General features: G+C 68.9%; 31 protein-coding genes and 6 pseudogenes. 7 read left to right on the forward strand and 30 right to left on the reverse strand.

Going from position 1 to position 47,174, the window contains the following annotated elements; genetic code table 11:
- Positions 1-95 precede the first annotated feature (95 nt).
- Positions 96-899, reverse strand: a pseudogene (locus ABZ883_RS39490) (IS110 family transposase); the annotation flags it as partial.
- Positions 900-1,558: 659 nt separating this feature from the next.
- Between ABZ883_RS39490 and ABZ883_RS39495 the strand changes: the two are divergent.
- From ABZ883_RS39495 to ABZ883_RS39510, 4 genes and pseudogenes are all read left to right on the forward strand, one after another.
- Positions 1,559-1,852, forward strand: a pseudogene (locus tag ABZ883_RS39495) (cobalt ABC transporter ATP-binding protein); the annotation flags it as partial.
- On the forward strand, positions 1,849-2,664 hold the full coding sequence (locus ABZ883_RS39500; RefSeq protein ID WP_360915860.1) for an ECF transporter S component: 816 nt from the start codon (positions 1,849-1,851) through the stop codon (positions 2,662-2,664). The pseudogene ABZ883_RS39495 and the gene ABZ883_RS39500, both read left to right, overlap by 4 nt.
- 581 nt (positions 2,665-3,245) lie before the next feature.
- Entirely contained in the window at positions 3,246-3,842 is a 597-nt protein-coding gene (locus ABZ883_RS39505) for a hypothetical protein (protein WP_360915863.1), read from the forward strand.
- The gene (locus tag ABZ883_RS39510; protein WP_360915866.1) at positions 3,839-4,750 is read left to right on the forward strand and encodes a hypothetical protein; all 912 of its coding nucleotides are present in this window, start codon (positions 3,839-3,841) and stop codon (positions 4,748-4,750) included. The genes ABZ883_RS39505 and ABZ883_RS39510 overlap by 4 nt, the downstream gene beginning before the upstream one ends.
- Before the next feature lie 42 nt (positions 4,751-4,792).
- On the opposite strand, the gene ABZ883_RS39515 is transcribed toward ABZ883_RS39510, so the two are convergent.
- From ABZ883_RS39515 to ABZ883_RS39600, 18 genes and pseudogenes are all read right to left on the reverse strand, one after another.
- Entirely contained in the window at positions 4,793-7,129 is a 2,337-nt protein-coding gene (locus ABZ883_RS39515; protein WP_360915869.1) for an FdhF/YdeP family oxidoreductase, read from the reverse strand.
- A 173-nt stretch (positions 7,130-7,302) separates the two neighbouring features.
- Positions 7,303-8,112 (reverse strand): annotated as a pseudogene (locus ABZ883_RS39520) (HoxN/HupN/NixA family nickel/cobalt transporter); the annotation flags it as partial.
- 175 nt (positions 8,113-8,287) lie between these two features.
- Positions 8,288-8,491 carry a hypothetical protein gene (locus ABZ883_RS39525; RefSeq protein ID WP_360915872.1) on the reverse strand — a complete coding sequence of 68 codons (204 nt, stop codon included), beginning with the start codon at positions 8,489-8,491 and terminating at the stop codon, positions 8,288-8,290.
- Positions 8,492-9,074: 583 nt separating this feature from the next.
- Positions 9,075-9,428: an ASCH domain-containing protein gene (locus tag ABZ883_RS39530; RefSeq protein ID WP_360915875.1), complete on the reverse strand. Its 354-nt coding sequence runs from the start codon at positions 9,426-9,428 to the stop codon at positions 9,075-9,077.
- Complete coding sequence (locus tag ABZ883_RS39535) at positions 9,425-10,537, reverse strand: hypothetical protein (protein WP_360915878.1); 1,113 nt, start codon at positions 10,535-10,537, stop codon at positions 9,425-9,427. Before ABZ883_RS39535 ends, ABZ883_RS39530 begins: the two co-directional genes overlap by 4 nt.
- Complete coding sequence (locus tag ABZ883_RS39540; RefSeq protein WP_360915881.1) at positions 10,534-10,722, reverse strand: hypothetical protein; 189 nt, start codon at positions 10,720-10,722, stop codon at positions 10,534-10,536. The genes ABZ883_RS39535 and ABZ883_RS39540 overlap by 4 nt, the downstream gene beginning before the upstream one ends.
- Positions 10,719-10,910: a hypothetical protein gene (locus tag ABZ883_RS39545; protein WP_360915884.1), complete on the reverse strand. Its 192-nt coding sequence runs from the start codon at positions 10,908-10,910 to the stop codon at positions 10,719-10,721. The genes ABZ883_RS39540 and ABZ883_RS39545 overlap by 4 nt, the downstream gene beginning before the upstream one ends.
- A 220-nt stretch (positions 10,911-11,130) precedes the next feature.
- Positions 11,131-11,898, reverse strand: coding sequence for a MobF family relaxase (mobF, locus tag ABZ883_RS39550; protein WP_360915887.1), 768 nt, complete (start codon positions 11,896-11,898; stop codon positions 11,131-11,133).
- Between the two features lie 287 nt (positions 11,899-12,185).
- Positions 12,186-12,473 carry a hypothetical protein gene (locus ABZ883_RS39555; RefSeq protein WP_360915890.1) on the reverse strand — a complete coding sequence of 96 codons (288 nt, stop codon included), beginning with the start codon at positions 12,471-12,473 and terminating at the stop codon, positions 12,186-12,188.
- A gap of 119 nt (positions 12,474-12,592) precedes the next feature.
- Positions 12,593-12,823, reverse strand: a complete 231-nt coding sequence (locus ABZ883_RS39560; protein ID WP_360915893.1) for a hypothetical protein — start codon at positions 12,821-12,823, stop codon at positions 12,593-12,595.
- Positions 12,824-13,132: 309 nt separating this feature from the next.
- On the reverse strand, positions 13,133-13,288 hold the full coding sequence (locus ABZ883_RS39565; RefSeq protein WP_360915896.1) for a hypothetical protein: 156 nt from the start codon (positions 13,286-13,288) through the stop codon (positions 13,133-13,135).
- A gap of 297 nt (positions 13,289-13,585) precedes the next feature.
- The gene (locus ABZ883_RS39570; RefSeq protein ID WP_360915899.1) at positions 13,586-14,347 is read right to left on the reverse strand and encodes an IS3 family transposase; all 762 of its coding nucleotides are present in this window, start codon (positions 14,345-14,347) and stop codon (positions 13,586-13,588) included.
- Positions 14,348-14,418: 71 nt separating this feature from the next.
- Entirely contained in the window at positions 14,419-14,958 is a 540-nt protein-coding gene (locus ABZ883_RS39575) for a transposase (protein ID WP_360915946.1), read from the reverse strand.
- Positions 14,955-15,493 (reverse strand): annotated as a pseudogene (locus ABZ883_RS39580) (winged helix-turn-helix domain-containing protein). The gene ABZ883_RS39575 and the pseudogene ABZ883_RS39580 overlap by 4 nt, the downstream one beginning before the upstream one ends.
- 341 nt (positions 15,494-15,834) lie before the next feature.
- Positions 15,835-16,308 (reverse strand): Ig-like domain-containing protein, encoded by a 474-nt coding sequence (locus tag ABZ883_RS39585; RefSeq protein ID WP_360915902.1) that lies wholly within the window; start codon positions 16,306-16,308, stop codon positions 15,835-15,837.
- 471 nt (positions 16,309-16,779) lie between these two features.
- Positions 16,780-17,325: an Ig-like domain-containing protein gene (locus tag ABZ883_RS39590; protein ID WP_360915905.1), complete on the reverse strand. Its 546-nt coding sequence runs from the start codon at positions 17,323-17,325 to the stop codon at positions 16,780-16,782.
- Between the two features lie 248 nt (positions 17,326-17,573).
- The gene (locus tag ABZ883_RS39595; RefSeq protein WP_360915908.1) at positions 17,574-18,626 is read right to left on the reverse strand and encodes an IPT/TIG domain-containing protein; all 1,053 of its coding nucleotides are present in this window, start codon (positions 18,624-18,626) and stop codon (positions 17,574-17,576) included.
- Between the two features lie 229 nt (positions 18,627-18,855).
- Positions 18,856-19,599 carry an IPT/TIG domain-containing protein gene (locus ABZ883_RS39600; RefSeq protein ID WP_360915911.1) on the reverse strand — a complete coding sequence of 248 codons (744 nt, stop codon included), beginning with the start codon at positions 19,597-19,599 and terminating at the stop codon, positions 18,856-18,858.
- A gap of 1,688 nt (positions 19,600-21,287) precedes the next feature.
- Between ABZ883_RS39600 and ABZ883_RS39605 the strand changes: the two genes are divergently transcribed.
- Complete coding sequence (locus ABZ883_RS39605; protein ID WP_360915914.1) at positions 21,288-21,932, forward strand: hypothetical protein; 645 nt, start codon at positions 21,288-21,290, stop codon at positions 21,930-21,932.
- 959 nt (positions 21,933-22,891) lie between these two features.
- Here ABZ883_RS39605 and ABZ883_RS39610 read toward each other — a convergent pair.
- The 5 genes from ABZ883_RS39610 to ABZ883_RS39630 all read right to left on the reverse strand — a co-directional run bounded on the left by ABZ883_RS39610 (position 22,892) and on the right by ABZ883_RS39630 (position 35,719).
- Entirely contained in the window at positions 22,892-23,164 is a 273-nt protein-coding gene (locus ABZ883_RS39610) for a chaplin (RefSeq protein WP_360915917.1), read from the reverse strand.
- 951 nt (positions 23,165-24,115) lie between these two features.
- Positions 24,116-25,633: an alpha/beta hydrolase gene (locus tag ABZ883_RS39615; protein ID WP_360915919.1), complete on the reverse strand. Its 1,518-nt coding sequence runs from the start codon at positions 25,631-25,633 to the stop codon at positions 24,116-24,118.
- Positions 25,634-25,925: 292 nt separating this feature from the next.
- Positions 25,926-26,894 (reverse strand): alpha/beta hydrolase family protein, encoded by a 969-nt coding sequence (locus tag ABZ883_RS39620; RefSeq protein ID WP_360915922.1) that lies wholly within the window; start codon positions 26,892-26,894, stop codon positions 25,926-25,928.
- A gap of 186 nt (positions 26,895-27,080) precedes the next feature.
- Positions 27,081-33,905 carry an SDR family NAD(P)-dependent oxidoreductase gene (locus ABZ883_RS39625; protein ID WP_360915925.1) on the reverse strand — a complete coding sequence of 2,275 codons (6,825 nt, stop codon included), beginning with the start codon at positions 33,903-33,905 and terminating at the stop codon, positions 27,081-27,083.
- The gene (locus tag ABZ883_RS39630) at positions 33,902-35,719 is read right to left on the reverse strand and encodes a fatty acyl-AMP ligase (RefSeq protein ID WP_360915928.1); all 1,818 of its coding nucleotides are present in this window, start codon (positions 35,717-35,719) and stop codon (positions 33,902-33,904) included. Before ABZ883_RS39630 ends, ABZ883_RS39625 begins: the two co-directional genes overlap by 4 nt.
- Before the next feature lie 361 nt (positions 35,720-36,080).
- On the opposite strand from ABZ883_RS39630, the gene ABZ883_RS39635 reads away from it, so the two are divergent.
- The gene (locus tag ABZ883_RS39635) at positions 36,081-37,556 is read left to right on the forward strand and encodes an MFS transporter (protein WP_360915931.1); all 1,476 of its coding nucleotides are present in this window, start codon (positions 36,081-36,083) and stop codon (positions 37,554-37,556) included.
- Between the two features lie 2,311 nt (positions 37,557-39,867).
- Here ABZ883_RS39635 and ABZ883_RS39640 read toward each other — a convergent pair.
- Entirely contained in the window at positions 39,868-40,143 is a 276-nt protein-coding gene (locus ABZ883_RS39640) for a chaplin family protein (RefSeq protein WP_360915934.1), read from the reverse strand.
- 417 nt (positions 40,144-40,560) lie between these two features.
- Here ABZ883_RS39640 and ccrA point away from each other — a divergent pair, with 417 nt between their 5' ends.
- A complete protein-coding gene (gene ccrA, locus ABZ883_RS39645) occupies positions 40,561-41,901 on the forward strand; it encodes a crotonyl-CoA carboxylase/reductase (RefSeq protein ID WP_360915937.1) in 1,341 nt (446 codons plus the stop codon).
- Between the two features lie 1,225 nt (positions 41,902-43,126).
- Here the strand turns inward: ccrA and ABZ883_RS39650 are convergent.
- The 5 genes and pseudogenes from ABZ883_RS39650 to ABZ883_RS39670 form a co-directional block, all read right to left on the reverse strand.
- On the reverse strand, positions 43,127-43,369 hold the full coding sequence (locus ABZ883_RS39650; protein ID WP_360915950.1) for a hypothetical protein: 243 nt from the start codon (positions 43,367-43,369) through the stop codon (positions 43,127-43,129).
- A gap of 152 nt (positions 43,370-43,521) precedes the next feature.
- A pseudogene (locus ABZ883_RS39655) lies at positions 43,522-43,686 on the reverse strand (twin-arginine translocase TatA/TatE family subunit); the annotation flags it as partial.
- 465 nt (positions 43,687-44,151) lie between these two features.
- Entirely contained in the window at positions 44,152-45,057 is a 906-nt protein-coding gene (locus ABZ883_RS39660; RefSeq protein ID WP_360915940.1) for an ATP-binding SpoIIE family protein phosphatase, read from the reverse strand.
- Positions 44,963-46,111, reverse strand: a pseudogene (locus tag ABZ883_RS39665) (SpoIIE family protein phosphatase); the annotation flags it as partial. The gene ABZ883_RS39660 and the pseudogene ABZ883_RS39665, both read right to left, overlap by 95 nt.
- Before the next feature lie 8 nt (positions 46,112-46,119).
- Positions 46,120-46,647, reverse strand: coding sequence for a PAS domain-containing protein (locus ABZ883_RS39670; RefSeq protein WP_360915943.1), 528 nt, complete (start codon positions 46,645-46,647; stop codon positions 46,120-46,122).
- Positions 46,648-47,174 lie beyond the last annotated feature (527 nt).

Consider the following 47,174-nt stretch of genomic DNA (forward strand, 5'->3'; position numbering starts at 1 on the left):
GGCCGATGTCGTCTACCGCAGGATGATCCGCGACCGGGATACCTCTCTGATCACCCCTGCTTGACACAGAGAGGTGCCGTTCGATGGACAGACCCAAACCGTGCCTCGATGAGAGCGTCGAGTTCGGCGATCTCGTCATCCAGGATCATCACCCCCTTCGCGAGGCGGACCACCATGGCGGCAGCCAGCTTTTCGCCGGGCAGGGCTGTGTGCTGTGCCTGGGCGGCGTCGACGGCCGTGCGGGCCAGCACGGTGGCACTGCGGACCTTCCGGTTCTTCAGCCACGTCTCAATCCGCCTCACCCCGGCGCGGCGGATCGCGGCCGGCGTCTGGTAGCCGGTCAGTAGCACGACCGGACCCTTGTTGGTCACGTCCAGCGAGCGCTCCAACGCAGGGAAGATCTCCAGTAGTTGTGCACGCAGTCGGTTGATCTGCCGGGTACGGTCGAAGACCAGGTCCAGGCGCCGAGTAGTCAGAGTGCGCAGATCGACCGCGACCTCATCGCCCGGCCGCAGCAGCCCGAGATCGCGCCGCACGCGAGCTTGGTCGGCGATGATGAATGCGTCCTTGGCGTCCGTCTTGCCCTCGCCCCGATAGGTGCCGGCTGCTCGGTGAACAGCCAGGCCGGTGAGATAGGCCAACGGCTGTTCGTGGCTGAGCAGGAGGCCGATCAGCAAGGAAGCGCCACCGTGGTTCAGGTCGACTGCCCACAGAACGTCCTCGGATATCGCCAAGACGTCACTGATCAGCTCCAACAATTCGGACTCGTCGTTCAGGACGCGGCGCGACAGCAGTCGCTCGCCCTCAGTGTCAATGACCACGCAATGGTGATGCTCTTTGCCGATGTCCACTCCGGCCCAGATCTCGGGCACGGCCACCTCCGCCAGCTCGTCGTACATAGGTCCCGCAGACGACCTCGCCGACGTTGCCCTACGCAGCGATCGAGTCGCGTCTCCCAATTAGCGGTCGAGAGTCGTCGCAGGGTTCCGGGCGGCCAAGCCCCCTGAGCCATCCGGCGGCGGAACAGTCACAGCCATACCTGGAACCCCTGGGTTCCGCCGATCCTACGAGTGACCGGTGCGAACCCATAAAGAAGGTAGGGCAACAGTCATACCGGGCCCGGAGGCCAGCGGCCCCATTGCAGGACCGCAAAAAAGATAACGGGGAGGCGGACACCCCCGGCCACTGCCCCTGCCACTGGGCCTTTCCGTCGCCGGGCCCGGTCTGGCCAAGTCCCGTCGTCATACCGTTGTCGGCACCAACTCGTCTTCGGCAGAGAGCACTTTCGCCGCAGGGCAACTGTTGCTGCACGACAGCTATTGCCGGGTGCAGGGACTGGGGAGAACGCTGTGCGTCCGCAGCCCCGCACTCTTTTGATGAGTTGCCCGCTCCCAGCCGATCAGGGTCGACAGCAGCAGCGCAAGCCCAACGCCGGCGAGCTTACAATCCCTGACCGTTCGTCGCGTCCCACAGTGACGCGCCCACAGCGCTCATGACCGCCTCCACCTCACGCACCGACTCCGCAGGAAGCCGCCCGGCCCTGGCAGCGTGAAGGCGCCTGGACTACCGGGCCAAGACCGCACTCATCGGCATCGTCGACACCCTCGCCGCGGAAGGCCGGACCGTCGTCATCTCCACCCACGACGTCGAGTTCGCCGCCCGCGCCGCCGACCGCGTCGTCGTCATGGCCGAGGGCGACATCGTCGCCGACGGACCCACCGCCGACGTCATCGTCGCCTCACCGGTCTTCGCCCCCCAGACCGCCAAGATCCTCGCCCCGCTCCCGTTCCTCACCGTGCAGCAGGTCACGACGGCGCTCGCCACGAACCAGGACGGCGAGGCACGCCCATGACACCGCTCTCCGCGCCCGCCATCCGGCTCACCCCCCGAGCCGGCATCGTCATCGCCCTGGCCGCGTTCCTCGGACTGGTCGCCTTCTTCTGGCCGTTCGTCGTCGCACCCGGCAAATTCGGCGCCGCCTACACCCCACCACTGATCTTCGGCGTCCTGCTCGTCCTCGTCCTGAGCGTCGTCCTCTCCGAAATCGCCGAAGGCGGCATCAACTCCAAGGCGCTCGCCATGCTCGGCGTCCTGTCCGCCGTCAACGCAGCCCTGCGCCCCCTCGGCGCGGGCACCGCCGGCATCGAGACCGTCTTCTTCGTCCTCGTCCTGGCCGGACGCGTCTACGGCCCCGGCTTCGGCTTCACCCTCGGCTGCACCTCCCTGTTCGCCTCCGCCCTCATCACCGGCGGCGTCGGCCCCTGGATGCCCTACCAGATGTTCGGCTGCGCCTTCGTCGGCATGCTCGCCGGCTTCCTGCCCCGCGCGACCGGCCGCCGCGAAGTGCTGATGCTGGCCGTCTACAAATCCCTGTCCGGATACCTCTTCGGCTTCCTGCTCAACCTGTCGTTCTGGCCGTTCTCCCTCGACCCCAACAGCTCCATCGCCTACCTGCCCGGGCTGCCCTTCACCGAGCAGTGGCACCGCTACGTCGCCTTCGACCTCGCCACCTCCCTCGGCTGGGACACCGGCCGCGCCGTCACCAACTTCGTCTGCATCCTCCTGGCCGGCCCCGCCGTCCTCACCACCTTCCGCCGCGCCGCACGCCAAGCCCGCTTCCAAGCACCCGTCCGCTTCGCCCCGAACGGACGCGAAGAGCCGTGACGCGCCGGTTGCGGATGCGGTGTCCAGCCGTGGCCGGTGGCTGATCTTGAGGGCGCACGTCCGGTCACCCGGTAAGCGCTGTGCCGACGAGCTTGGCGGCTTCACCGGCTGCCCGTGCACGCAAAGCCTGCCGGCCAGGTCGGAAGACGCGACGTGAACCTGCGGAAGGCGGACGGTCCGGCCATCCGATCGGATCCGAAGAAGCATGGGGGCTGTGAGCCTTCGGGACGTGGGGATCGGGGAGCTGTGACTCTTCTGCGCACTTCGGTGGGATGCAAGTTCATCTGGCCGTCTTGTAAAGGTCGGTAAGACGCCCGGTTAGTTGTACAGAGTGCCGTTTCGGCGCCGCCTTTCGGCGGGCCGTACTCCGCCCTCAGCCGGGCCGCACCGAAAGATCCGCACCCTTGTCCCTTCAGCCGCTTGCCCGCATGAGGGCTCTGGTCCGGCCGACGCTGGGCACCGCGCTGGCAGGGGTCGCGTTGGCGATCTGCTCAGTTATCGCCGGGCCTGCTCCCTCGGCGGCCGCCCACCCGTTCGGCCCACCGTCCACTGCCGAAGTCAGTGTCCAAGGCTCCCGCCTCGTGATCGCGTGGAACACGGACAAGCTCGACTGGGTGGCGCTGGGCGAATCGCTCAATGTGTTCAGCGGGAACTCCGCGAACCTGTCGTTCGCGGAGCGCCTGCAGAAATCGCCCGCCATCCGCGACTACCTGCTCAAGCACATCGCCGTGGCCCAGGCAGGCCGCGCCTGCCACGGGGCTGTGATCGGGGGGTTGGAGGACTTCCTGGCTCGCGGAGCGCAGGTCGCCTTCGACTGCCCGGCACCCGTGGTCGACGTGGACGTCACGATCAGCTCCCTCACCGATCTCCATCCGGCGTACCGGACCATGCTCACCTCTGCGGGCCCTGCCGAGCCGCAGCAGGCGCTGTTCACGTCCGCTCGGCCGACCACGCACGTGCGGTTCACGGCTTCGGGCGGCAGTGTCCAGAAGACGGTCGCGGTCTTCTCCGTCGGCACCCTTCTCGCCGCACTGGCCATCGGTGGGTTCGCCCTCTGGCGGTCGCGCCGCCGCAAAGCCGCGCGGTTCGGCAGCGGTTCCCCTTCGGTTCAGCAATCCCCAGCTGCGCACGACGCAGCACTCGCCGACACCGGCGCCGGTTCCAGGAGCAACGCATGACAGGGGTAGGAAGCCTCGACAACCACCTGCTCGCCCTCTTCGACGGCGGGTCCCTGTTCTGGTTGACCCTGATCGTCGCACTCGGCGTCGGTGCGGCTCACGCGGTGGCCCCCGGCCACGGCAAGAGCATCACCGCGGCCTATCTGGTGGGGACGCGGGGACGTTGGAAGGACGCGGTGCGCCTCGGCGTGATCGTCGCGACGATGCACACGTTCTCGGTTCTCGTTCTGGCCCTGCTGTGGGTGGGGGTCAGCAGCACGGCGGTCAGCACCCGGACCGCGACGGCGTGGATGCAGGCCGCGGCGGGCGCGGTCGTCGCGATCGTGGGCGTGGGTCTGGTGTACCGGCACCTGCGTGGCCGCCGGCACTCGCGCGGACACGGGCATTCTCACGGCCACGAGCACACCCATGGGCACAGCCATTCCCACGACCACACCCATGGGCACGGCCACAGCCACGCGCACCACAGTCACGACGGGGCGTCGCAGGATGACACCGCCCACGCCCACCACCATGCGGAGCAGTTGACCAATCCCTGGTCCCGCCAGGGACTGGCGGCGCTGGCCCTCTCGGGCGGTCTGCTGCCGTCACCGTCGGCGTTCCTGATCTTCGTCAGCGGGTTGCTGACGGGCCGCGCGCTCGGGGCCCTGGCCATCGTAATCACGTTCGGGGTCGGGATGGCGCTGACGCTCACCGGTGTCGGTGTGGCCACCATTCGGGGATTCTTGCTCGTCGAGCGGCAGTTCCGAGGCCGGACGGCCACGGCCAAGCTGCGGGCATGGACGCCCCTGCTGGCCGGTGTGGCCGTGGCGACGGCGGGCTGCTTCTACATCTTCAGCGCGGTTTCCACGTTGCAGGACGACGGGGAAACCTTGGTCCCGACGTCCAGCACGGTCGGGCAGCCGTAGCCGCAGCCCGCCGGTCGAGGCCGCGATGGTGCCCGGCGGTACTCAGGGGGTGGCGCCGGCCGGTTCCGCGGTGACGTTCTGGGGGGCGTCGGGGGGTGGTGACGGGACGATGTGCGCCCGCACGCTCTTCATCAGCGGCTGGTCGCTCTGTGTGCTGTAGTCGGCTGCCCCGATGAGTACGTTCATCTCTGGCATGTAGCCGGCGGCGCAGCCCGCGGGGAGGTCGTAGGCGATGGCCTGGTAGCCGGTGAGCTGCCGGCGGGTGCCGTCCTTGGAGGTGCTGGTGATGTCGACGAGGGTGCGGTCGGCGATGCCGCGGGCGCGCATGTCGTCGGCGTTCATCAGGACCATGGTGCGCAGTCCGGTGATGCCGCGGTAGCGGTCGTTGTCGGAGTAGATGGTGGTGTTCCACTGGTCGTGCGAGCGCATGGTCTGAAGGACGAGGGTGCCGTCCTGGGGGACGGTGTCGGGCAGGGGCGCGGCGGAGAATTCGGCGCGGCCGCTGGGGGTGAGGAAGACCAGTTCGCGTGCGGGCTGGCGGATGCGGAAGCCGAGGGGCAGTCGGACGCGGCGGTTGAAGTCCTCGAAGCCGTCGAGGACCTGGGCCATGGTGTCGCGGATGCGGTCGTAGTCCTCGATCCAGCTCTCCCACGGGGTGGCGCTGTCGGGGAGGGCGGCGCGCGCCATGCCGGCGATGATCGCCGGCTCGGAGAGCAGGTGCGGGGAGGCCGGTTTCTTCATGCCGACCGACAGGTGCACCATGCTCATGGAGTCCTCGACGGAGGTCGCCTGGATGCCGCGCCGCTGGAAGTCCTTCTCCGTCCGTCCCAGGCAGGGCAGGATCAACGCCTGCCGTCCGTGGGCGAGGTGGCTGCGGTTCAGCTTGGTGCTGACGTGGACGGTCAGCTCGCAGCGTGCCATGCCCTCCCGGGTGTAGGCGGTGTCCGGCGCGGCCATCACGAAGTTGCCGCCCATGCCGATGAAGACCTTCACGCGGTCCTCGTGCATGGCGCGTACGGTGCCGACGGTGTCGAGGCCGTGCTCGCGGGGCGGGTCGATGCCGCACACGTCGGCGAGGCGGTCCAGGAACTGCGCGGTGGGCCGGTGGTCGATGCCGCAGGTGCGGTTGCCCTGGACGTTGCTGTGACCGCGCACGGGCGAGGGCCCGGCGCCCTCGCGGCCGAGGTTGCCGCGCAGGAGGAGGACGTTGACGATCTCACGGACGGTGTCGACCCCGTGCTCGTGCTGGCTCACGCCCAGGCACCAGCTGATGAGGGTCCGGTCGGAGCGGGAGTAGACGTCGGCGGCCTTGAGGATGTCGGCCCGCGGGAGACCCGACTGGCGTTCCAGCTCCTCCCAGGTGGTCGCCTCGCAGACGGCCCGGTACTCCTCGAAGCCGTCCGTGTAGCGGTCGATGAACTCCCGGTCGATCGCCTTGGGGTCGTGCCGGGCCTCTTCCAGGACGGCCTTGGCGATGCCCCGCAGGAGCGCCATGTCGCCGCCGATGCGCACCTGCAGATTGAGGGTGCTGGTCCGGGTCGACTTGAACAGCGCCATGTCTGTCATCTCGTGCGGGACGATGGTCCGCGTCGCGGCCGCTTCGACCAGCGGATTGACGTGCACGATCTGGGCGCCCCGCCGGTAGGCCTCGGCCAGGGCGGTGAGCATGCGCGGAGCGTTGGACGCGGCGTTGACGCCCATGATGAACAGCGCCTCGGCGGTTTCCCAGTCCTTCAGGTCCGCGGTTCCCTTTCCGGTGCCCAAAGCGGCCTGCAAGGCGCGGCCCGAGGCCTCGTGGCACATGTTGGAGCAGTCCGGAAGATTGTTCGTGCCGAATTCCCGGGCCATCAGCTGATAGAGGAAGGTGGCCTCGTTGCCCAGCCGTCCGGACGTGTAGAAGGCAGCCTCGTCCGGGCTGTCCAGGTCGCGCAGCGTTCGTCCGATCAGGTCGAAGGCGCCCTGCCAGGAGATGGGGACGTAGGTGTCGCTGTCCGGGTCGTAGACCATCGGTTCGGTCAGCCGGCCCTGGTCCTCCAAGGCGAACTCGCTCCACTCGTCGAGCTCGGTGACGGTGTGCGCGGCGAAGAACTCGCGGGTGACGCGCTTGGGGGTCATCTCCCAGGTGACGTGCTTGATGCCGTTCTCGCAGATGTCGAGCTTGAGGCCCTTGGTGTCGTCGGGCCAGGCGCATCCGGGGCAGTCGAAGCCGCCGTTCTCGTGGTTCATCAGGAAGATCGCGCGCGGCCCGTCGACCATCGCGCGCTCGCGCAGCAGCACGCGGGTGACACTCTTCGCCGCACCCCAGCCTGCCGCGGGATGCGTGTACGCCTCGTTGCCGTGGCTCTCGCGATAGGTCTTCCCGTCATGGCGAATATTCATCTTTGTCAGACTAGTCCTGTTCGCGGTGGCCGCATTTTTGTGCGCTTGCCCTTGGCTCGGCCATTCGGAGACTGGGCCTTGCCTCACAGGTGGTGACCGGGTCCGCTCTGTGGGTACGCGAACGCCCCCGGACCGGTCGGCGTCGTCCGGGGGCGGGCGGAGCGAGCGGGGGGTCAGTCGGTCTGGGACTCCGCGGGGCGCAGGTTCGCCGTCCACTTCTCCTCGATACGGCCGAACTTCCACACCAGCAGGGCCACGAGCCAGGTGGCGAAAAACAGCCCGACGATGACAAAGCCGATGATGTTGAGGTCGAGGCCGGAGACCCAGTCCCAGAACGCGCCGTGCAGGCCCGCCTTGTCGGCGATGAGCCCGAGCAGCTCGACAGTGCCGATGATCAGGGCGACGGCGACCGACAGGCCGGTGATGGTGAGGTTGTAGTAGACCTTCCGGACGGGCTTGGAAAAGGCCCATTCGTAGGCGAAGTTCATGAACGAGCCGTCGATAGTGTCCAGGAGCGACATGCCGGGCGCGAAGAGCACGGGCAGGCACAGGATCGCGTACCAGGGCAGTCCGGACGCGGCGCCGGAACCGGCGAGGACGAGCAGGGCGATCTCGGTGGCGGTGTCGAAGCCGAGCCCGAAGAGCAGGCCGAGCGGGTACATCTGCCAGGGCTTGGTGATGGACTTCATCAGCCGCCCGAGGATCCGGTTCATGAAACCGCGGTTGTTCAGCTGCTCCTCCAGGGCGGCCTCGTCGAAGTGGCCCGAGCGCATCTGCCGGAAGACCTTCCAGATCCCGGCGAGGATCAGCAGGTTGATGAAGGCGATGACGTAGAGGAACGTGCCGGATACGGTCGTGCCGATCCAGCCGGTGATGTCGTGCAGCTTCGAGTTGTCGTCCTCGAGCGGGCTGGCGAGTGCCTTGACGCCCAGTGACAGCAGGAAGGCCAGCCCGAAGACGATCGAGGAGTGCCCGAGGGAGAACCGTCGGCCATGCAAGATGCCCACCGACCTGCACTCTTTACTCTGCGCACCCAGCTTCACGTTGCGTTACCACCGAATGTGAGACAGGGCCGTTAAATTGACACACCCGCTGGACGCGGACGACGACGAGGAGGAGTCGGAAGACCAGGCCTAGGTAAGACGGCGCCCGCGCCGCTCACACCCAGACCGCTGGGCCCTCTCCGCGCCACTCGAAGAGGTTGGGGTCGGTGAAGTCGACCTCTTCCGGGCCGAGGCCCGCGCGGCGCAGGAACTCCAGCAGATCGATCGGGCTGTAGGCGACGCCGAGGACCGTGCCGTCGACACAGACGCGCCGGCCCCCGACGTCCAGCGGCGGCTCCACAATCACTCGGCACCCCATGATTCCAGGATGCGCGCCGCGCCTGCCAGGCGCAGGCTGGGGAGTGCGACCCCGCCCGCATTGCCTGCGTGGCGGGGCCGCCCGGATGAGAGGTCCGGTGCGGCCCCCAACCTCCACAGATGGGACCGCGCCGGACCTCCGGATCACCCAGCCGGACCGCTCGCTGAGCGCGCCTGTACCAGGCCGGGCAGGCTGAGGAAGCGAGCGGTCCTCGCAAAGGGCCCCCACCACTGTCCAGGAGTGGTGGGGGCCCGCCCATCACCCCCGTGGCGGCACCCGGCGCGCAGACGGGGCCCACGGCTTGCAGACTCGTTCGTGGCGGGCCCCGTTTCCATCCCCCAGCGGGGCCCCGACCGTGATGCGGCCCCCGCCACAATGGCGTGGCGGGGGCCAAGCTCATGCCCGGCCACAGAGACCTGGGGGCCCGATGCAGGCCTCTCGGGGCGCGGGGCTACTGTTGGGAATAGAGGGCTCCGCTCGCCCCCCGTTGGGCGGAGCCCTCGCTGCCGGACGGCAGGAGGCCCCCACCGGCTCGACACGGTGGGGGCCAGCCGCTCTCTGATATCGGGGAGCAGCAGCGTGCTCAGGTCTTGATCAGCTGCATCTCGATCGCGAGAGCGCCGAACGCCTCCTTCTCCGGCGGGTAGATCGCGCGGATGTTGGCCAACTGCTCATCGCGGGACGCCGTCGGATTGACGTTCGCAGCGCCCTCCCCGTCGAGTAGGGCCTCGAAGTCGTCGTAGGCCGTGACCCGCTTCACGAGCACGTCGCACGACTCCTCGGTGCCCTTGATGCGAAAGCGGATCACCTCCCCCGCGGCGAGATCCGCGAGGTGCGGGTACCGCACCCGGACCTCGATCGACTTGCGGCCGGCGGCGACCAGGTCGAAGTACCGGCGGTACAGGTTCAGCTCACGAACACGGACGGCGCTGCTCATCGGGTAGGCACACTCCTGGTAGCGGGGGCGGTCATCATGCGGCCAAGCTCGCCGGCCGAGTACGCCCGGAAGAAGTGCCGGGGGTCGGAGAGCAGGACCTCGGCGAGGGCGAGCAGTCGGTCGACGTACTCGGCCAACGACCCGGGCCACTCTCGCGTATCGAGCATCCACGGCTGCGCGCCGTCCGGCAACGGGGCGCGGCCCTCGCGGATGAGGCTCTTAGACAGCTTGGCCCCGGTGTCGGTGACGATCTGCGGGCAGTACAGGCGGGCGGGGAGCTGCCCGAGGGACAAGCCCACGGCCTGGAGGGCGCCGTCGACCAGGTTGGAGCCGAACACCCAGTCGCCGCCCTTAACCATGACGTACAGCGTCCCGCGGTCGGCGGTGAGCGTGAGCTCCTTGACGAGGTTCCGGTACAGGGTGGCGAGGTCGAGGTATCCGCCCCCGGTCGGGGTGATGGCCACCTCGTAGGGGCCGTGGCCCAGGCACACCGCCTCGACGATCGCGCCGTCACGGCTCAGATGGACGCGGGTGCGCTGCGCGTACTTCTCCGCCCATCCGCAGCCTGTCTGGGGGCAGGGAACGCGGACGTGGGGGAGGCCGGTCGACGGGGCCAGCCACCAGCTGGCGGCAGCCATGCGGGGCAGCACGCGCAGCCACGATTGCCGGTAGTGCTCGCTCGCCTGCTGCTGGGTGTACGTCTCTACGCGGTACGGGACGGCGAGCCGTTCGGACAATGCCTGAAACAGGGGGCGGTAGAGCCGGCCGACCTGGTCGGTGATGCCCGTCACGCCGAGGGCGTGCGCGTAGTCGAGCTGGTAGCGGTGACCGCTGGCGTCGTCGGTGACGATGGAGTACGGCGCGTTGTCGAGGGCGCTGAACAGGACCTCGACGGGGAGCGCGTACCGGGCGCCTACGCGGGCGGCGACAGCGAAGGCGAGGGACTGCACCAGCGACGTGCCGATGTGGGGCGCGCCGTTGATCTGGGTGCCCACCACGAACACGATGCGTTCCGGGGCGGCGGCGCGGATGCGCGGGGCGAGAGCGTCCTCGGCGCTCGTTAAGGCGTTCGCGAGGACGGTGTTCGGTGAGACGGGGTGCAGGGTCATGATCCCCCCTTGGTGAGGTCGACGGATACGGGAGTGCACTGCTTCGAACCGGCGTGAATGACCAGGCGTATGTCCGGGCCGGACAGGCGAGTGACCCGGCGGACGACGCCGTCCTCGGTGTGATGGCCGCAGGCGGCGCAGGTGCCCGCGGCGTGCTCGGGCTCGCCGTCCCACATCGGGCTCATGCCGACGCTCGCCTTCCGCCGCAGCGATCGCACTCGCACGGCGGGAACAGGCTGGTGATCATCGGACCGTCGGCGGCCGGGACGGTGCGGGTGATGGGCAGCGTGCGCTGCATCGTCTTCGGGTTCACCCTGTAGATCCGGACGATCAGGCCCGGGTGAACGGAGGCGTCGTTCGCGGTGGTCGTCACGCTTTCACGGTGACCCGGTCACGATGTCTCGCGCGGCGTCTGAGAGGGCGCGCGGTGCGCGTCCGCTCTGTCACCACGGGGCCGCATACCGGCCTTCCGTCCTCACGAGCCGCAGCGGCGGTGGCGAGATGTTCGCGTTCCAGCTCGGTCCGGCGCTCATCGATCGCCCGGCCCCGCACACTCAGCCAGTCGATGAACTCGTGCTCGATCCCGGGGCCAGTTACATCACCGGCCTGCGCCCGGCGGTAACGGTCCGGGGCTCGGTCGCCAGACCCAGCGCCTGGCAGACCTCGCTCATCACCAGCTCGTTGAACAGCGCCGACCACGCCGCGGTGTTCTCGAAGAACACCGCGGTATCTGCCGATCCCCACGCGCCGTCCGGGCGACGGCACTTGACCGACACCAGCAGATGAACGTGCAGCAGCGGGGTCCCGGCCCGGGAGGTGTAGTGCCGGAACGCGACCGCGGCCAGACCGCCGGGCGGGTGCGCGCGGCGGATCCCGGCCCGGCCCCAGCGCACGATCGCGTCCTGCTCGACTTCCGCCAGGACCGGGGCGATCGCCCGGTCGACCGCCGCCTCGATCAGCCGGCGCGTCACGTCATCGCCCAGCGCCCACAACGCCTGCACCGACCCCGGCGGGCGAAACACCAGATCCACCCCGGTACGCGTCACCGCACGCCCCAACGCCCCGGCCCGCCACGCAACGCCGGGCGGGTCACCAGCCGCCAGCCGTGCGGCCACCAGCTGCTCGGCGTCGGGGTGCCGGGCCTGCCCGAACAGCTGCCGCAGCTGCGACTCCGTGACGATTCCAGCCGGCTCCAGGCCCAACGCGGCAAGACCCTGGCCCGTCCACCGCCCCGCCGGCACCCCCGCACCCACCTGCGCCCGCCGCAGCCCCGTCCCCGCCGAACGCGCGGTGTCGCCGGTCACGACATGCCGCAGGAAGTACCGGTACATCTGACCCGAACTGACCAACCCGATATCCATCACGCCAACCAGCCCACACCAGCCAGCACGGCAGCAGGCCGGGCACGGCCAGGACTTCCCGCACACCGGAACCACCCAGCCAGCAAACCTCACCGGCATCCCGCACCACGGACCGCGACCGGGACGAGGCAGGGAGCCGAGTCCTACCGCTCTCCGGCAACGGTCACTCACCAGGGTTGCCCGCCCGGCCAGCGCCGTCATGTGGCCTGCAGCCACCGCCGACCAGGCGAGCCCCCTCAGGCTACGGCCCCGCCGTCAGCCCCCTGGCCAGGCCATCCCAGCAGCGGTCAGCCCACGACGTCACCCGGGTCGGCCCCGGCCCCGCGCGGCAGGTGACGCGCCCACCGCTGATGCGCAGCCTGCCGGGTCGCGTTCACCGCCGCGCCGATCTCCTCCCACGTCGCGCCCTGCCCCCGCGCCGCCACCCCCGCCGGCGGCGCCTGCCGACCGATCAACGCCTCCAGCCGCCCGATCGCCCGCAACACAGCCATCGGCTCCGCCTCCGCCAGATCACTCAGCAGCACATCCAACCGGTCCACCACACCTGCCAGCTCTTCCCGCGCCCCACCCGCCACGTCAAGGCCCCTTCACAACACCCGTCAAGATCCCTTGACACGATACGTAAAGACCCCTTGACATTGCAAGATCGATTACCTCAAGTCCCCTTGACGCCAGGCAGTACAACAACCGCCGCTCAGCCACTCCCCCACCGATGCGCAGCCGCGCCCTGCCATTCCACCCAGCGCGGGTCGTCGACTACCAGCTCCGGGTCCGGCAGCCCGGCCGACCGCAGGATCAGCAGCAGGTCGTGTTCGGAGAACGCCGTCCCCACATAGTCGTCCTCCACGCAATCGGCGCGGTGCATCGTCACCAGCCGCCCGCCCCGGGGCGACGGGCCGTGCACCACGAACCGCGCATCATCCACCCCTCCAGCCTGCCGCACTCGGTGCGCAGCTGCGCACCGCGTCCCGCGCACGGCGGGCAGCACACCGCCGCCGCGATCCGAGCGACGGCCACGCACCCGCACGCGCGTCACCAGAACTCACCACCCCGCGGTGAGCTTGCATGAACACCGCGCACCGGCGTCACCGTCGCCGTCCGGTGCGCAACAGGGCCCCAACGCCCCCACGCGGCGGCCCCCACCCCGGTACTCACCGCCCCGAGACGCAGGCGGTGAGTACCGGGACGGCAAACAAGCCGGTGAGGTGTCGCGCCCGGTCGTTCGCTCATCAGGTCAGCCCGCCCGGCGGTGCGGAGCCTCCTGAGGATCCCCGACGGGTCGTGTCGGCGACGTGTTCTCCACGACCACCGGATCGTCCTCCCAATCGCGGTCGATCAGCGTGCCCAGGCATTCGTCGCACTGGTAGTCACCGCCCTCCATCTCGGTCATGCTCTCCGCCGGCCCCGCCAGGTCGCAGCCCCCCGCGCACGTCACTTCCCTGTGTGCATCCGCCATGCATCCGACGGTCCGTGCCCCACCCATCCCCGGGCAGGGGACCCGGGGGTCGCACCGGCGCGTACAGACAGCTCAACGCCCACGCAGCCCCACACGCCTCACGCACGGCTTCGGACGTCGGTTGGGAGTGTCGCTCGGCCGCGGCTCGGGGCGGGCCCGCAACGGCAGACAAGGGGGCCCGGCTCGCGGCCATGGGCCTCCCGGGTCCATCGCTGGCGCCGCACTGCGGGCTCAGCTGTCGTCGGCCAGCGCCGCGCTCCGGGAGTCGGTCACGGTGAAGCCGTCCATGGTCCCAAGCGCGGTCAGCAGCCTGACAACCTGGCGCTGCAATGGACCGAGCAAGACCAGACGGCGCCCGGCGCCGTCGTGGTGGCGCTGAGCCCTCATCAGCAGGTTCAACAGGGCGCTGTCACCAAAGGACACGCCAGACAGATCGATCACCGTGACCGGAAGGGCGGCCTCGGCGGCCTCTGCCCACGCAGCGTCCAGCAGGTCCGAGCCGTGCCCGTCGACCTCACCTCGCACCGTGATCTCCAAGGCATGCCCATGCGCAGTGAGCGTGACCCGTGCCCCAGCCCCTAATGCCATGCAAGATTGTCGCAGCCCGAGACAAACGCCGTCCACGCCGCCGTCCCGCACCTCCGGCCTCGCAATGGCCTCCCGCCCGGTGCAGGCGCATCCTGAAAGAGCGGCCCCGCTTGGAAAGGCTGCCCCCTTGGCCCAGAGCGTGACCGCCCCCAAAACAAATAGACGCCGCACTCCCGCGAGATCGATGCTCCGCATCACCCGCGCGATCCGCTCGTGGTTGACCCGCCGGCCTTCCTCGCGGTGCTCGGCGGTGATCCTGGGGACGCCGTAGGTGCCGTCCGATTCACGGTGCACGACCCGTATCCGCGCAGCCAGGCAGGCGTCGGGCGGCCCAGTCCGCGGCCGTCGCGCGCCAGTAGTAATAACTGGAACGGGCGATACCGAGAATGGTGCACAGCCGCTCACGCCATGGCGGCGCTGGTAGTCGGCAACGAATTGGAAGCGGTTCAGGAGCCGTCAACTACCTACTGAGGTTTTCAGGTCGGGGTCGGTGGGGTGATGGTCAGGCCGGTTCCGGCAAGGCAGCCGTCAATGAAGCCGGGTCGCAGCTGAATGTGTCGCAGTCCGCGCCGGAGGATCTGGGTGAGGTGGTCGGGGTCGGTGAAGGCGGCGTTGGCCATCGGTCCGCGCCGCAGGAGCGACCAGATGCCTTCCACCGGGTTGAGGTCAGGTGCGTAACTGGGCAGCTGGAAGACGGTGAGCCAGTCGTGGTCGGCCGCGTACTGCTTCATGCCGGCGGCCAGGTGAGTGTTCAAGTTGTCCCACACCAGCACGACCGGGCCACCGAGCTGAAGGTGGGCCCGGACGGCCAGGTCGCGGTAATCGGTCCACGCGAAGCTCTTCCGTGCCCCTTTGAAGGGCAGATGGAACCGGGGACGGTAGATCAGGCGCGGTCTCTCGCCCGGTCTGTAGCAGCACAACGCGGCAACCGAAATCCGCCGCCGGGAACGTCCGCGGACCCTCACCACGGGCGTGTGGCCTCGCCGGCCCCAGGTGCGTGCGCGAGGCGGCGTCATCGCGAACCCGGCTTCGTCCTCAAAGACGATCCAGGCCCCGAGCGCCGCCGCGGTGCTTCCACCAACGGCACACCTCCTTCTTCCACAGCTCCACAGCGCCCTCGTCACGCTCCAGCGCCCGCCGGGCTGGGCTCTGCCACGACCAGCCGTGCCGTTTCAGCAGCCTCCAGACCCCGGCCACCGACAAGGGGATCCGGAACCTGCGATCGATCACCGTCTGGACCCGGGCCAGTGTCCACCGCTGGTCTTCCCAGCCATGCGAGGCCGGCCCCCTGCCCAGCTCGTTCTCCAGGACCGTGAACTGCTGGGCGGAAAGCTTCGGTGCCTGACCCGGGCCAACCGACCGCAAACCCTCGATCCCGTCCTCACGCCAGGCCCGGCGCCACCGCTCCACGGACCGCTCGCTGACCCGTAACTCCCTCGCGATCGCCGCAGTCTTCTCACCACGAACGAACCGCGCCGCGGCCTCCAGCCGGACCTGTTCACGAAACGCCCGCCGCTCAGCGGTCAGGCCCCCACCCTGCGCATACCGCATGACAACGGCATACCGCAGGAATCACCACCCGTCACCACCCGACGCCCACACGAAAATCTCAGTAACTACTGCCGGGTTCGGGCCCGCCGAGGTTGGTGATGTGATAGGTCGGCGGCGTCTGTGGGATTCGGAAGCAACCCTGGCGGTACTGGACGTTAAAGTTCACAGCGATCCTGCCAGCACTTGGACGAGCGGCAACGCCGTCTGTATATGGCATCCGAAGCTGCCGCTCGGGCACGGCGGGATCACCGCAGTGGCCAGGCTGGCGGAGGTATCGGAGTCGACCATCGCGCGAGGCCGTGACGAGCTCGCATCCAGGCGGGCGCCGGGGGACTGTTCGGCTATTCCAGGTGGAAATTGTTGTGGACGTCGATGGGGTAGTTGATCACGCTGCCGCCGCAGACGATGAAACAGAATCCGGGCAGCGGGGCAGGGCCGGACGACACTTCGACGGTGGCAGTGTCGTTGGAGGCGCTGCACTCGTCGTTGCCGTTGTAGGCGGCGGTGATGGTGTGGGAACCGGTGGTGGTGAAGCTGGTGGCGTAGGTGGCCCGGCCGTCGGCGGGGACGGGGACGGTGGCCAGGAGGTCCGGGCCGTCGAAGAAGGTCACGCCGAGGCCTCCGCTGGGGTCGGCGTTGCAGCTGACAGTGGCGATCAGCTCGACGGGAGCGTTCAGTGCTGGCGCAGAGGGGGTGACTTGCAGGTCGGTGGCCGACGGCTCAGCGGCCACTGCGGGAAACGCCAGGATGCCTGCTGCGGCTATCGCGGCCGCGGTCACCAGGATCCACTTGTTTCGCTCGTATCCGCGTATCACGGGCTCGCCTCCTCGTTCAGCAACAGAGAGTTTCCCCGTCGCTACTTTACGCGATCAACACGGTACGGCGGTCGCGGTGCTGTCGCATTCCAGAGGGCTGCCTCGTCATTCGTCGGATCCTCATCCTCCACGGGGGTGCGGGAGGCCAGCGGGCGGGCACTGATAGACGGGTATGGGTCTGACTGTTGCTGGCGCTGCCCGCCATGTCACCGTCGTGTCCGGTGGCGGACGGCGGGTGTGATGCGGTCATCAGCGCGTACGAAGCGGCGCAGACTTGCCGTGGGTGCGACCTCTGCGGGTCCGTTCAGCGGTGAGCATGCTGCTGAGGGTCAGCATGCAGCAAGGCCCGGCAATGCGTCGGGTGGTGACGTTCCGGCTTTTACGGGACAGCCTTGCAAGCGCCCCGATATTTCTGCTGCGTTCCGCTTCCGGGAGGTTCGGAAGGTCGTCGCGCCACGCGCTTCAGATTGACTAGAGCTGGCACCAGTGGCTGCTATTGGCATCGCTGAGGCCACCCCAGGCAATGGGAAACGAGGGGAACGTCGGCGTTGACGGACGCGTGGGGCAGGGGTGGTGGGTACCAGGCGGATGAGCGTGACCGTCCCGGCACGGGAGCGGTCCCCATGGGCAGGTCTCGGCCGCCGCTACCGTGACTGTCGCCGTGGCGTTCGAGGCGAAGCAGTTGTCGTTTCCGTTGTACGCAGCGGTGATCGTGTGGGTGCCGGTGGTCGCGAAGGTCGCCGTGAAGTTGGCTTGCCCAGTGGTTCCGACGGGCACGGTTGCCAGGGTGTCGGCGCCGTCGAAGAAGGTCATGCCGAGACCGCCGTTGGGATCGCCGGTGCAGGTCACGGTCGCCGTCAACTGCACAGGCGCCCCGGTGGCGGCAGTCGAGGGCGATGCTTGGACGGCCGTCGTCGAGGGTACGGCTGCCGCTGCCGGCGAAACGAAACCCACGATCGCTGCTATAGCCGCAAAGGCTCCGGCCTTCCACGTCTTTCGCGATTCCCAACGCTTCACGAAAATCGGCTCCTTGTTCGGCTGCAGTCGGCAGTTCGTGTCGAGGAGCGTCGCGTTACGTCCCGCTGTCAGGTGCCGCATTCCCGGGGAGCGGCGGCCTTTCACCCGCGCGGGTGGGCGGCGCAGTGAAGATCTGGGCGGTCCATGCAGGATCCATGGCGGACAAGCACTCCCTTTTCCTGGTCTTTCCGGGAGCTGTCCGCCGTTGAACCGGTGGGGATCCGCGACGGGGAGTGGTGGACCGTTCCCTAGATGACGGGAGGAGCAAGGCGAGCGTAGGTAAGTGAGTTGCTCGTACCCCCCGGGGTGGTGACGGTGACGGGAACGGGGCCCGGGGTTCCGGCGGGGGCGAGTGCTGCGATGGCCGTGTCGGACAGAACGGTGAATGCTGCGGATGCGGCACCGAAGTGGACGGCGGTCGTGGTGGACAGTCCCGTGCCGCTGAGAGTGACGCCGGATCCCGCATCGGTTGGTCCCTGGGCCGGGGAAAGCAGACTGAGGACCGGTGTTCCCACGTAGGTGTAGATGACGGAGTTGCTCGTACCCCCCGGGGTGGTAACGGTGACAGGGACGGCACCTGTTCCCGCAGGGGTGACCGCTGTGATCTGCGTGGGCGAGTTCACCGTGTACGACGTGGCGGCCGTACTGCCGAACTTCACCGCCGTCGCCGCGCTGAGGTCTGTACCGGTCAGGACGACGGTCGTACCGCCGGAAGCCAGCCCCCCACTCGGCGAAACCGAGATGAGGAAAGGCGCATTCAGGTAGAAGAAGTAGACGGGGCCGGTGGTGCCGCCTGGGGTGGTGACGGTGACGGGAACGGCGCCCGACCCCGCAGGGGCGACCGCCGTGATCTGCGTGGCCGAATTGACCGTGAACGACGTAGCGGCCGTACTACCGAAACTCACCGCCGTCGCCCCACTCAGACCCGAACCCGTCAAGACGACCGTCGTACCACCCGAAGCCGGCCCCCCACTCGGCGAAACAGACGTGAGAACAGGCACCGCCGTATAGGTGTACGTCACCGCATTACTCGTACCCCCCGGCGCCGTGACCGTGACAGCCACCGCACCCGACCCCGCCGGCGCCACCGCCGTGATCTGCGAAGCCGAGTTCACCGTGTAGCCCAGGGCCGGGTTGGCGCCGAACCTGACGGCGGTGATTCCAGTGAAGCCGCTTCCGGTCAGGATGACGGTGTTCCCGCCCGCCGCGGGGCCTGTATTGGGTACGACCGACGTGAGAGCGGGAGCGGCGGCGATGGCGGTCGGTTGTGCCGGTCCCGCTGGAGGAGCTTTGTCTTTCACGGGGTTCTCCGTACGATGTCGGACCGGCCCGGAGGCCTGTCGTTAGTCTTTTCTCGGGCCCGCGCGAGCCGGGAGATCCGTCCCCCGCTCGGGTCCGGTCCATGGCGATGTGCGGGCCGGGGCCCCGGCCCGTGTGGGGCTTTCCGGGCCGGGGCCTGGGAGGCGGGCGGAACCCGATGGGTTACCGTCCGCTCCGGGCCGGTCCATGGGGCCGGCCGCTGGGGTGCGGTCAGATGCCCGGGCCCGCGACGTAGGTGAACGCGTCCGTTGCGGTCGCGCTGCCCGCGTCGTTGGTCACGACAACATCGACGAGTCCGGCGGTCCCAGGAGGTGTGACCGCCGAAACTGCGGTGTCGGAGATCACGGTGAAGGGAGCCGGGTTGCCGTCGAAGGTGACCGCGGTGGTGCTGGTGAGACCGGTGCCGGACACGGTCACTGACGTGCCGCCGGAGGTCGGGCCCTGCGCCGGGGCGACGGTTGTCACCGTCGGGGCTGCGACGTAGGTGTACGAGAGCCCGTTGTTGGTACCGCCGGCAGTGGTGACGCTGACACCGACCGAGCCGGCCGCGCCGGCCGGGGCGGCGACGGTGATCTGACCGTCGGACACCACCGTCGGCACCGCGGTATTGGCGCCGAACGCGACGCTGGTGGCACTGGACAGGCCGGTGCCGTTGATGGTGATCGTCTCGCCGCCTGCTGTCGATCCGTTGGCCGGGCTGATGGTCTGCTTGAACGGCGCCCCGACGTAGTAGAACGGGATCGGGTTGCTCGTTCCGCCCGGGGTGGTGACGGTGACGCCGACCGCGCCGCTACCGGAGGGCGAGACGGCAGTGACCTGGGTGGGCGAGACGTTGGTGACGGCGGTCGCCGGCCGTGTACCGAACCGCACGGCGCTGGTGCCCGTGAGGTTGGTGCCGGTGATGGTGACCAATGTGCCGCCACCGCTGGATCCTTGATTCGGGCTGATAGGCATGAGCTGTTCCTCCTCGCTCGGAATGCGGTACATTGCCGAGCAGTGATGGGGCGTTCGGTCCGCGCACGTCCCTAGTGGGTGCGAGCCAGCTCTCGTGTCCACTGGCCAGGTGGTAACCCGATGGCCCTTGCGCCCGAAAACTTGATCGGCGGTGTGCACCCGTCGACGTCAAGCACAGGGGCCTATCGAGGGAAGAACAGCCTGTCAGGCGCAAGTTGCCACCTGATCAGGGGCTTGCCCACGTCCGTTTGCCGAGCCGAATGCCGCTGATACGGACACTTCGGAGTAACCCATAAGGGTGACCGAACAACAAGGCTTCAGCCCCAAAGTCAACCAATCGAGCGAGCGCCACGGCGTGAAGTGACGCGTTTCAACGGCGTACTCAAGATTTTCTTTTCATATGCCAATCAGATGCGGCATCGTCGATCAATTCGATGTGAATCCACCGCACCTCGACAAACGGCCCCCACACACCGGCACCGGAGCGGACTCCTAACCAGGCCCAGCTCGGACCGGGTTGCGAGCACGGGACCGCCACGGTCTACCAATAGCCGGCATCGACAGCTGAGCTCCTGGCATCCTGGGAACCGGACCATGCCACTGCCGCCGAACGGCTCGCGGACCATCGAGCAGCGGCGTGAGGCCGGACTTCCGGCCGGCTCCCCCGCCAGCGCCCTTGCCGAGGAACACTGCGACGCCCTGGTGACCATCGACTGGCGCTCCGCCGTCCGTGACCTGGCGGCGCAGCTACCGCGTCCAGGCGCAGCACCTCAGGTAGGAGCAGTTGCTGCCTGCGCCCGTGAGCTAGGCCAAGCTGGGCCAATTCCTCGACAACGCACGCCGCCGCCCGACGAACTCACCGAAGAACAGCGAGCCAAAGTTGAATGGGCGTGACATTGACCGCGTCCGGTCGTTGAACCTGGCGACAACTGCATGTCGCCGCGAGTCCCCTGACACCTCTCCTCGTGATGCCGGGGGATTCGTAGCAGCGCCTGGCTTCCCGCTGGACGAGGCGGTGGGCATCGAAACCGTACTCATCGGGCAAAACCGGACCAGCGCGGATCGTCTCTGTCCGCGGGGAGCCGGGCCGCCTTACCCACCGGCATCGGCTGCGTCCCCCGTCGGGGCATAGCCGATCTTGCTATTCCTGCGTCTTGTGGCCGTCCGGCATCTGCCCCTGCGAGCCGTGATGCGATCACCGCCGGTCCCGGCTCGGCGAGACTCACCAGAGCCTCCGAGGGGCGATGAAGGTGGATGGGCCACGACGTGGGGATTCCGCCACCTTGATCGGCTGGGCCCCGAGAATGGACGCCATCTCGGCAACCGACTGCCCCGCACCACGACCGAACGTCGACCTCCTCGGAGCCCGTCGGATGCCGTCGCCGGGGATCCGTTGTAGCGGGTGCGGGGCCAGCCTCCCGGACCAGGGAACAACCCCAACAGGCGCCATCGCACAGTGTCATATACGGTAACCCTGCGTGTCTGTGGGAGTCTCGTGCCTCTGACATTTTCCAAAAACACGTGTCTGGCCTTCACCCCTGAAAGGAACACCAGTGAACGCTCGATTTGGCGTGCGCCGAGGCAAGGCGCTCGCGGTCATAGCACTGACTGCGATAGCGGCGTCGATGGCCTCAGGATCGGTGTCTGCTCTCGCAGACGAGAGGGATCTCTTCGCAGACAACTGGGGCGTGATCACCCGTAACACGATCGGCTCTCCCGTCGCCATCCTGAGGAACGGACCGGTCGGCTCGTTCGGTGTGACGGGGCCCGCCTCGCGGCCGCCCTACGGCACCGGCAGCCTCGGTATCGAGGTCGCAAACGACTCCACCACGCTGACTCCCCCCAGCGAGAAGGTCGACTTCGGCAACGAGGTCGACTTCTTCGGCGACCCGGTCCTGGGCCTGAACAAGGTCGGCTTCCACGTCTTCCAGACCAGCGAGAACGTCGGCTACGGCGGCCCGACCAACATGCCGAACATCAGGTTCGAGATCGACCCGAACATGACCACCGGCGACAACTACTCCACCCTGGTGTGGACCCCACCCGCGTCCCCGGTGGTGGACCGCTGGAGCCCCTACCTCGACGCCACCACAAGCGGCACCTGGTTCCTCACCGGCAACGAGACCTCATGCACCCAGGCCACCCCGTGCACGTTCACCCAGATGAAGGCCTCCTTCACCGGCGGCATCGCACCGCCGACCATCCTCACCGCCGCAGTAGGCAAGGGCCGCGACAACCTGTGGACCGGCGCCATCGACGGCCTCCGCATCAACCACCACATCTACGACTTCGAAGCCGACGGCGTCAAAACCCGCCTCCAGCTCATCGGATAAGTCGGCAAGCCCTCAAGACCACCGGTAGGTCCTTGCGCCCCAGCAGCCAGCTGCGCGTATCCAGAGCCCCCTGAGTGGCGCACCCCCTTCGGTCCCGCCCCCCACCAGGGACGGGACCGAAGGCACTCCTCCTGGCAATGACGGTCCCACCCCCGTCGTGCTATTTCTCCGGTCTGCTGGGGGCCAGGAACCGAGCCGATCCCCGTTCTGCAACGTAGCAGAGACAAGTGCACAGAGTCGGCGGCCCGGACCACGCCACTTCCTCGTGCCGGCACAGACACCAGGCCGGACCACCGGTGATCTTCAGTCACCCACAGCCGATCCACCCGTGACAAGCCTTACCGGCAGGTTCCACCCTTTCGGCCCCACCCAGGCCCGGTGCAGCACCGTATCTTCTTCGCGTACCGGGGATCTGACCGGCCAGGCGCGCCCGGCCCCCACCCCGCCGACCCGCGCGCCCCGGCTCGGATTCCGCACGGGCGGCGGGGCCCCACCCGCCGCCCGGTTCCCTACGCCCCCGCTCGTGCTCCCTTGGGCGGAGTTGCCCCCGCACTGTCGGTCTTGCCGGCCGACTACGGAACCAAGGTCCCCGCGGTTGAGCTGATCTTCCTGCCGGATCTCGCGGCTGAACACAACGTCCGCACCGAATGCTGATACGGCCCCTGCAGGCGGTGTGCCGGGCACCGTCGTACGCCCGAGCCCGGCATACGGGGTCGAGGAGTTCACGCAGGCGCCCACGCCCCGGGTTCGGAAAGGTTACATTCCCCCTCCCCCACGAGGGGAGCCGGGACAGTGCCCCTGCTCCCCTCGCCCTCCGATCCCACGTTCGACCTACCAGGAAGTGACCAACAACCTGTGCGAATCCCGCACCGAAGGCCGGACACGACAGGCGCGGAGGAACGACACCTCATGTCCGGACACCCCGAGGCCATACGGCGCTGCAGGCCGCCTGTGATGACTCAGGCGTTGATGCAGACGTTCCCCAGTGCCGGGTTCAGGAGACTGAAACCGGGGACGGGAGTGATGGTGTTCCCACAGAAGTTGAACGGGAAGCTCCGCGGCAGTTGAAGAATGTTGCCACTGGCAAAACCCGGCGAGCCGACCGCAGCTGCCCTGGCGGAAGCACCACCAGTGCCATATCCACCATCGTCGGCGAGCGCCCCACTCGCGCCACCAACGGCCGCCGCAGCAGCCGTCGCCGTCAGAACGACCGTCCTAGCCAGATTACGCATGCTTTCTACCCCAATCGCTGTACACGTCCACTGCTACTGCCGTAACCAACGCACCACTCCGTACACCGCAACGCCCCCTCACTCAAACAGCCCACCACCACCACCCACCCAGCCGCGAACACCCCTCACAACCAACCGTCGGCAGTGCCTCTCGGACTAGCGGGCACGACCCACCTGATCCTCTACGGCACGCTGATCCGACCGCTCACCGGAACCTGTGACCAACAAGGGCTCCACCCGAGCCGGCCGCGGTATCCATGTCCCGGTCCGGCGTGCGAAGAGCCAGCTCGAGCAAGCAGATCTTGCGCACGGACCACGAACAACCTGATCAGCGGCATCCGAGTTCCGTCGAACGCGCTGCCGCCGCGCGGGGAAGTCCACCGCAGAACGGCGGGCGAAACTCGACGAGCTAAGGCATGCACTGGTAGCGGCGATAGGCTGGCCGGATCTCCGTGCAGGAGGCCCCGGCCCGGCCTTGCACCGGGCCGTGAGCGACCTGCTGACACCAGACGACCAAAACTTCCCCTTCTGGCGACCGCCCTGCGGTCGCCAAGCAGGCCGTACAGACCCCCGCCTCCCCTGCTGCCACTGACGTGTCTGCCGGCAGGATCAACCACGGCCTCGCCCACGAGTACAGGCTCAAGACCATCGCCCTGCCTGGGCTCCTCCGTACCCCCGCGCCCGCCACGGCTGTTGTCTGCGACGTCCAAGCGTCCGACCTGATCTCCGGCGGGACCGCGTCACCCACCGGCCCGGGTCTGGACACCACGGAACCCGTCGCCTTCTGTGGTACTCCGGCGCCCCTCTCGGTCATCAGCGCCGCTACAGCGTCTGCCGTCACCGCGCGCGGCGCGCTGCCGAGGCGGACGACGTCGTCGGTCCGACATGACGGATCGGATCCTACGCCGGGCAGCGGGGCCTTCTCCTTGGGCCCGCAGACGCGATTACGCCTCAGCTACATACTGCCTCTGCAGGCGGCAGTTGGCCGCGAACAAGGTACCGGTCGACAGAGGTGTCGATGCAGGTGCTGCCGTGGTGATAAGCCGTGTGCCCGTTGCCATCGTAGATAAGCAGGCGCCCGGAGGAGAGCCGGTGGGCGACGGTCCTGGCCCAGGAAAGTGGAGTGACGGGGTCGCCAGCCGTGCCCACAACCAGGATGGGAGCGGCACCAGGGGCAGTGACCGGCTGCACCGGCTGTGTCGGCCCGACCGGCCAGTGGGTGCAGGCCATGAGAAGCACGGCTGTCGAAGCGCCAAATTGGGGGGCGGCATGCAGGAAATTCGGGAGGGCGGCAGTGGCCTGCGCCGCGGTAAAGCGTGGGTTGAGCGCTGCGCTCAGGCAGCCGATGGCCAAGAGGGCACCGTTGGTGTCCTGGCCGGTATGTGCGAGTTGCTGCACGGCAGTGGTGTCGCCGTCCAGCACACCGCGCAGCGCGGTGCGCAGTTGCTTCCACGCGGGGGCGCTCAGCGCCGACGTCACCGCATCGATCATCTCGTCACCGGTGATGGTGAGGTCCTTGCCCTGCCGGAGCGGGGTGCGGTCCAAGGCGATCCGCAGGGTGTCCAATGCACGGCCAGCCTCCCGGACAGAGTTCCCCAGCGCGCAGTGGCCGCGCTCTACGCAGTCGGCAGCAAACCTCTCCCATGCGGCCTGACGGGCAGCGTTGCTCTCCAGCAGGGCCTGGTACCCGCTGAGGTCGGGGTCGACAGCACCGTCCAGCACCATCCGGCCTACCCGAGCGGGAAACAGACCCGCGTAAGTGCTGCCCAGGTACGTCCCATACGAGTACCCGAAGAAGTGCAGCCGCTCGTCGCCGAGCAGGGCGCGCAGCACATCCATGTCCCGGGCTGCCTCTACGGTGCCGACATGGGGAAGCAGCCGTCCGGCCTGCCGCGCACAGGTGGCGGCGGCTTGCCTGAATGCCGCATCCCAGGCGTCGATGCCGGTACCGCCGCCAGCGGGGAGGGCGGGATCACATCGGACGGGGGTACTGTGCCCAACCCCCCGCGGGTCGAGCGCCACCAGATCGTAGGCGGCCCGGACGGACGAGGAGAAGGAACCGGAGATGGCCCACAGACGGCTCATCGCGGGTTCGCCTGGGCCGCCCGGGTTGAACTGCAGGGAACCGATCCGTGCCGTGCCGGCTCCGGTGGCCTTCTTGCGGGTAACGCCCAGCAGGATGTCACCGGTGCGCGGGTGGGAGTAGTCCAGCGGCACCTTCATGGTCGTGCACTGGAACGACGGCGCCTGCTGGCAGGGCTCCCAGCGCAGTTGCTGGCCGTAATAGCCCCGTAGTTCCGGCGAGACGGGGGGCAGCGTCCGGGTGTCGGGCGCGGCAGCAGAGGGGTAGTGCGTGCGGGGGGCCGTACAGGCACCCAGCAGCAGTGCGCAGGCGCCCAGCAGCCCTACCGTGCCGCGGAAAGTCCGCCGGGATGGACGACCGGTGGTGCGGGCGGCGGTCATCGTCATGCCTTCCTTGTAAGCGCGATCAGTAGCAGGGCCGGACCAAGTAGCGCTCCCGGGACCGGTCCGGGGGCATCTGCACCCGCCAGGCTGCGGTCAGGACCGGCACTCAGCCACTGTGCTGCCCGACCACCCCATCACACCCTGTAGCCGTATGGACGGCCCGGATGGGCCGAACGCGTGACATCGCATCCGGGCCGCGGGGGCCGTACCTGCAGTCGAAAGCGCGGCCGGCCCGTGGATGTATTGCCATAGCGCTGAGGCTTGCCGTCATAGCACGGGCGGGGCAGGGCCGCTGTCACCGTGCCAGGACGGCGCTCACCTTTGGCCACACAATGTGCAGTTCACGTTTCCAGTAGGGCCACGAGTGGGTGCCGCGGGGGTAGATGTGGGTGGTCACGTCGACGCCGGCCCGACGCAACGCTTGGCTGTAGACGAAGGTTTGCACGGGCAGCGGCGTCTCCAGCATCTGTGCGAAGGGGTCGTTGGTCTTGTCTAGGGGGCCGCGTTTCCCGTTGCCTGCGGACAGGTGCACTGTGGTGCCGCGTAGGTTTTCGATCATTTGCAAAGGGTTGTGCTCTTCCCACAGTTCGGGGTGCTCCTTGGGGTCACCCCACAACCGGACCGGGTCCAGTCCCTCGCGCAGGCACGAGGCGAGAATCGCGGCACGCGAGGCGGTGTCGGAGGTGTCCGTGATGCCGCTAAAGGAGCCCGCGTAGCGGAAGAGGCCTGGGTAGCGGGAGGCATAGTTCAGTGCGCCCAGCCCACCTTCGGACAGGCCGATGACGGCGCGGGATCCGCTGGCGCGGTAGCGGCGCTCGATGATCTGGATGAGTTCGTGGATGTGGAAGGTCTCCCAGCGGGGCCGGTCGGGACGGTCGTGATCCCACCAGTCGCTGTAGAAGCCGGCGCGTCCGCCGTCGGGCATGACGACCAGGAAATTCGCGCGGGCCGCCAGTTGTTCGACGTCGGTCTCTCGGGTCCAAGCGGTGTAGTTGTCGCTGACTCCCTGCAGCAGGTAGAGCACGGGAAATCGTCGTGTGGGCTGGTCTGCCCAGCTCTTGGGGAGGATCACCCGCACCGGCAGGGTCTTGCCCATGGCCGGGGAATTCACTTTCAGGTCCCACATCTGAGGACCGAGCTTTTTGGTCTGAGTGATGCGCGCCCCGTCGTCGGCCGCTGCTGCGGCGGGCGCAGCATGCCGGGGGGCTGCCGCAACGGGTGCGGCAGTCGGCGACGTGAGCGCGGTGACCCCGGCCAGGGCCACCGCGCTCAGGAGTCCGGCCCCGCGGACGCGCAGCCTGGCACGGCACCGGCCGGTACCGGCTGTCCCGGTCGGCGGGCTCTGGATGTGACACCGGTGGCCTGTTGTACCCAACCTGCCTGAATTCGGTGGAATCATGGAGGAGAGCATCCCAAGGACAAGGCCGGGGTCGCTCCGGCCGGCGCGGCGTCAGGGCTTGTCGTTCAGGGTGGCGTTCAGATGGCGGGCGACAATTGCCACGTGCGGGGGGTCGATCATCGACAAATGGTCGCCGGTGACCAGCACGATCTGCAGTGCGGGACACAGCGACGCCCAGCCCAGGTCCGCCTCCTGGCGCAGGTAGCGCGGGTCCAAGGCCGTGGTCAGCGGCTGCGGGTCCTGCGCCCGGTACAACACGGTCGGACCGGCGTACGGGCGGGGGCGGTAGCGTTCACCAACCCGCGCATCGAGGTACGAGGTGCGTTGGTGTTCGACGATGGCCGGGCTCATCTCGCAGCCTGCAGCTGCGACTTCGCGCAGCACGACGTCGATCTGCTCATCGTCGGAGACACTCGCCAGCTCCTGGTAAGGGAGGCGGACCCGGCGTCCGTAGGTGGCTTCGATGTACTGCACGAACCGTTCGAAGCGGTCAATGAGCAGCTGCTGGGAGTCCAGACCCGGCAGGGCGGCGGGCAGGATGGTGTCGATCAGGCCGAGGAAGCCGGGCTCCTGTCCGTCCTGGTCGAGCTGGCGGGCCACTTCGTAGGCCAGGCAGCCGCCAAAGGACCAACCGAGCATGTGGTACGGGCCGCTCGGCCACAGATCGCGCATCACGCGCTGGTAGTGCCGTGCCTTGTCTTCCATGGTCGTTGCGCTGTCGAGGCGTTCCAGTCCGTAGACCGGCCGGTCGCCGGCGAGCAGTTGGACCAGGGGGCGGTAGACGGAGGTGGGGCCACCGGCGGGATGGAACAGAAACAGCGGGGCGCGGTGGTCTTGGACGGGCGGGTTCAGGACGTTCACCTCGGCGTCGGTGCCGGCGTTGACGGCAGGGCGCAGGAGGTCGGCGATGCCTGCCACCGTGGGACGGCGCAGGAGGTCGGGGGCGGCCGGGGCCGCGGTGCCAGCCGGCAGTCGGGCGGTGATCGCCTCAGCCAGGGCGGTGGCGGTGCGGGGATCGTGGGCAGCGGGGAGGTCCTGCAGCACGCCGGGGGCCTGCTCTCCGGTGACCTGCTGGTAGACGCTGGCAACCAGGCGTTCGGCGGCATCCCGGGGAGCAAGGGCGGTGGGCGGTTTCCGGTCCTGGTCCTGGTCCGGTGGCTGCTCGGTGCCGGATGATGGGGCAACCATGGTGGAATCGGTCGTAGCGGGGGCAGGCAGGTCTAGGGCGGCGATGACGGCCTCGACCAGATCACGCAGGGTTGCGCCACGCAGGGCGAGGCTGGCCGGCAAAACGATCCCGAAATCCTGCCGGACGGCGTTTTGGATCCGGACGGTCATCAGGGAGTCCAGGCCGAGTTCGGTCAGGGGCACGGCTGGGTCCAGGTGGTCCCCGTCGTAGCCCATGACGGCCGCTGCCCGTCGGATCAGGCGCTGCCGGATCGTGTCGTATGCGGCCTCGCCCATGGTCCGCAGCGCGTCGGGCCCGGGCCAGTGGTGGTCTGCCGAAGTGTCAGTGCGTAGAAGGTCGGTGAAGTAGGGCAGGGTTTTCAGTCCGGGGAAGGCCGCTGCAAGTCGCTGAGGGTCCAGGCAGAGGACGCCGAGGTGGGGGCGGGCCTGGGCCAGCAACAGCTGCAGCGCATCCATCCCCTGTGTCTGTTCCAGGGGATCCAGGGCAAGCCGGGCGGTGGCCGGGGCTGCGCCGATATCGGCCCACGGCCCCCAGGCAATGGAGATGGCTGGCAGACCGTCGGCGTGCCGCCAGCGGGCCAGCGCGTCCATGAAGGCGTTGGCGGCGGCGTAGGCGGCCTGCCCGGGGGAGCCGGTGAGGGCGGCAGCGGAGCTGAACAGCACCCACCAGTCCAGGGAGTGCTCCCGGGTGGCGTGGTGCAAATGCCTGGAGCCCTCGGCCTTGACCGACAGGACCAGGTCGAGGTCGGCGGCCGTCAACTCCGTGACCGGCCGGTCGCGGAGCACTCCCGCGGCGTGTGCCACGCCCGCCAGGGTGTGGCCTTCGGCCTCGGCAACCCGGACCAGGTGGCCGGCCGTGGCGGGTTCGGCGATGTCGCCCAGGGCGATCTCCACCTGGGTGCCACCGGCGCGCATGTCGGCGACGGCGTCCAGGGTCGCCTGTGACGCGGGGCGTCGCCCGTTCAGGACGATCCGCCCGGCTCCCTGCTCGGCAAGTCTGCGCGCGGTGGCCAGTCCCAGACCGCTGAGGCCGCCGGTGATGATGTAGGCGCCGTCGGGCCGGGCGAACCGTGAGGGCGACAGCGCCGGTGAGGCATCCGGGTCTGCCGATGCCAGACGGGCCAGGAAGCGTGTTCCACCCCTCCAGGCCACCTGATCGGCCTCGGAGGCTGCCAGCAGTTCGCGTGACAGATCGTCGGCCAGGTTCGGGTCACGGTCGACATCGACGACGGTGGCGTGCATCGCGGGGTGTTCCAGGGCCAGGACCCGAACCAGGCCGGTCAGCGCGGCCCGATCAGGGTCCGGGTACTCCTCCGCGGTGACCTGCTGGGCCCGTTCCGTTACGAGCCACAGCCGGGGAAGGGTAGACGTGTCGACGGCGTCGCTTGCTGCCAGGTGGCGGGCCAGGTCTGCCGCGGCGCGGACGGCTTGCCCCATCCCTGTTTCCTGCGGTGCAGGCTCGTCGGTGAACAGCAGCACGACGTGGCGCGGTACGCCGGCGGCGCCCGGGTCCCAGTTGTGCAGCAGGTCGGCGACGGTGGCCGGCTGGTAGGCGGCGGTGGTCACCGTCCCGCCGTGTGCTTCCAGTGCGGCGGCCAGCGGGGCAGCGAAACGCGAGTCATGGAATGAGCCGGTACCGGCGGAAGTGAGCAGCAGCCACTGGGCCGGAAATGCCTCCTCGGTCACGGGCAGGGCGGCCTTGGTCCACACGATCTCGTAGGCGGTTTCGTGCAGGGAACGGGGGACCTGGCTGCGGTCGGGTGCCTGCAGGGTCACGGCGTGCGCGTGCAGGACGCGTTGTTCCCCAGTGACGGCCGTCATGTCGAAGCCATCAGCGTGGTGGCGGTGGGGGCAGCATGATGGCTCGGTCACAGCAGGCATGCAGTACACCTGGCAGGTGTCGGCGCCGGGGGCGTCGGCCGTCAGATGCACCCGGGCAGCCGCGGTGGGGAACAGTGCGCGTTTCGAGGCGGGCTGGGCGGTCGCTGTGGCCGTGGATGGAGCGCAGGCCACGAAGGCGGGCGCGGTCAAAGCGGCGTCCAGGAGCGCGAGTCGGGCTGCGGGTGTCTGGCTGTCGGAGTGTTGGGATTGCGGGGCGGCGTCGGCGGGGATCTGGGTGACGGGCAGGTCGTCCGGTCCCAGGGGCACGGATGGCGGCGGCAGCGCTTCGCTGCAGACCGTGGCGCGGGCGTGACACAGCCAGGTGCCGGCCGGCGACTGGGTGTGGAGGGTGATGTCGGCGGTCCGGGTGTCGGTGGGTTCCAGGACGACAGTGACTGGGGTGCTGTCGGTCAGGGGCAGGAGTTGGTCCAGCGCCAGGTCGCGCACCACAAGGTCGCCTGTGGATGCGGCCAGGCCTTCCTCGGCGGCGGCCAGCATCATGTGGGCGCTGGCCGCCAGGGTCAGCACCGGTGTGCCGTGCAGGGAGCGTTTGATGCGGTTCCAGCCGCCGGTTCCCGCGTCCGCGTGCCACACGATGCGGTCGGTCCCGGGGATGTTGATGCGCCGGCCCAGGACGGGGTGGCCGCCAGTGCGGCGTGAGGCCGCCGGGCGGCCGGGAACCCAGTACCGGCTGTGGCGCCAGGGCCAAGAGGGAATGGCGACCCGTTGCGCGGCCGGCCAGAGCAGCTGGTTGCCGGTGTGTCCTTGGGCCAGGTGTGCGGCGGCGAGGGAGGTCCGCAGATCCACCGCCTCGTCGCCGTCGCGGCGCAGGGTGGGCAGAACGAGTCCGGGGTGGGGCAGGACTGCTTGCAGGGTCTCGCTGATGGGGAGAGCGGCCACCGGATGCGGGGAGATCTCCACGAACAGGGTGTGGCCGGCCTGCGCGGCGGCGGTGACTGCCTGCTGCAGGCGCACCGGTCGGCGGATGTTGCGGCACCAGTAGGCTGCATCGGCCCACACGGGTGCGGCCGGGTCGTCGTCCACGGTGCTGTACCAGGTCACCACGGCAGGACGGGGCTGTAGCGCGGCCAGTTGTTCCCGCAAGACGGGCAGGGCCGGGTCGACGGCCGCGGAGTGGCCGGCGCCGCTGACGGCCAGCGTTCTGGCCGTGTATCCTGCCTGTTCGGTCTCGCCAACCAGGGCGGCGACCTCGTCGGCCGGGCCGGTGACGGTGCACCGCCGGGGCGAGGAGTGCACGGCGACCTGCACCCCCGGGTAGCGTTGGAGGACTTGTAGCCGAACGTCCTCGGGCAGTTCGATAGCGGCCATCGCGCCGCCTCCGGCGCCGTCCACTGCCGCCAGGGCGGACGAGCGGTGCACCATCAGGCGCAGGCCGTCTTCCAGGTCCAGCGCCCCGGCCACGACCGCCGCGCCTACCTCGCCCATGGAGTGTCCGATGACCGCGGCCGGCTCGATTCCGTACGCCTGCCAGGTGCGGGCCAGGGCCACTTGCAGCCCGAACAGCAGCGGCTGGGTCTGGTCCACGCGGGCGGCTTCCGCTCCCTGCTCGACCAGGGTGGTCAAGGTGGTGCCGGTGACCGCGGTGAACGCCGGGCCCATGGCCGCGACCTCGGCAGCGAAAGCCCGGTCCTGCTGGAGTAGTTGGCGTCCCATGCCCTGCCACTGCGAGCCGTAGCCGGAGAACACGAAGACAGGGCCGGGCGGCTGCTCCCCGTGCAGCGGTGCGGTCGGCTCCGACTGCCGGTGCGGGGCGACAGTCGCCGGCCCGTGCTGATCGCGGGCCAGGTCGCGCAGCAGTCGGATCAGCTCTGCCCGCTCCCGGCCCACCACGGCCCCGACGGCAGGTCCGCGTCGTTGGGTGGCAAGGGTGTGGGCGAGGTCGCGCAGGTCCGTCTGGCGGCCGGCCGGGGTGTGCAGCCAGTCTGCCAGTGCCCCGGCCGCCTCCGGGACCCGTGCGGCGCTGCGCGCCGATACCACCAGGACGTGCGGCGTACCTTCTTGGTGGTCCTGTTCAGCGGACTTGGCCGCGCGGGCGTCGTCACGGGGTGGGGCCGTCGTCTCCCCGGTCGTGTCGGGCGCGGCGAGAATGACGTGGGCGTTGGTGCCGCCGAACCCGAACGCCGACACTCCGGCCATTGCGGGACGGGAGCCTGCCACCGGGTAGGGGGTGGGGTCGGTCACCACCCGCAGGCCACAGGCTGCGAAATCGATGTGCGGGTTGGGGGTGTGGAAGTGGAGGCTGGGCGGCAGGACCCCGTGGTGCAGCGACAGTGCCGTCTTGACCAGCCCCACCAGGCCTGCCGCGCCTTCCAGATGCCCGATGTTGGTCTTGACCGACCCGATCAACAGCGGGCGGTCGGCCGGGCGGCCTTGCCCGAGGACCGCAGAGAGCGCACCGGCTTCGATGGGGTCGCCGAGCAAGGTGCCAGTGCCGTGCGCCTCCACGTAGTCGATGTCCCCGGCTGTTGCCGCGGCGTCGTGCAGTGCCGCCCGCAGCACCTGTTCCTGTGCGGCCGGGTTTGGTGCCATGAGCCCGGCCGATCGCCCGTCGGAGTTGACCGCGCTGCCGCGTACCACGGCCCAGACGGTGTCGTTGTCCCGCCGGGCGTCGGCCAGCCGTTTGAGGACCACTACCGCGCAGCCCTCGCCGCGGGCGATGCCGTCGGCGGCGGCGTCGAAGGTCTTGCAGCGCCCGTCGGCGGCTAGGGCGCCGGCCTGGTCGAAGGCAGCCGTGATCGTCGGTGACAGCAGGACGTTGACCCCGCCCACCAGAGCGGCATCGCACTCCCCGCTGCGCAGGCCGCGGCAGGCCTGGTGGACGGCAACCAGGGACGACGAGCACGCCGTGTCGATGGTCATGCTGGGTCCGTGCACGTCCAGCAGGTAGGACAGCCGGTTCGCCGCGATGCTGCCAGCGGCCCCCGTACTGGTCCACGCCGTCACCGCTGCCGGGTCCGCCGTGGTCAGGTGCCCGTACTCCAGGGAGCTCAGGCCCACGAACACGCCCGTTCGGCTCCCGCCGAGCTGTCCGGCCGCCATCCCGGCATGGTCCAGGGCCTCCCAGGCGACCTCCAGCAGCAGACGCTGCTGCGGGTCCATGATTTCGGCCTCCCGGGGGGTGATGCCGAAGAAGTCGGCATCGAAGGCGGCGATGTCCTCCAAGAAGCCGCCCCAGCGGGTGGTGCGGGCCAGAACCTCGGCCGTTCCGGCCGAGCCGTCATCGAAGTCGCGCCACCGCCGGTCGGGGACCGAGGAGATCGCGTCCCGCCCGGCGAGCAGGCCCTCCCACAGGCGGTCCGGCCCTTCCATACCACCCGGCAGACGGCATCCGATGCCCACCACTGCAATCAGCGACGTGTCGGGATCCGCGCCCGGACGCGGCCCCAAAGGTCCGGCCGGGGCGTGCGCGACCGGCAGGTCGGCGCCGGGCCCGCCAGCCGGAGCGGGGCTGGCGTCCGGTTTCTTCGGTGATGCGCTGCCGGTCCCGTCGGCCAGTGCGGCGACCAGTTGCTCGATAGTGGGGTTCTCCCACAGCAGGGTCGACGACAGCCGCCGGTCCAGGAGCTCTTCCAGCCGGCCCGACAGGCCCACCGCATCACGTGAGGTCAGCCCGTACTCGGCCATCGGACGGTCGTCGTGGATGTCCTGAACCTCTACGGCGCAGCACTGGCTGACCCATTCGCGCAGCAGGGCCCGCAGGTGCGGGGCCGTCACCGTGTGTTCATCGGGGGCCGGTGGGGACGCCGGGACGTCGTCGTGGGGCCCGGGCTGGCGGGTCTGGCTCATGCTCCCTCCCCGGACCTGGGGCGGGGCTGGGCCTGGGCAGGGCCGAACCCGCCCGTCAGGTAGTGCTCACGGCAGGCGCTGCGGGCCACTTTCCCACTCGTGGTCCTGGGGACGCTGTTCGGGGGGACCAGGACGAAGTCGTGCACGGACACCGCGTGGGCACCGGCGACAGCCGCCCGGACCGCCCGGGTGACCGCTTCACGTACGATGTCCGGTTCGGTTACCTCGCGGGCGTGTTCGGCGACCACCACCAAGTGCTCCCCGCGCTCCCCCGAGGCCGCGAAGGCCGCCACGTGATCGGTACGGATCGCTGGGTGCGCCTCCTGCACGGTCACTTCGATGTCCTGCGGGTAGTGGTTGGTCCCGTCGACGATCACCAGGTCCTTGATGCGGCCCGCCACGTACAGCTGCTTGTCGTGCACCAGGCCGAGGTCGCCGGTCCGCAACCAGGCGTTGCCGTCGGCCACCGGCCCGTCCTGCGCGAGTTCCGCGGCAAAGATAGCCCGGCTGTCCTCTCGGCGCCCGAAGTAGCCCAGGCCCACGTTCGGGCCGTGGACCCAGATCTCGCCCACGACGCCGTCCGGTGTCCTGGAGCACAAAGCCGGATCGACGATGGCGATCTCCTGGCCCACCGGCCTGCCGCACCCGACCAGTTCGGTGACCGGCGCCTGCCCGCCCGGTTCCCCGGCCTGCCCTCGTCCGGCGGCCAGCGCTGTGCGGTCGAAGGCTGTGACGGCCGGCTCCTCACCGGCCGGTGAGGCGGCGACGAAGACCGTGGCCTCCGCCAGCCCGTAGGACGGCCGCATGGCAGTCCTGGGCAACCCCACTGGCCCGAAAGCCTCGTGAAACCGTGCCAGGGTCTGCGCCCGGACCGGTTCGCTCCCGTTGATCATCACCGCGACGCCGTCCAGCGACAGCTCATTGCGGTCCTGCTCCCGCACCCGGTCCACGCAGTAGTCGAACGCGAAGTTGGGAGCCGCTGTCACCGCGCCGGGGTAGCGCGACAGTAGGCGCAGCCAGCGCATCGGCTGCTGCACGAAAGCCAAGGGGTCCATCAGCACCGACGAGGTCCCGCCGACCACAGCCATGGCGACCATCAGCAGCAGCCCCATGTCGTGGTAGAGCGGCAGCCAGCTCACCAGGTGACTGCGCCCGCCGACGACCTCGTAGGCCTCCAGTGCCTGCCGGGCGTTGGCCACCACATTGGCGTGCGTGATCTCCACCCCCGACGGCAGCCGTGTGGATCCCGAGGTGTACTGGAGGTACGCACAGTCCTGCGGCCCCGGCCTGGTCACACCCTCGAGGCCCTGCGCGGGGGCCTCCTCCCCGACCAGGTCCTCCACCGCGTGCACGGCGCAGTCAAGGCCCGCGGAGCTCAGGAAGTCCGCCAGCTGACCGACCTCCTGCCGCCGTGTCAGGACCACCTCGGGCCGGCAGGCATGCAAGGCAGCAGCAAGTTTCTGCCCATGCCCCGGCAGGGCCGGCGGGAACAACGGCACCGCTACCGTGCCGGCGCACGCAGCCCCGAGAAAGCCCACCACGTACTCCAGGCTCTGCGAGGCCAGCACCGCCACCCGTGCGCCAGGGGCGCACCTGCGGTGCAGCGCCACTGCCACCGTACCCGCTTGCTCTGCCAGCTCACCCCAAGTCAGGGACAGCGGTTGTTCGGCTCCGTCCGCCCCGAAACCCACGACGGTGAACGCGGTCTGCTTCGGCGCGCGGCGGGCGCAGAAGGCAAGGCACTCTCCGAGGGTCTCCCCCCGGGGCCACGACGTCCAAGAGGTGGAGTCCTCGATGTCGGTGTGCTTGGGCACGGCTCTCCCCGAGACCGGTCACGACGACACCCGTTCCGCCCGGCCCACCACGGAAAAGAGCGATGCAGACAAGCCAGTTACCGGAAAGGTCGACACGTGCTCGCACGCGACCGGAGGAACAAACCGGAACTAAGATCAAAAACTTAGATGAACCGACTTTTGTGGTCAAACTTCGCGCCAGCGCGTGTCTTATTTTTCGATCCGAGCCCGGTGCGGTACGACGGTCAGTCTGCGGCCCTGTCGCCACCGGCGCGGCAGGCCGGTCCACGCCAGGGCGGACCCTATGATCAACACCCGTCGCCCGCGACGGCTCCCGGCGAGCTGCAGGGGCGAGCTCCTCCACGCCAGACAGGAACCTTCCATGCGACGGTCACCGGGCTTGGGTGCGCTGGCCGCCGTCGGCCTCGCGGCTTTTTTGACTTCGCTGGACAGCACGGTGGTCACGGTGGCCCTTCCGCAGCTCCAGCGCGAGCTGCATCTGTCCCCGTCCGACCTGGAGTGGGTGGCCGTCGCCTACCCGCTGGCCTATGCAGCCCTGTTGCTGATGGGCGGCCAGACAGCCGATCGATACGGTCACCGCTCCACGCTGCTGGCCGGGACCGCGCTGTTCACCGCAGCATCGGTACTGTGCGCCCTGGCCACCGGCGGACCGGTGCTGATGACCGGCCGCCTCGTACAAGGAGCGGCCGCCGCCCTGATCTTCCCCGCGGCGCTGGCAGTTGTCACCCACGACCTGCCAGCCCCCCTGCGCACCGTCGGCGTGAGCCTGCTGACCGCGGCGGTCGCCGCCGCCCTGGCCACCGGACCAGTGATTTCCGGAGTCCTCACCCAACACCTGGGGTGGCCGTCGCTGTTCGCCATCAACATCCCCCTGGCGGGTGCCGCCTGGTGGGCGATGGCCGCCACCATGCCCAAAGAGCCCCAGGTCACGTCGCACCCCGCTGCAGACGGCACGGCCCGGCCCGTAGGCGACGCACCCTGGGACATGGCACTGATCTGCCTCGCCCTGGCCGGCTATGCCTTCAGCCTCATCGAGGGCCACCGCCAAGGATTGTCCCCGGCCGTTCTGGCCGCCGCGGCCACGGCCACCGCTGCCCTGCTCTACGTGACAGCCCACCAGGTCCTGACTACCACTCCCCTGCCAGCTGTCGCCCTGTTGCGCCACCGCACCTTCACCGGCGGCATCCTGGCCCAGCTGCTGTGGGGGCTGGGAGTCAACGGTGTCTTCTTCTTCACCGCCCCCTATCTCCACAACGCGGCAGGCCTCAACCCCACAGCCACCGGCCTCGCCTTCACGCCCATCGCCGGATCCCTGCTCCTGGCCACCCCGCTTCTGCCGACCGCAGTCAGTCGCTACGGAGCCCGAGCCGTGGTCGTTACCGGGCTGCTCTCCCTCGCCGCCGGCATGGCCTATCTCGCATGCATCGCCCCCACTGCCCGCCTCGAACTGCTGCTCCCGGGATTCGCCGTCATCGGCGCCGGGTCCGCCCTGGCCATCCCCCTGACCACGTGCGCCCTGCAATGCGCCCCCAAGGCGCACTCCGCAAGCGCCGCCGGAGTCTTCAGTGCGGCACGCGAGGCCTCGGGAGTCCTGGGCATCGCCGTCATCGGAGCAGTAGCGGCCTCTGGAGGACAACTGGCCGCCGACACCGACCCCCACACCTCGGCACAGGGCTACCGCACCGCACTGATCGCGGCAGCAGTCCTGGTCGCAACCAGCGCCCCGACCGCCTGGTGGGCCCTGACCAGCGCCATCTCTCCCACAGCAAGACCACGCCCCCTCAGGAAACCCCGGGTCGGAAGCGCGCCGGCCGAACCGCACGACACCGACGCCTGACACAGCTCCAGCCCCTGGTCCTCGTCGGCCCACGAACCTCTCCTGGACGGAGGCACCGGCACGTGCCGAACCCGACCGATGCGTCGAAGGCGGCACGGGCGGCAGCGACCGCTGCTTTCGACTCTCTCTTGCCAGCCGGAGCCGCGGTCCGACAGTCCCTCACGGTGGACCCGCTCCCCCAGACCTCTGTCCGCCGCTATTCCACGCCACCTGACCCGGATCCGACAGCCGGACCCGATCGCAGTCCCGACCGGGCCGCCATGCAATCCGCAAAAGACCCTCCATATGGCGCAATGACCCCGTATAGAAGCTGCGACCCACGCCTGCCAGCGGCCATCAACCGGCGGCTACAGAACCGTCGCCGCACGCACGGTCGATCGATATGACCACCTGATCGTGACTTCATTCGGCCTCGCGCCCGGTGTGGCGTGATCGTTCCGGGCAACCGGCCTCCCACCTGCAGCGGACGATCCCGCGAGAGAAAAGGCCCCCCATGCCATGCGCAGGGTGGGCGCCTGACCGTTGGGCGGCGAGCGTTTCTTGAATCCTCCCCCATCTGAAGCAGGGGGATTCCTGGCTCACGTGGGCTGGAGAGCTGCGGTCCGTCAGCTCTTGCACGATCGGCACCAGCCGGGTTGAGACCAGCCCGGTTTGATGACACACATCCAGGAGGTGCATGTGCTGACTTGGCTCTCAATCAGCACGGTGTACGCGCTGGTTGGTTCTCGCAACGCACGGCGATCAGCCTACCCCGGCCGTGTGGGCGGTCTTTCGCCTGACGGCGAAACCCCGTTCCCTGCCCTGCTCCACAGAGGTCCGATTCCTCCCCGACCTTCAGGCCGGGGAGGAATTGCAAGATCCGGTGAACAGATCCGGCTGGAGGCCGCAGCGCGCTTCGTTCACGGTGTGAAGATCGCGGTGACGCGAAAGAGTTACGGATCAACGAGCGATCGGCGGAGCGGTGGCGCCGGGCCTGGCGTGAGGGCGGCACCGAAGACCTGTGGTCGGCTGGACCGTCGAAGGCACCGCAGCTGTCTGCTGACCAGTTCCGGGTCCTGGAGGCAGAGCAGGGCAGGGCACGGGCCGGCCGCGCGCGGCTGGGCAGCCCAGCGGTGGCCCTGGTCCAGGTCCAGGTCCAGACGATGATCGACCGCAGGTTCCGAATTGGCCCTGGGCGCGCTGGAACGTGACGAAGGCGCCGTGGAGCTGTGGAAGAAAGAGGTGCGGTCGACGCTGGAAACACCGCGGCTGCGCTCTGGTCCTGGGCAGTCTTTGAGGACAAAGCAGGGTCCGCGATGGGCTCAGCCAAGATTTTCGTGAAACAACGACGCAGCGTATACCGGGCCGGCGTGCACGGTTTGCACTGTGGCTGTGCCGGTGACGCGCTGGTCGAGGCAACGGGGCCCTGTGACCGTGTGAGTGAACGCTGCCGCGACTCTTGCCGTATCCGTCCACGGAGCTGGTGGAACAGGCCTGCGTGGAAGAGGAAACCGTGCTGGGCGGCGCTCGGCACCCAGCACCTGCCGGTGGGCTCCACCAGGCATCCGCTGTCTCTTGATAGCCCACACGCTGCAGCTTTGGCGGCGCAAAGCCGGGTTGACGTGCCGTCGGACGCTGCCGTTGTGGCAGCTTGCGGCCCACAGGCCGCCTCACCCGGACAGGAAACCTGAATCCTGAGCGCGCAAGTCCGCGAAGTCCGCGCCCGCCAGCAAGAGATGCACGAGTCCACAGACCACACAAAAGTATCCTCATCCCGCATCGGGCGTTGATCTGTGCATGGATAACGGTCTTGACGACGAGGGTGTGCAGTACGCAGCCCTCCTGGGGGCCTACTGGCTCCACTCTCCCTGGCTCGGCGAAGGGGACGGTCACGACACCCCGGAACGCCACGGCCCGCAGGAGCGCTACGCGGCCTCGCAGAACGGCACCGCACCCTGCACGGCGCCCGGACCAGAGCCCCCCGCCGCCCCCGAGTCGGTTGCGCCGGCACCATTGCAACGCCGCCTCTGCTGAGTCCCCCTACATGCCCGGACAGCCGTGGCATGCACGCAAGAACGCCCCAGGACGAACCGCACCGCGATGCCCGGCACGACAATAACTCACCGCGTCCCTGCCGCCCGAACATCCCCGACACGCCCGGCCCGCTGGCTGCTATATCGGCACCCAGGCCTGCCCTGGTGGCCGGACCACACTGCGGCCACCAGGGTCACACAGGACCGCGTTGCTGTTGCCGTCGTTCTCGATGTCGTTAACGATGAACTACCGAACTGTACATATGGGACTCGGACCCATCACACCAGGCCCGGCGATGTCAGTGCCGTCCGACAACCGCGTTTCCGTTGTTCTTGCTGACATTGACGCATGAACCGCCGTAAGAGGGACTCAGAAGTGTGATGTAGCTCGGCTGCGGAGCACACATGTTGATCGGCAGGGCATTGGGCTGCAGGCCGAGGTTGTTCGACAGCAGGCCAGGTACAGCAGCAGCGAGGCCTCTGGCGTCATCGTCGGCACTGGCCACACCCGCAGCCGCGACCAGGACGGCACCCACCGCAGCGGTGATAGCCAGACTCCTCTTCAACGTGCTCATTGACGACCTTCCCTCTCGGCCGCCCTCCTCCGGGCGGTGCCTTGGTCCACCATGCGCATCACGTAACGGTTATCCGACGAGCCACGCCCGATATCACCGGATCGGACCCGAGGTCTCCACGGACGAGGACGACACGCCCGGGCACGGCGGCCGCTACTCCCTACGGGTGGCGCTACGACATCGCATCCGCCAACCGCACCTCACTCGACCTGGGCATATGACGAGTGCATGGCCACCGGGTGATCCGCAAGAGCAGTTGCGTTGCCGCCAGACAGGCAGCTTGCTTGATGCAGGTCCGCGTGCCCCACCGCCGTTCCCGGCCAGGCCGCGACAACACCCGCGCATTTGACCGCAGGCACCTGGCACACCGCCGGGGCCACGGGAGTAGAGCATGTCCCCTGACGACAAGGAGAACCGATGAGCACCACGCTGTCCGAGGCTGTCATAGCCGGATGCACCGCCGACGAACTCCAGGCCATCCCCCTGCCGGCCACGTATCCCGCCGCCACCGTCAGGCAGCAAGACGTCGGCATGTTCCAGGACGTCCCGGACAAGGACGTACGCAAGTCCCTGGTCGTCGACGAGGTGCCCCTGCCCGAGCTGGCACCGGATGAGGCGCTGGTGGCCGTGATGGCCAGTGCCATCAACTACAACACCGTGTGGACTGCGATGTTCGAGCCGGTGCCCACCTTCGCGTTCTTGCGGCAGATGGGCCGTGCCGGCGGCTGGGACGCCCGCCACGACCTGCCGTACCACATCGTCGGATCCGACGCCGCAGGTGTGGTAGTGCGCACCGGGTCCAATGTGCGGCACTGGAAGGCCGGCGACCACGTCGTGGTCTCGCCGGCCTATGTCGACGAACAGGAACCAGCAACTCATTCCGACGGCATGCTCGGCGACGGTCAGCGCGCCTGGGGCTTCGAGACGAACTTCGGTGGGCTGGCCCACTACGCGGTCGTTCGGGCCAGCCAGTTGCTTCCCAAGCCCGCCATGCTCAGCTGGGAAGAAGCCGCAGTCAACCCCCTGTGCGCCAGCACCGCCTATCGCATGCTCGTCAGCGACCGCGGCGCCCGCATGAAACAGGGTGACGTCGTACTCATCTGGGGAGCGACCGGCGGGCTCGGGTCCTACGCTGTCCAACTCGTCGCCAACGGCGGCGGCATCCCCGTCGGCGTGGTCAATTCCCCCGCCAAGGCCGACATCCTCAAAACGCTTGGCTGCCACGCCGTCATCGACCGCAGCCAGATCGAACAAGGCGACACCACACTGTTGCAACGTCCGGAAGGCTGGAAGAAACTCGGCAACGCCATCCGCGACGCAGTCGGCGAAGACCCTCACATCGTCTTCGAACACGTCGGCAAGGCCACCTTCGCCGCCTCGGTCTTCCTCGCTCGCCGCGGAGGACGCATCGTGACCTGCGGATCCAGCACCGGCTACGAACACACCTTCGACAACCGGTACCTGTGGATGCGCCTCAAACACATCATCGGCAGCCATGGGGCCAACTGGCACGAACAAGACGAAGTCAACCGGCTCATCGCCAAGGGATACGTCCTGCCGGCCCTCTCCACCACCTACACCCTCGACAACGTCGGCACCGCCGCACGCAGCGTGCAGACGAACCAGCACATCGGCAAGGTCGGCGTCCTGTGCCTCGCCCCCACCGCAGGCCTCGGCATCACCGACCCCCAAGCCCGCGCCCGGATCGGCGAAGACAAGTTCAAGGTCTTCCAGCAAGCCGGCAGCACCCAGCACTGACACCATGCCGAGGGGCATCGGCAAAGAGCCCTTCTGGCGCACTCACGGGAAAGAGCGGACCGTCCTACGCGGCCCCCCTCCTGCCCCGGACCCCACCTGCGGGACCGAACGCCGGATTCCCCGCCGGGCCAGGGGGACTCCCCCGGGTGGCTGCACCGGGCTTGCCGGAGAAGCGCATCACCGGTCACGCTGTGCGAAAGGGTCCTCTTCCAGCCCCCGTCTGTGGTCCTGTGGCAACGCAGTGACAGCGGACGCCATCGTCATCGCTCTCCGGCCTGACGACACCGGAGAGCAATGACGCCACATCGACCGCCCGCCGACCCGCCCCACGCCAGCCGGTACAGCGGTTCCGGGCACCGGCGGCTGCTTCCGAACCGGCGATGGCGCGGTGCACCCAGACCGGGCGCCCCATGACAGAAGACCTTTGGGGATCACGACATCCTCAGGCCCGGCACACCCATCATGGCGGCCAACCACGCTGAATGCCGCCACCCGCAAGCCCCCTGCTCCGCCAGCACTGGCCATGCGAATTCAGCGGACGAGTGGAGGAAGGCCCAGAAGGCAACGGCGAACAAGGGCGCTGGGTACAGGGTTTCTGGTCATGAGCCCTTGGCCCTGACCGCACCCACATCGCGTGCTGCAGGGCGGGGTGAACAGGCTGCCGCGTTGTGAGGTCCCAGCTCCGCCCCTCCGCCCCCTGCTCAGACACTCCCGGCAGAGACAACCGCGCCGCCGCCCAGCTCCAGGCCAGCCCGGCCGACATCACCCGCCAGTGACAACACCGGACCATCACCTGCCCCCCGACTGATCGTTAACCGGGCATGAACAACGCCACCGCGACCACGCCAGCACCCGTCACCGTCTTCGCGGAGCTGTACGAGGCCTACCGCACGACACAGGATGCACCGATCTACAACGCCGTCGTCCGGCAATGGCGCGCCCAAGGAAAACAAATCCCCAGCCTCACCCCGCCCAGAACGCCAACTCAACGAGCAACAGGGACAGTAGGAGTCCCCCGAGGATGGACCTGACGCCCTTCGGTCGCGGACCGAACGCCCCCCCAGGCGACCTCCAGTCCCCCTCACGGGAACGGTGAACAGGCCGACAGCTCGGGCCCTCACAGCGGCCCGGGCAATGCAGTGGCCCTCGCCCGCGCCACGACCCCGTGGCCAACAAGAGCCGAACAGCAGCCACGGCGACCCAATCCCTGGATCCCGACGGCTCGTCAAGGCCTTCGATCGTGAACCAGTTCTCCCTTCCGCGCGTCCACACCCGCCCGTCGCAGAGCGTGCGGCGGACCGCTCTGCTGGTACTGCGCCTCCGCGCGCACGTCCCAGCGCCACCTGACACCGCCGATTCGATGTCCCGGCCCACGGTCGGCTGACACGTAGGCGAACTCCTGGGCGACGAAGTAGCCGGTGCCTGCGGTCAGGACGAAGACGGCCAGCAAGCCGAGTGCGGCGCTCATCGCGCGCCGCCTCGTGACGCGCGGTGCGAGGAGTCCGTCGAGCTGGCGGACACAGGGTGGCTCCTCGAAAGTGGTACGTGTCGGTTCTTACGATCGCGGGCGATCCCTGCGTCCACCCGTTCCCGCCCACGTTCGGGTGGACGGGGCCGGGCTCAGTGCTCCCTGCCGTCCGTTCCGTCGGGCTTATGGGTCACGTCTCCCGGGGCTGCCCGGATGATGCGCGGGGCGGGCCGCTCAGCGGGCGGAACGTCGTCCGCCTTCATCGCTTTGGCCTCGCTCTTGAGGATGCGGCTGGCCTTGCCATGCGCCCGCCAGAGAAGGACCCGGTGTCCCCTTGCCCGCAACTACGGCCCCGGCGGGCCGTGATCCGCGCTGGAACGGCACGACAGCGAGCGGACGACGGCCCAGGGGACGTCCCTGTGAGGAATCTGCGGGGCGCCGGGGCGGCCGGATCTGTGCGCAGGCCCTGTGACGTCCCCGGGTGCAGCGCCCGGTGCGTCTGCAGCCACCGCGGCAGACCACCCTTGCGAATGGCTCACACCGGTTGCAGCGCCCACCGGGGTGGCTGACGATCAAGACGAGCGCTTCCGGCACCGGAATCATCTGTCGATTTCCGCCAGTTCCTCTACCGCGGCAGGGTGGTCACTCCATCCGGTGTGCGGCATGCTGTCCGGCCCGGCGGCCGGGCAGGCTCGTCGAGCCGACGCGGTCGATGTGACCAGGCAGGTGGTGCGGCCACCCTGGGACGGCTCCGGATGCGTCGGGACGAGCACGGGCCTTGGTCACTGCAGTCGGCTGACACGCGTTCCGGGTGCCGGGAGTCGCAAGTCGTGGTCCGTTCGGTGTGAGGGCGTGGACTCCAGTTCCTCTTCGGCCCACACGACTTTGCCGTCCGATGTCGGGCGGGATCCCCATCGGCGGGACATCTGGGCGACCAGGAAGAGTCCGCGGCCGTTCTCCTCGGCGGCGTGCGAGCGATGCAGGCGTGGGGAGCAGACGCCCGTGTCGGAGACCTCGCAGGTCAGAACCCGGTGCCGGATCAGGCGCAGTCCGATCGGTCCGGCGCCGTACCGGACGGCGCTGGTGACCAACTCGCTGACGATCAGCATCGTAGGATGCTCGAGACCTTCCAGCCCCCACTCGGCCAGCTGGAGGGCTGCCATGTGCCGGGCGCTGCGGACGGCGGTCTGATCGCTGGGCAGCGTCCATGAGGCGATCATGGTGGGCTTGAGCGAGCGGGTCCGGACGAGGAGCAAGGTGACGTCGTCGGAGGGTGCCTGAGCCGGGAGGATGTCCGTCGCGCGGGTGCAGAGCTCTTCCAGCGACCGATCCGGTTGTGCGAGGGCGGTGCCCAGGCGGCGCATTCCTTCGTCGATGTCGTGGCCGCGGGTCTCGATCAGGCCGTCGCTGTACAGGGCGAGGAGACTGCCCTCGGGCAGTTCCCACTCCACGGACTCGAAGGGCACCCCGACCCCGAAGCCGAGGGGCGCTCCGGCGGGCAGGTCGGGGAAGGTGACCCGGCCCTGGGGGTCGACGATGGCGGGCGGGGGGTGCCCGTGCCATGGTGCACCGGCCGGTGGCCGGGTCGTAGACGGCGTACAGACAGGTGGCACCCATGAGGGTGGAGGACCTGCCGTATTCCTCGGCCAGTCGTTCGACGGTTTCGTCGAGGTGGGACAGCAGTGCATCGGGTGGCAGGTCCATGTCGGCGAGTGTGTGCACCGCGGTACGGAGCCTGCCCATGGTCGCGGCGGCGTTGATGCCGTGTCCGACCACGTCGCCCACGACGAGAGCCACGCGGGCACCGGACAGCTCGATCACGTCGAACCAGTCGCCGCCGACGCCGTGGTCCATGTCGGCGGGGAGGTAGCGGGAAGCCGCCTCGACCGCCGTGCCTCCGCTCATGTGCTGGGGGAGCAGGTCGCGCTGGAGCGCCAGGGCCGCGGTGTGCTCGCGGGCGTACTGGCGTGCGCGGTCCAGCGACAGGGCGGCGCGGCTGACGAGTTCCTCCGCCAGGAGCAGATCGACCTCCTGGAACGGTGTGGGGTCCTCGGTGCGGACGAACAACACCACGCCCAGCAGCACGCTCCGCGCGCGGATCGGCACGACCATCACCGAGTGCCTGCCGTTCTCCCGGATCGTCCGCGCCCGTGCCGGATCCCGGTCGATCCAGGTGCCGGGAGCGGTGTCCAGGACTGGCTCCAGGTGGGACCTCCTGGTGCGCAGGGCATGGGCGAGAGGTGAGGCCGGGGGCAGGGGGATCGCCTCGCCGCGTGCCCAGGTGGATTCGGGGACGTCCTGGTGGATGGAGGCCAGACCGGCGCCCCGGAAGGCGGGGCGGTGATCGCTCGCTGGTACGGAACGCACGGCAGGTCCGTTGCCGAAGGGGACCGACTGCTCCAGGTCCACGGCGACGAAGTCGGCGAACAGCGGCACGGCAAGCTCGGCCAGTTCCTGGCTGGTCCGCATCACGTCCTGCGTGCTTCCGAGATCCGTAGTCCTCTCGCTGAGGATGGCGAATCGCTCGCGCGCCCGCCGGCTCTCGGTGACGTCGACGCTGACGGCGCACACCCCGACCGCTCGGCTGTTTGCGCCCTGTAGGCACGAGGACGAGGTGGTGAACGTGTGCTCCCGGCCCGGAATCCCCGGCAGCGGCGTCTGATACTCGTGAACCTTGCTGGTGCGGCTTCGGAGTACCTGTCGCATCAGTGCCTCGGACGCCTGGGACCTCGCACCCGGCACTACCTCGGTCAATCGGCTTCCGAGCCTCTGTTCGCGGGAATCGCGTCATGGCCCTCCATCGTGTCGTTCACCCACGTGCAACGCAGCTGCGTGTCACGAATGACGACGCCGAGTGGCGCACGGCTGATGAGCGACTCCCGCACGGATTCCTGGGTCGCTGCCCAGGAGAGCTTGCCGATCTCGGTCGCGCAGACCAGCCAACGGACCGCCGTGCCCCGTCCCCGCAGCAGTGAGACCCTCAGGCTCACGTCGAGTACGCACCCGTCCCGGTGGCGCAGCCGTGCAGTTCCCGACCAGCCACCCCGGGCACGGCACTGCTCCACGAACTCATTTACGACCGACGCCTCCTCCGAGGGTGGCAGGAGCAGGGCGGCGGACCTGCCGACTACGCCTCGGGCGGAATGTCCGAGGAGGCGCTGGGCAGCCTGGGTCCATCCGACGATCGTCCCGCGCTCGTCGAGCATCGCGCTCGCCGAGTCGGACATCACCTGCGTCCGTACGGTGTCGTTGAGCGTGGTTTTCTCGGTCCTGGTCATCGCGTTCGCGTCCTGGGATAGGCGGCGGAAGGGCGGTCTGGACTGCGGGAGGCGGATCCGGATACGGGGTTTCGGCCGACCCAGCACGTGGTGGGTGGTCAGCCGGAATGACATGCGCTGTCTCAATCCCGAGTTCAGATCAGATACATGCGTCGATTTGAACCATGTATACCCTTTGGTTGTCAGACCGGATGACGCACCGATCTGTGACATCGCACGCGATGCCCGGCGGGTGTCCGCATACGACGGTGCGCAGACATCCGGGCGTGCCTGTTGAGTCGGCACGGAGCGCGGTGCCGGTGTTGCCACCGGTCCGTTTCTCCGTGCCGCTCGCCGAACCCGGCGTACCCGTCTCCGAGTACCGGGCTCTACACGGACTCTGTCGTTCAGGCGTGGTTGAACCGTGTCCAGGGGTTGGGGATCGTGTTGCCTGGGCCTTGACCCCTGATCTTGGACACGCGAGACACTGGATCCTGAGGATCTGAGGACGGACATCTCGTGGTCATGAAGAACTATCCGCCGCAGTT

The sequence above is a fragment of the Streptomyces sp. NPDC046977 genome, from assembly GCF_040644455.1.
Taxonomy (GTDB): Bacteria; Actinomycetota; Actinomycetes; order Streptomycetales; family Streptomycetaceae; genus Actinacidiphila.

What these genes read in the sequence shown, in the direction of transcription:
- ABZ883_RS39500 (WP_360915860.1), top strand. Translation starts at nt 1,849, where the DNA reads ATGACACCGCTCTCCGCGCCCGCCATCCGGCTCACCCCCCGAGCCGGC.
- ABZ883_RS39510 (WP_360915866.1), top strand. Translation starts at nt 3,839, where the DNA reads ATGACAGGGGTAGGAAGCCTCGACAACCACCTGCTCGCCCTCTTCGAC.
- ABZ883_RS39515 (WP_360915869.1), bottom strand. Translation starts at nt 7,129, where the DNA reads ATGAATATTCGCCATGACGGGAAGACCTATCGCGAGAGCCACGGCAAC.
- ABZ883_RS39525 (WP_360915872.1), bottom strand. Translation starts at nt 8,491, where the DNA reads ATGGGGTGCCGAGTGATTGTGGAGCCGCCGCTGGACGTCGGGGGCCGG.
- ABZ883_RS39530 (WP_360915875.1), bottom strand. Translation starts at nt 9,428, where the DNA reads ATGAGCAGCGCCGTCCGTGTTCGTGAGCTGAACCTGTACCGCCGGTAC.
- ABZ883_RS39535 (WP_360915878.1), bottom strand. Translation starts at nt 10,537, where the DNA reads ATGACCCTGCACCCCGTCTCACCGAACACCGTCCTCGCGAACGCCTTA.
- ABZ883_RS39540 (WP_360915881.1), bottom strand. Translation starts at nt 10,722, where the DNA reads ATGAGCCCGATGTGGGACGGCGAGCCCGAGCACGCCGCGGGCACCTGC.
- mobF (WP_360915887.1), bottom strand. Translation starts at nt 11,898, where the DNA reads ATGGATATCGGGTTGGTCAGTTCGGGTCAGATGTACCGGTACTTCCTG.
- ABZ883_RS39565 (WP_360915896.1), bottom strand. Translation starts at nt 13,288, where the DNA reads ATGACCGAGATGGAGGGCGGTGACTACCAGTGCGACGAATGCCTGGGC.
- ABZ883_RS39575 (WP_360915946.1), bottom strand. Translation starts at nt 14,958, where the DNA reads ATGACGCCGCCTCGCGCACGCACCTGGGGCCGGCGAGGCCACACGCCC.
- ABZ883_RS39600 (WP_360915911.1), bottom strand. Translation starts at nt 19,599, where the DNA reads ATGCCTATCAGCCCGAATCAAGGATCCAGCGGTGGCGGCACATTGGTC.
- ABZ883_RS39610 (WP_360915917.1), bottom strand. Translation starts at nt 23,164, where the DNA reads ATGCGTAATCTGGCTAGGACGGTCGTTCTGACGGCGACGGCTGCTGCG.
- ABZ883_RS39615 (WP_360915919.1), bottom strand. Translation starts at nt 25,633, where the DNA reads ATGACGATGACCGCCGCCCGCACCACCGGTCGTCCATCCCGGCGGACT.
- ABZ883_RS39625 (WP_360915925.1), bottom strand. Translation starts at nt 33,905, where the DNA reads ATGAGCCAGACCCGCCAGCCCGGGCCCCACGACGACGTCCCGGCGTCC.
- ABZ883_RS39635 (WP_360915931.1), top strand. Translation starts at nt 36,081, where the DNA reads ATGCGACGGTCACCGGGCTTGGGTGCGCTGGCCGCCGTCGGCCTCGCG.
- ABZ883_RS39640 (WP_360915934.1), bottom strand. Translation starts at nt 40,143, where the DNA reads ATGAGCACGTTGAAGAGGAGTCTGGCTATCACCGCTGCGGTGGGTGCC.
- ccrA (WP_360915937.1), top strand. Translation starts at nt 40,561, where the DNA reads ATGAGCACCACGCTGTCCGAGGCTGTCATAGCCGGATGCACCGCCGAC.
- ABZ883_RS39650 (WP_360915950.1), bottom strand. Translation starts at nt 43,369, where the DNA reads ATGAGCGCCGCACTCGGCTTGCTGGCCGTCTTCGTCCTGACCGCAGGC.
- ABZ883_RS39660 (WP_360915940.1), bottom strand. Translation starts at nt 45,057, where the DNA reads ATGCACTGCTGTCCCACCTCGACGAAACCGTCGAACGACTGGCCGAGG.
- ABZ883_RS39670 (WP_360915943.1), bottom strand. Translation starts at nt 46,647, where the DNA reads ATGACCAGGACCGAGAAAACCACGCTCAACGACACCGTACGGACGCAG.